At 37.5% G+C, this 57,671-nt stretch carries 57 protein-coding genes (2 of these 57 running past the window's edge); 16 read left to right on the forward strand and 41 right to left on the reverse strand.

Translation table 11 applies throughout. The annotated features are described in order from the left end of the window. The 4 genes from ACNHOZ_RS18500 to ACNHOZ_RS18515 form a co-directional block, all read right to left on the reverse strand. On the reverse strand, positions 1-185 hold the 5' portion of the coding sequence (locus ACNHOZ_RS18500) for an amino acid ABC transporter substrate-binding protein (protein WP_033578803.1). The gene continues 637 nt to the left of window position 1, outside the view; 185 of the gene's 822 nt are visible here — the first part of the coding sequence; it begins with the start codon at positions 183-185; the stop codon falls past the left edge of the window. A gap of 69 nt (positions 186-254) precedes the next feature. Continuing rightward, positions 255-521, reverse strand: a complete 267-nt coding sequence (locus ACNHOZ_RS18505; protein WP_028413591.1) for a glutaredoxin family protein — start codon at positions 519-521, stop codon at positions 255-257. 26 nt (positions 522-547) lie between these two features. Further along, entirely contained in the window at positions 548-1,072 is a 525-nt protein-coding gene (locus tag ACNHOZ_RS18510) for a GNAT family N-acetyltransferase (protein ID WP_048021240.1), read from the reverse strand. A gap of 10 nt (positions 1,073-1,082) precedes the next feature. After that, entirely contained in the window at positions 1,083-1,613 is a 531-nt protein-coding gene (locus ACNHOZ_RS18515; RefSeq protein ID WP_028413593.1) for a hypothetical protein, read from the reverse strand. 327 nt (positions 1,614-1,940) lie between these two features. On the opposite strand from ACNHOZ_RS18515, the gene ACNHOZ_RS18520 reads away from it, so the two are divergent. Together ACNHOZ_RS18520 and ACNHOZ_RS18525 are read left to right on the forward strand one after the other, a co-directional pair. Continuing rightward, positions 1,941-2,966 carry an LLM class flavin-dependent oxidoreductase gene (locus ACNHOZ_RS18520; protein ID WP_048021244.1) on the forward strand — a complete coding sequence of 342 codons (1,026 nt, stop codon included), beginning with the start codon at positions 1,941-1,943 and terminating at the stop codon, positions 2,964-2,966. Positions 2,967-3,271: 305 nt separating this feature from the next. Next, on the forward strand, positions 3,272-4,093 hold the full coding sequence (locus tag ACNHOZ_RS18525) for a Cof-type HAD-IIB family hydrolase (RefSeq protein WP_063247285.1): 822 nt from the start codon (positions 3,272-3,274) through the stop codon (positions 4,091-4,093). Between the two features lie 48 nt (positions 4,094-4,141). On the opposite strand, the gene ACNHOZ_RS18530 is transcribed toward ACNHOZ_RS18525, so the two are convergent. Beyond that, complete coding sequence (locus ACNHOZ_RS18530) at positions 4,142-5,485, reverse strand: 2-hydroxycarboxylate transporter family protein (RefSeq protein WP_028413595.1); 1,344 nt, start codon at positions 5,483-5,485, stop codon at positions 4,142-4,144. 143 nt (positions 5,486-5,628) lie between these two features. Further along, positions 5,629-7,338 carry an NAD-dependent malic enzyme gene (locus ACNHOZ_RS18535; protein WP_447697270.1) on the reverse strand — a complete coding sequence of 570 codons (1,710 nt, stop codon included), beginning with the start codon at positions 7,336-7,338 and terminating at the stop codon, positions 5,629-5,631. A gap of 498 nt (positions 7,339-7,836) precedes the next feature. Between ACNHOZ_RS18535 and ACNHOZ_RS18540 the strand changes: the two genes are divergently transcribed. Further along, positions 7,837-8,241, forward strand: a complete 405-nt coding sequence (locus tag ACNHOZ_RS18540) for a hypothetical protein (RefSeq protein WP_028413597.1) — start codon at positions 7,837-7,839, stop codon at positions 8,239-8,241. A gap of 27 nt (positions 8,242-8,268) precedes the next feature. Here ACNHOZ_RS18540 and ACNHOZ_RS18545 read toward each other — a convergent pair whose 3' ends face one another. The 8 genes from ACNHOZ_RS18545 to ACNHOZ_RS18580 form a co-directional block, all read right to left on the reverse strand. Then, a complete protein-coding gene (locus ACNHOZ_RS18545) occupies positions 8,269-9,759 on the reverse strand; it encodes a peptide MFS transporter (RefSeq protein ID WP_048021250.1) in 1,491 nt (496 codons plus the stop codon). Between the two features lie 527 nt (positions 9,760-10,286). After that, entirely contained in the window at positions 10,287-11,651 is a 1,365-nt protein-coding gene (locus ACNHOZ_RS18550) for an allantoinase (protein WP_447697271.1), read from the reverse strand. Between the two features lie 376 nt (positions 11,652-12,027). Continuing rightward, a complete protein-coding gene (locus tag ACNHOZ_RS18555; protein ID WP_048021254.1) occupies positions 12,028-13,455 on the reverse strand; it encodes a sensor histidine kinase in 1,428 nt (475 codons plus the stop codon). Then, on the reverse strand, positions 13,445-14,119 hold the full coding sequence (locus tag ACNHOZ_RS18560) for a response regulator transcription factor (protein ID WP_028413601.1): 675 nt from the start codon (positions 14,117-14,119) through the stop codon (positions 13,445-13,447). The genes ACNHOZ_RS18555 and ACNHOZ_RS18560 overlap by 11 nt, the downstream gene beginning before the upstream one ends. A 178-nt stretch (positions 14,120-14,297) precedes the next feature. After that, the gene (locus tag ACNHOZ_RS18565; protein ID WP_155017217.1) at positions 14,298-14,456 is read right to left on the reverse strand and encodes a hypothetical protein; all 159 of its coding nucleotides are present in this window, start codon (positions 14,454-14,456) and stop codon (positions 14,298-14,300) included. A 30-nt stretch (positions 14,457-14,486) separates the two neighbouring features. Beyond that, positions 14,487-15,362 (reverse strand): peptidylprolyl isomerase, encoded by an 876-nt coding sequence (locus tag ACNHOZ_RS18570; protein ID WP_048021256.1) that lies wholly within the window; start codon positions 15,360-15,362, stop codon positions 14,487-14,489. A 25-nt stretch (positions 15,363-15,387) separates the two neighbouring features. After that, positions 15,388-16,389, reverse strand: a complete 1,002-nt coding sequence (locus ACNHOZ_RS18575) for an acyltransferase family protein (protein ID WP_048021257.1) — start codon at positions 16,387-16,389, stop codon at positions 15,388-15,390. A gap of 298 nt (positions 16,390-16,687) precedes the next feature. Beyond that, the gene (locus ACNHOZ_RS18580) at positions 16,688-18,100 is read right to left on the reverse strand and encodes an amino acid permease (protein ID WP_447697272.1); all 1,413 of its coding nucleotides are present in this window, start codon (positions 18,098-18,100) and stop codon (positions 16,688-16,690) included. Positions 18,101-18,464: 364 nt separating this feature from the next. Between ACNHOZ_RS18580 and ACNHOZ_RS18585 the strand changes: the two genes are divergently transcribed. After that, entirely contained in the window at positions 18,465-19,118 is a 654-nt protein-coding gene (locus ACNHOZ_RS18585; RefSeq protein ID WP_048021259.1) for a GntR family transcriptional regulator, read from the forward strand. A 179-nt stretch (positions 19,119-19,297) separates the two neighbouring features. Here the strand turns inward: ACNHOZ_RS18585 and nhaC are convergent, their stop codons facing one another. Further along, a complete protein-coding gene (gene nhaC, locus ACNHOZ_RS18590) occupies positions 19,298-20,704 on the reverse strand; it encodes a Na+/H+ antiporter NhaC (RefSeq protein ID WP_447697273.1) in 1,407 nt (468 codons plus the stop codon). Between the two features lie 323 nt (positions 20,705-21,027). On the opposite strand from nhaC, the gene msrA reads away from it, so the two are divergent. Next, positions 21,028-21,933 (forward strand): peptide-methionine (S)-S-oxide reductase MsrA, encoded by a 906-nt coding sequence (gene msrA, locus ACNHOZ_RS18595; RefSeq protein WP_033578792.1) that lies wholly within the window; start codon positions 21,028-21,030, stop codon positions 21,931-21,933. 3 nt (positions 21,934-21,936) lie between these two features. Here the strand turns inward: msrA and ACNHOZ_RS18600 are convergent, their stop codons facing one another. After that, the gene (locus ACNHOZ_RS18600) at positions 21,937-22,632 is read right to left on the reverse strand and encodes a YqjF family protein (protein ID WP_221833449.1); all 696 of its coding nucleotides are present in this window, start codon (positions 22,630-22,632) and stop codon (positions 21,937-21,939) included. Between the two features lie 19 nt (positions 22,633-22,651). Next, positions 22,652-23,605 (reverse strand): NAD(P)/FAD-dependent oxidoreductase, encoded by a 954-nt coding sequence (locus ACNHOZ_RS18605; RefSeq protein ID WP_048021262.1) that lies wholly within the window; start codon positions 23,603-23,605, stop codon positions 22,652-22,654. 199 nt (positions 23,606-23,804) lie between these two features. Here ACNHOZ_RS18605 and ACNHOZ_RS18610 point away from each other — a divergent pair, with 199 nt between their 5' ends. Next, positions 23,805-24,137, forward strand: coding sequence for a hypothetical protein (locus ACNHOZ_RS18610; RefSeq protein WP_033578790.1), 333 nt, complete (start codon positions 23,805-23,807; stop codon positions 24,135-24,137). Between the two features lie 35 nt (positions 24,138-24,172). On the opposite strand, the gene motB is transcribed toward ACNHOZ_RS18610, so the two are convergent. The 3 genes from motB to ACNHOZ_RS18625 form a co-directional block, all read right to left on the reverse strand. After that, positions 24,173-25,006 (reverse strand): flagellar motor protein MotB, encoded by an 834-nt coding sequence (motB, locus tag ACNHOZ_RS18615; RefSeq protein ID WP_025752068.1) that lies wholly within the window; start codon positions 25,004-25,006, stop codon positions 24,173-24,175. After that, positions 24,999-25,793 carry a flagellar motor stator protein MotA gene (gene motA / locus ACNHOZ_RS18620; RefSeq protein ID WP_033578789.1) on the reverse strand — a complete coding sequence of 265 codons (795 nt, stop codon included), beginning with the start codon at positions 25,791-25,793 and terminating at the stop codon, positions 24,999-25,001. The genes motB and motA overlap by 8 nt, the downstream gene beginning before the upstream one ends. A gap of 129 nt (positions 25,794-25,922) precedes the next feature. Then, on the reverse strand, positions 25,923-26,066 hold the full coding sequence (locus ACNHOZ_RS18625) for a hypothetical protein (RefSeq protein WP_014460421.1): 144 nt from the start codon (positions 26,064-26,066) through the stop codon (positions 25,923-25,925). Between the two features lie 140 nt (positions 26,067-26,206). Here ACNHOZ_RS18625 and ACNHOZ_RS18630 point away from each other — a divergent pair, with 140 nt between their 5' ends. Further along, positions 26,207-26,485 (forward strand): hypothetical protein, encoded by a 279-nt coding sequence (locus ACNHOZ_RS18630; protein WP_014460422.1) that lies wholly within the window; start codon positions 26,207-26,209, stop codon positions 26,483-26,485. Positions 26,486-26,498: 13 nt separating this feature from the next. On the opposite strand, the gene ACNHOZ_RS18635 is transcribed toward ACNHOZ_RS18630, so the two are convergent. The 7 genes from ACNHOZ_RS18635 to ACNHOZ_RS18665 form a co-directional block, all read right to left on the reverse strand. Further along, the gene (locus tag ACNHOZ_RS18635; protein WP_028413611.1) at positions 26,499-27,158 is read right to left on the reverse strand and encodes a serine/threonine protein kinase; all 660 of its coding nucleotides are present in this window, start codon (positions 27,156-27,158) and stop codon (positions 26,499-26,501) included. Between the two features lie 119 nt (positions 27,159-27,277). Further along, complete coding sequence (locus tag ACNHOZ_RS18640) at positions 27,278-28,564, reverse strand: cytochrome P450 (protein ID WP_080968672.1); 1,287 nt, start codon at positions 28,562-28,564, stop codon at positions 27,278-27,280. Positions 28,565-28,671: 107 nt separating this feature from the next. Further along, positions 28,672-30,165, reverse strand: coding sequence for an aldehyde dehydrogenase family protein (locus ACNHOZ_RS18645; RefSeq protein WP_013082880.1), 1,494 nt, complete (start codon positions 30,163-30,165; stop codon positions 28,672-28,674). A gap of 128 nt (positions 30,166-30,293) precedes the next feature. Beyond that, positions 30,294-33,275 carry a type I pullulanase gene (gene pulA / locus ACNHOZ_RS18650; RefSeq protein ID WP_048021264.1) on the reverse strand — a complete coding sequence of 994 codons (2,982 nt, stop codon included), beginning with the start codon at positions 33,273-33,275 and terminating at the stop codon, positions 30,294-30,296. A gap of 79 nt (positions 33,276-33,354) precedes the next feature. Continuing rightward, on the reverse strand, positions 33,355-34,749 hold the full coding sequence (locus ACNHOZ_RS18655; protein ID WP_048021266.1) for an L-cystine transporter: 1,395 nt from the start codon (positions 34,747-34,749) through the stop codon (positions 33,355-33,357). 252 nt (positions 34,750-35,001) lie between these two features. Then, entirely contained in the window at positions 35,002-35,370 is a 369-nt protein-coding gene (locus ACNHOZ_RS18660; RefSeq protein ID WP_013056739.1) for a hypothetical protein, read from the reverse strand. A 104-nt stretch (positions 35,371-35,474) separates the two neighbouring features. Then, positions 35,475-36,758, reverse strand: coding sequence for an ATP-binding protein (locus tag ACNHOZ_RS18665; RefSeq protein ID WP_048021268.1), 1,284 nt, complete (start codon positions 36,756-36,758; stop codon positions 35,475-35,477). A gap of 325 nt (positions 36,759-37,083) precedes the next feature. On the opposite strand from ACNHOZ_RS18665, the gene ACNHOZ_RS18670 reads away from it, so the two are divergent. Both ACNHOZ_RS18670 and ACNHOZ_RS18675 read left to right on the forward strand, forming a co-directional pair. Further along, the gene (locus tag ACNHOZ_RS18670) at positions 37,084-38,460 is read left to right on the forward strand and encodes a M28 family peptidase (RefSeq protein ID WP_048021271.1); all 1,377 of its coding nucleotides are present in this window, start codon (positions 37,084-37,086) and stop codon (positions 38,458-38,460) included. Positions 38,461-38,624: 164 nt separating this feature from the next. Beyond that, a complete protein-coding gene (locus tag ACNHOZ_RS18675; protein ID WP_048021273.1) occupies positions 38,625-40,103 on the forward strand; it encodes a potassium/proton antiporter in 1,479 nt (492 codons plus the stop codon). Positions 40,104-40,142: 39 nt separating this feature from the next. On the opposite strand, the gene ACNHOZ_RS18680 is transcribed toward ACNHOZ_RS18675, so the two are convergent. Both ACNHOZ_RS18680 and ACNHOZ_RS18685 read right to left on the reverse strand, forming a co-directional pair. Next, complete coding sequence (locus tag ACNHOZ_RS18680) at positions 40,143-40,910, reverse strand: polysaccharide deacetylase family protein (RefSeq protein WP_048021275.1); 768 nt, start codon at positions 40,908-40,910, stop codon at positions 40,143-40,145. Beyond that, positions 40,911-41,054, reverse strand: a complete 144-nt coding sequence (locus ACNHOZ_RS18685; RefSeq protein WP_013056734.1) for a hypothetical protein — start codon at positions 41,052-41,054, stop codon at positions 40,911-40,913. Positions 41,055-41,193: 139 nt separating this feature from the next. On the opposite strand from ACNHOZ_RS18685, the gene ACNHOZ_RS18690 reads away from it, so the two are divergent. Together ACNHOZ_RS18690 and ACNHOZ_RS18695 are read left to right on the forward strand one after the other, a co-directional pair. Next, the gene (locus tag ACNHOZ_RS18690) at positions 41,194-41,703 is read left to right on the forward strand and encodes a hypothetical protein (RefSeq protein ID WP_033578782.1); all 510 of its coding nucleotides are present in this window, start codon (positions 41,194-41,196) and stop codon (positions 41,701-41,703) included. A 21-nt stretch (positions 41,704-41,724) separates the two neighbouring features. Beyond that, on the forward strand, positions 41,725-42,300 hold the full coding sequence (locus ACNHOZ_RS18695; protein WP_048021277.1) for a hypothetical protein: 576 nt from the start codon (positions 41,725-41,727) through the stop codon (positions 42,298-42,300). Positions 42,301-42,346: 46 nt separating this feature from the next. On the opposite strand, the gene ACNHOZ_RS18700 is transcribed toward ACNHOZ_RS18695, so the two are convergent. The 3 genes from ACNHOZ_RS18700 to ACNHOZ_RS18710 form a co-directional block, all read right to left on the reverse strand. Next, positions 42,347-43,492: a toxic anion resistance protein gene (locus ACNHOZ_RS18700; protein WP_447697274.1), complete on the reverse strand. Its 1,146-nt coding sequence runs from the start codon at positions 43,490-43,492 to the stop codon at positions 42,347-42,349. A 24-nt stretch (positions 43,493-43,516) separates the two neighbouring features. Next, positions 43,517-44,161 carry a 5-bromo-4-chloroindolyl phosphate hydrolysis family protein gene (locus ACNHOZ_RS18705; RefSeq protein WP_028413622.1) on the reverse strand — a complete coding sequence of 215 codons (645 nt, stop codon included), beginning with the start codon at positions 44,159-44,161 and terminating at the stop codon, positions 43,517-43,519. Between the two features lie 165 nt (positions 44,162-44,326). After that, a complete protein-coding gene (locus tag ACNHOZ_RS18710) occupies positions 44,327-46,264 on the reverse strand; it encodes an LTA synthase family protein (RefSeq protein ID WP_013056729.1) in 1,938 nt (645 codons plus the stop codon). Positions 46,265-46,933: 669 nt separating this feature from the next. On the opposite strand from ACNHOZ_RS18710, the gene ACNHOZ_RS18715 reads away from it, so the two are divergent. Next, positions 46,934-47,386 (forward strand): hypothetical protein, encoded by a 453-nt coding sequence (locus ACNHOZ_RS18715; protein WP_013056728.1) that lies wholly within the window; start codon positions 46,934-46,936, stop codon positions 47,384-47,386. Here the strand turns inward: ACNHOZ_RS18715 and ACNHOZ_RS18720 are convergent. Beyond that, positions 47,383-47,901, reverse strand: coding sequence for a glycosyl-4,4'-diaponeurosporenoate acyltransferase CrtO family protein (locus ACNHOZ_RS18720; protein ID WP_228307693.1), 519 nt, complete (start codon positions 47,899-47,901; stop codon positions 47,383-47,385). The two genes, ACNHOZ_RS18715 and ACNHOZ_RS18720, sit on opposite strands and share 4 nt — an antisense overlap. Beyond that, positions 47,844-48,947: a glycosyltransferase gene (locus tag ACNHOZ_RS18725; protein ID WP_048021281.1), complete on the reverse strand. Its 1,104-nt coding sequence runs from the start codon at positions 48,945-48,947 to the stop codon at positions 47,844-47,846. The genes ACNHOZ_RS18720 and ACNHOZ_RS18725 overlap by 58 nt, the downstream gene beginning before the upstream one ends. 136 nt (positions 48,948-49,083) lie before the next feature. Here ACNHOZ_RS18725 and ACNHOZ_RS18730 point away from each other — a divergent pair, with 136 nt between their 5' ends. Next, a complete protein-coding gene (locus ACNHOZ_RS18730) occupies positions 49,084-50,595 on the forward strand; it encodes a phytoene desaturase family protein (RefSeq protein WP_048021283.1) in 1,512 nt (503 codons plus the stop codon). Between the two features lie 31 nt (positions 50,596-50,626). On the opposite strand, the gene ACNHOZ_RS18735 is transcribed toward ACNHOZ_RS18730, so the two are convergent. Further along, positions 50,627-51,379, reverse strand: a complete 753-nt coding sequence (locus ACNHOZ_RS18735; RefSeq protein WP_255900582.1) for an SDR family NAD(P)-dependent oxidoreductase — start codon at positions 51,377-51,379, stop codon at positions 50,627-50,629. Positions 51,380-51,598: 219 nt separating this feature from the next. Here ACNHOZ_RS18735 and ACNHOZ_RS18740 point away from each other — a divergent pair, with 219 nt between their 5' ends. Next, positions 51,599-52,972, forward strand: a complete 1,374-nt coding sequence (locus tag ACNHOZ_RS18740; protein WP_028413627.1) for an MATE family efflux transporter — start codon at positions 51,599-51,601, stop codon at positions 52,970-52,972. An 86-nt stretch (positions 52,973-53,058) separates the two neighbouring features. Here ACNHOZ_RS18740 and ACNHOZ_RS18745 read toward each other — a convergent pair whose 3' ends face one another. After that, positions 53,059-53,337: an AbrB/MazE/SpoVT family DNA-binding domain-containing protein gene (locus tag ACNHOZ_RS18745; protein WP_025752053.1), complete on the reverse strand. Its 279-nt coding sequence runs from the start codon at positions 53,335-53,337 to the stop codon at positions 53,059-53,061. A 374-nt stretch (positions 53,338-53,711) separates the two neighbouring features. Then, positions 53,712-54,092, reverse strand: coding sequence for a helix-turn-helix transcriptional regulator (locus ACNHOZ_RS18750; protein WP_013056721.1), 381 nt, complete (start codon positions 54,090-54,092; stop codon positions 53,712-53,714). A gap of 229 nt (positions 54,093-54,321) precedes the next feature. Between ACNHOZ_RS18750 and ACNHOZ_RS18755 the strand changes: the two genes are divergently transcribed. Next, complete coding sequence (locus tag ACNHOZ_RS18755) at positions 54,322-54,756, forward strand: Hsp20/alpha crystallin family protein (protein WP_013082862.1); 435 nt, start codon at positions 54,322-54,324, stop codon at positions 54,754-54,756. A 42-nt stretch (positions 54,757-54,798) separates the two neighbouring features. Here ACNHOZ_RS18755 and ACNHOZ_RS18760 read toward each other — a convergent pair whose 3' ends face one another. Next, complete coding sequence (locus ACNHOZ_RS18760; RefSeq protein ID WP_168760668.1) at positions 54,799-55,560, reverse strand: anti-sigma factor; 762 nt, start codon at positions 55,558-55,560, stop codon at positions 54,799-54,801. Then, positions 55,557-56,123: an RNA polymerase sigma factor gene (locus ACNHOZ_RS18765; protein ID WP_028413629.1), complete on the reverse strand. Its 567-nt coding sequence runs from the start codon at positions 56,121-56,123 to the stop codon at positions 55,557-55,559. The genes ACNHOZ_RS18760 and ACNHOZ_RS18765 overlap by 4 nt, the downstream gene beginning before the upstream one ends. 148 nt (positions 56,124-56,271) lie before the next feature. Here ACNHOZ_RS18765 and ACNHOZ_RS18770 point away from each other — a divergent pair, with 148 nt between their 5' ends. Then, positions 56,272-56,670, forward strand: coding sequence for a thiol-disulfide oxidoreductase DCC family protein (locus tag ACNHOZ_RS18770; RefSeq protein WP_028413630.1), 399 nt, complete (start codon positions 56,272-56,274; stop codon positions 56,668-56,670). A gap of 159 nt (positions 56,671-56,829) precedes the next feature. Here ACNHOZ_RS18770 and proC read toward each other — a convergent pair whose 3' ends face one another. Further along, on the reverse strand, positions 56,830-57,633 hold the full coding sequence (gene proC, locus ACNHOZ_RS18775) for a pyrroline-5-carboxylate reductase (protein WP_028413631.1): 804 nt from the start codon (positions 57,631-57,633) through the stop codon (positions 56,830-56,832). Between the two features lie 3 nt (positions 57,634-57,636). Beyond that, a protein-coding gene (bshB2, locus tag ACNHOZ_RS18780; RefSeq protein ID WP_048021287.1) for a bacillithiol biosynthesis deacetylase BshB2 crosses the window boundary here: on the reverse strand, positions 57,637-57,671 show its end. Its footprint extends 628 nt past the window's final position; only the last 35 of its 663 coding nucleotides appear in the window; its start codon lies off the right edge, out of view; the stop codon is at positions 57,637-57,639.

Genomic DNA, 57,671 nt, shown 5'->3' on the forward strand with positions numbered 1-57,671 from the left:
TACCCCGTTAGATTTCCTTTATTGTCAAGAAAGCAAATGTTGGGAAATTGCGTACCCGTTCCCACAATAATTTTTTGCACTTTGTCTTTGCTTGCGTTAGCTGCTGTTTCTTTATTGGGTGTTCCGCAAGCGGCTAATAATAAAAGAAGTGATAAAAAGATAGCTGTCAGCTGTAGTTTTTTCATGTGTTTGGTCCCTCACTATGTCTCAAAATAATTTATTGTTTTAACGAGTTAATAAAATGGATGTTGCAGCTATTTAACGATTGGTGAATAGTCTTCAATCAACTTTTCTATTTGTTCATAATCTTTTTCAATAACTCCTTTAAACTGCCCCTTATCTCCAATTTCAACGACCGGTACATGACGAATACCGTATTTAATTTCAAGTAAATCTCGCAAATAATCTTTTCCTTCTACATCGATACTTTCATATTGATGGCCCTTTTCATGAAAATATGCTTTTAGTTCTTCGCAATGATGACAACCTTTTCGATTCCATAATAAAATTTTTACTGACATGGTTTCTCCTCTTTTCTTTTAAATGATTAATTAGCTTGTTGTAACTCCTTGTGTTTTTCTAACTCATATCTTTCGGGATGTAAGATCTTCCTTAAGAATACGCCTTTTCCTTCTTCTCCTTGATCGACTTCAAAAAAGCGTTCATACCCTTTTCTTTCATACATAGGAATCAGCCATGGGTGTCGATCAGAAGTAGCTAATGTAACAGCAGGAGCCCCCAGTTGATCTCGAATAACCGTTTCTTCAACCCACGTTAAGAGTTTAGAACCTACTCCTTTCTTTTTAAGCAAAGGATCTACCGCAAACCACCATAAGAAAGGCCAGTTCGTTATTTCTTTATACGTTCTTGCTGTAATCGTAGCTACGATTTTTCCATCACTTTCCAGCACGTAGCAGCGGCTGTTTTGAATGTTTTCTTTTACAAGTTGAATCGTTGCCGTCGCAGCAGGAAATTTAATTCCTAGCTTTCGAATCGGCTCATATGCTCGAAGCGTTAAATCCAACAGTTCTTCAGCATCTTCTACGGTAGCTAATCGAAATAATTCACTCATTTTCTTCACCTCATTTTATAAATGTTTGAAGGGATAGATTACCTTTGTAAATCAGCTCATCCACCGCTTCCTTTAAACGACTTTTGGCATTCGCATTGTTAATACCTGTAAAAGAGACGTATTCATGCAGTAGAAAAAGACTGCTGAGCCAGTAAGGTCTACCTAAAAAAGACGCTAAAAGTTTTAAATCATACTTAGCTTTTAGTAAAGAATTCACATTTTCACCAATAAGAATTGGCAGAAGTATTTTTTTATACAATAAATCTTCTGGCAATATTTTTGTTAGCCGTTCAAAAGATTCTACGTATGTTTCATTTACTCCCGATAACAGAACGACAATGCTTTTAGCTTGGTTCATTTTCGAAATAAATGCCTTTACTTCTTTCTGCGCTTCCTGCTTCAAAGCGTGTACATCATGATACGAGATAGCTTCGGCGTGCACTCCTTTTGAGGTTAAGCAAGCTTCTAGCTCATCTTTCACTGAGGCTATTTGTTGATAATTATGAGAGCTTCCGTTATATAAAATACATACATCGCTCACCTTTTCCCCCTCCTTTTTACAGCAAAAAGGCTCCTAGAGTTTCCTCAGGAGCCTTTGGTAGACCAATCAGCTTTAACTGTGTTTTTGATAAAACCGGAGAATGAAGTGAAGTGTCTTTGAAACATACTCACTCAATTCTTATTTATCCAAGTTGTTTTATCGGTTTTTCTATTTGATGATTCAACTATATAGCCTCAAAATGGCAAAGTCAACTTATTTTTCAAAAAATATTTTTCTTTAAAAAAACTCTTTTCATCTGGAAAATCCTTTGCTAAAATTAATCCCAATTATTCTTACCTTTTTTATCAACTTTAAGGAGTGTTTTCAGTGAAATTAAGTATTTTAGATCAAAGCCCGCGTTATGAAGGTGAGCGTGCTGAAGATGCATTTCAGCATACCATTCAATTAGCTCAGCTAGCAGAAGAACTTGGCTACCACCGTTTTTGGGTAGCGGAGCATCATGACTCTGAACATGTTGTAGGATCATCACCCGAAGTGTTAATTTCTCACCTGCTCGCCAAAACGCATCATATCCGTATCGGCTCAGGCGGTGTTATGCTTCAACACTACAGCCCTTATAAAGTAGCAGAAAATTTTAACGTTTTAGCCTCATTATCTCCAAATCGTATCGATCTTGGAATCGGCAGAGCACCAGGAGGACTACCTCATTCTACTCAAGCCTTGCAACAAAACTCTCAGCCCACTAAGTCCTTAACAGACAAACTGATAGAACTTAAACAATACCTAAACGATACGCTGCCGGAAGATCACCCTCTTTACGGTTTAAAAGCCTATCCAAGGCCCCAAAAAGCAGCAGATATGTTTTTACTGGGAGCAAGTGCTTCAAGCGCAGAGCTAGCGGCATCTCTAAATCTTCCTTATGTATTTGCTCAATTCATTAATGGTGATCAAAAAGTGCTAGAAGAAGCGATTTCCGTCTATAATCAGCACGTTTCATCCCATGCACGCTCGCTTGTCGTTGCCCTTTCCGTCATCGTAGCGGATACCGTAGAAGAAGCAAAAGCATTAGCATCCAGCACAAAAATATTTAAAGTATACTTACAAAATGGGAAATCCGCTACATTAGGCTCCAAAGAAAAAGCGGAAGAATTTGGTCAGCAGTCTAAAGAAAGCTATCGAATTGAAGAAAAAGAAGCAAACGTCATATACGGCACAAAAGAAACCGTTCGTCAAAAGCTCCAAGCTTTGAAACAGGCATTTTCTATTGATGAATTTATTATTCTTACTGCTCTTCAAGATTTTGAACAAAAAAAGCGGTCTTATACGCTCTTAAAAGAAGCTTTCAGTGAAGGAGATGCTCAGAAAACGGATCAAACTCTAGCAGCTTACTAATCAAGAGGCTGAAATAAAAGAATTTTAGTCGAAGTAAAATACGAAGTAATAATCAAAATGATTGATTATTACTTCGTATTTTTTCGTTGTCATGGTAAACGTAGCTTTCATGTGTTTAATTGCTTTTAGCTATTGATTGGGCTGTTTTAGCTATGTCTCAAGTTCTTTGTTTCATCTACTTACGAGGCGTTCAAACAAAGTATACGCATGCTTCTTGTTTTCAAAAAATCATTAAATTGAATCAAACGTTTTTTTATAGTACCATATGAAGATATGAGTCTAGTAGAAGAAGGGAATTTAAAATTATGCCTTACAAAATGATTGTTTTAGATTTGGATGATACACTATTATGCGATGATCACACTATTTCTCCGCGCACGAAAGAAGCATTAATGAAGGCGCAAGAATCAGGAGTAAAAGTTGTACTTGCTTCTGGCCGACCAACTTACGGAATGGTTCACATCGCCAAAGAACTAGAATTAGAAAAGTACGGAAGCTTTATTTTATCGTTTAATGGGGCGAAAATTATTAATTGCTTAACAAATGAAGAGCTATTTAGCAGCACATTATCTCCGAGAACCGTTGCACGTCTCGACGATATTAGCCGCGAAGAAGGCGTCTTAATTCATACGTACGTTGGAGATGAAATTATAACTGAAGTAGAAAATAAATTTACGGATATTGAAAGTGACATTACAGGTCTGCCGATCCGTGTTGTTTCATCTTTTACTGATGCCGTTACAGAACCTGTTGTAAAAGTACTCATGCTGGCAGAGCCGGAAAAGCTAGTTCATGTGGAAAAGAAACTTCAAAAGCAGCTTCAAGGAGAGCTAAGCGTAATGCGCTCTAAACCATACTTCCTTGAATTTACAGAAGAAGGTGTCACAAAAGGGACAAGCTTACATTTATTAATTCAACAGCTTGGCATTACACGCGATGAAGTGATTGCTATTGGCGACAGTTATAATGATCTTGCCATGATTGAATTTGCTGGACTTGGCGTAGCAATGGGAAATGCTCCTGAAGATATTAAAGAAAAAGCCAACCACGTAACAGATACAAACATGAACGACGGTGTGGCAAAAGTTGTGGAAGAATTCATCTTAAAACCTGTTAGTGTTTCATAAGACAAAAAAAGCAGCTCGTACGAACCGAGCTGCTTTTTTGTTTTGATTTTATACTCCTAAAAGTTTCATAAGAAGCGTAGCTAAAATAACAGTGGAAGCGCCTCCAAGTCTTGTTGCTACTTGAGCAAATGGCATAAGTGACATACGGTTGGAAGCTGATAAAATCGCTACGTCTCCCGTACCTCCTAAACCGCTGTGACAGCCGGTTACAATTGCTGCATCCACCGGATGCATTTTCATCATTTTACCTACAAAATAACCGGTTGCTACCATAGCCATAACAACTGCTGCACATACGACTACATAACCTGGTGTCACAATTTTCACTACATCTTCAAGAGGAATATACAAAATTCCTAGGCCTACCATTAACGGCCATGTCAAGCTCGTAGAAATGAATTTGTACATATGGTAAGCACCTTGCTCCATCTTAGCAGGCATTACTTGTAAACATTTGACTAGCGTTGCCGCTACGATCATTAAAACTGGACCTGGAATTCCTAAAAACTTATGTGCTAAGCCTCCGAAAATAAAGAAACTACATGCAATTAAAAGACCTGCGCCCATTAACGAAAAATCTACTGGTTTCTTGATATTTGTATCTTCTGAGATGCCATCTCCGCCTTTTGTCTTCACAAGAACTCCATTACCTGTTAATTCTGGCTTTTTCTCTCCTAGACGTTTCATTAAGCCAGCACATACGATAGCAACGATGTTTCCAATAACAGCAGCTGGAATCATTTGCGACACAAAAGATTCTGCTGAACTACCTAAAATTTGAGAATAAGCAAGTGAAAGCGGTAAAATACCTTCACCAATTCCTCCTCCAATGATTGGTACAACAATATAGAAAAATGTATGTTTTGCTCCGTAACCAAATAACATCCCAACGGCTACGCCTGCAGCTACAGCGGCTAGCGTACCTAACACAAGCGGTACGAACATACGTGTAAAGCCTTGAATTAAAACTTTACGGTTCATGCCCAGAATACTTCCGGCTACTAAACAAGAAATATAAAGGTATAAAAAGTTTGATGTTTTCATCAAAGTTGTTACCGCTTCCATAGACGCGGGATTTAAAACATTATAAAAAACTAATACGGAAGGTACAAGCAGTGATAAAATAGCTGGTCCGCCAATATCTTTTAAAATCGGAATTTTTAATCCTAAATCACCAAGCAGCATTCCCATTACCATAATAATCGCAAATCCGCCAATCATATCTGGAGGAAGTTCGTTGTAAACGGCCGCGCCATATACAATTAATGCAAGTAAAACGTATAGCGGTAGAGGAATAACTCCTACTTTAATATTGTTGATTCGGTTCCAAAAACCCTTATTTTCAGGCTGTGAATCTTGAGTAAACGTTTCCAATTTACGTGCTGTATTCATCTCATAACCCCCTGTAGTTCTAATATAGAGAATCATACACAAGTTTAAAAAAACTATATACGTTATGTAACTTAAGAATTATTTTTGTAACTAAAAAAAGCACAGCTTCTTTTTTCAGAAGCTGTGCTTTTTCTATCTAAAAATTAAGCATTTACTGTTTCTAAAGCTTTAATTTCTTTGTATGTTGGTTCCCACATTGCTGCTTTTACTGCCGCTTTTACATCTGTTGGAACTTCTTTTGCAACGCCATCTTTAATTGCTGCGTTAGCAACCGCTAAAGCAACGTTATATGATACTTCACGTAATTCTTCTACGCGTGGTAGTAATGAAGCTCCTGGTTTGCTGCTGTCTACCATTTGAGCTACAGCGTGTGCACATGCTGCGAACATGCTGTCTGTAATAACTTCTGCTTTTACCACGATTGATCCAAGACCAAGACCAGGGAAAACAAAAGCATTATTAGATTGACCAATTTCATATTCCACACCGTCGTAGTTAACTGGTTCAAACGGACTTCCAGTCGCTACAAGTGCTTTTCCTTCTGTCCAATTTAATAGGTTTTCAGGAGTAGCTTCCGCAAGCGGAGTTGGATTTGACATTGGTAAAATAGCTGGGCGTTCTACATGCTTCGCCATTTCTTTTACGATTTCTTCTGAGAATGCGCCTGCTACACCAGACGTACCAATTAAGATTGTTGGCTTAACTTGTCTGACAACTTCTAAAAGAGAAATTTTGTCTTCTTCACGGTTCCAGTCCTTCACTTCTTCTTCTTTTCGTGCATAAGGCGTTTGGAAACCTAATAAGTCGTCCATGTCATCTGTTAAAAGGCCTCGGAAATCGACTGCCCAGAAGTTTTTGTATGCTTCATCTTCTGTGATCCCGTCTAATACCATTGCATCACGTACTTGATCTGCAATACCGATACCTGCTGTACCTGGTCCAAAGATTAAAACACGGTGGTCACGAAGTGGCATTTTAGACACTTGAACTGCTGAGAAAATAGCGGCAAGCGTTACGGCACCTGTGCCTTGAATATCATCATTAAACGTTAGAATTTCTTTTCCGTACTTGTTAATAATATTACGAGCATTTACATTACCGAAATCTTCCCAGTGTAACAGTGCATTAGGGAATATTTCAAGAGATTTTGAAATAAATTGATCTACGAAATGATCATAGCGCTCACCGCGGATACGTTCATGGCGGTTTCCGATATATAAAGGATCATTTAATAATTTTTCATTGTTTGTTCCTACATCAAGAACAACTGGAAGTACTCTGCTTGGATCGATTCCTGCTGCAGCTGTGTACACGGCTAATTTACCAATAGCAATATTAATACCACCAACGCCCCAGTCACCAATTCCTAAAATACTTTCTGAATCTGTAATAACCATTAAATCAATGTCTTCACTATTTGCATCGATATTTTTAAGAGCTTCTTCAATGCCTTCTACATTATCGATTGACAAGTATACGCCACCCGGACGGCGATATTCGTGGCTGTATTCTTGGATTGCTTGTCCAACTGTTGGTGTATAAACAACCGGAAGCATTTCTTTTAAGTGATCTTGCAATAAACGATAAAATAATACAGCATTACGGTTCTGTAAATCGTTTAAATACACATTCTTACCAAGGTTATCTGCCTGAGCTAAAAATTGCTCATATGCACGTTTTGCCTGCTCATCTAAACTTAAAGTCATTGGAGGAAGTAAACCTTCTAATCCTAACGTTTTACGCTCTTCTTTTGTAAAAGCTACTCCTTTGTTTAACATTGGAGCTCCTAAAATTTCTTTCCCGCGTAAAGTCGTTTCAATTGTTTCATTATCTGTAAAAAATACGTTGCGCATACGACTATCTTCCTTTCTGTAGACTTGTATGACAAGCATACAAGTTGATTAGATTTAAGTAATTGATACCTTATATGGATATTACTCATATTATTCAAATGTCCGTTAACTTTTTATGAATAGCTTGCTAATTCATTTGACAATAGTATATTTTATGCCTATCTATTTCTGCTGTCAACTATTTTAGTAGAGCAATTTTTTAGTTATAAAGAGGTAGAAATTTCTGAATTTAATATCTTTTATCAATTTTCTTTTTATATAGGTACTAAGAACCCTCTTTATTCTATTCATCTCTTTTGGAAAGTCAAAACAATCCTTTAATATGGAAAAAATGTTTAATTATAAAAAATTTATTTTGAAATAATTTTAGTTTGCCTATAAAAGAATATTTTTTATTTTTTTGTCTATGCTGATTAGTGAATTACTATGAATATTCTTTCCTTTCTATCTATACATATAAACTACATAGTTCTTTTTTATAATAATGGAGGTTATTATATGTTAAAACCAGATACAGCTATTATTTTTGGATTTCTTATTGAAGAAGCGGCCAGTCGATTAGACGATCAAGAGATTAAAGAAATTGCGGCTAAAGAGCTAGAGAATGGAGAATTGGTGTTTGAAGAAGCCAGTTATTTTTATAAACGCTTTTTTATCCCTGCTTCCTCTGAATTAAGACAAGCTCTTCGCCGAGAGGTCTTATCGCTTCATTTAACATTAAATCAAATTAAAAATGCTTATGGCAACGGATCTATGTCTAAGATTGCTCATATGCATCAAATTATTGCAGAAACTGAAAAATCAACAAACGAACTTAACAGACTTTTAAATCTTGCGTTCTATGAGGGTGAGGACGATCAGACCTACGCCTCCTTCATGAATATTTTTTCAAATAAATCATAAAAAAACCGTCCTTAAGGACGGTTTTTCTTATTGAACACCTTTCATTAAACGCTGAATTTTTGGAGAAATCATTAGCACAATTACACCTAAAATGACCGACACTCCGCCCAATGCAGCAAAATAAACAACTTGCGAAATGTTTTCATAGTATTGAACAAGCTGAGCATTGATTGCCTGCGCCGCTGCGCTTGTTAAGAACCATAAGCTCATTGTCTGAGCCGAAAACGCTGCAGGTGCTAGTTTTGTTGTAGTTGATAATCCTACTGGTGATAAACAAAGCTCTCCAACTACAACTAAGAAGAAGCTTAACACTAGCCATAGCGGGCTCGCTAACGTTTCATTTCCATGAATACTAGCCGGGATAACCATGACAAGGAAAGAAAGCCCTGCAAATAAAAGTCCTAATGAAAATTTCTTTGGTGTAGAAGGCTGTCTGTTTCCTAATTTCACCCAAATTGCTGCAAAAACTGGAGCAAATATAATAATGAATAACGGATTTAACGATTGGAACCAGCCAACTGGAATTTTAAAGCCGCCATACGTTAGCTGTGTATGATCTTTTGCATACGTTGCTAAAATTGTTGACCCCTGCTCTTGAATTGCCCAGAACATTACTCCAGAAACAAAAAGAGGGATATAAGCTAATACGCGTGAACGCTCATCAGCTGTTGTCTTGGGACTTTTATACATAACCACAAAGTAAATAATAGGAATAACAATCGCTAAAATACTTACAAATAAAATAACGCCTTCAACTGTTAAAATACCTGCTAAAGAAGTCAGTACAATAAAGATAGCAAGTACAACTACAGCAAGTGCAATAGTACCAAAAACTTTTTTGCGTTCTTCTGGTTTTAAAGGGTTTGGAACTTGTCTGCCTGCACGACCTAAGGTTTTACCTCGTGTAGCCATAAATACAATTAGACCTAAAAGCATTCCTACTGCTGCGATTCCAAAACCTAAGTGATAATTATATTTTTCACCTACTGTTGAAACAACTAGCGGCGCGATAAATGCCCCTGCATTTACACCCATGTAGAAGATACTAAATCCAGCATCTCGACGGTTATCAGTCGGGCTATACATATCGCCCACAACGCTTGAAACGTTTGGTTTTAATAAACCTGTTCCAATGATAATCAAGAACATTGAAATAAACAGCGCTGTTACACCTGCTGGCAATGCAAGCACTAGATGTCCGAGCATAATAAATATACCGCCGTAAAACACCGTATTAGACGTACCTAAAATGCGGTCTGCAATCCAACCGCCAATAATTCCAGACATATAAACAAGAGAACCATAAATAGAAAAGATCGCTAAAGCGGTTCCTTGTTCCATTCCTAATCCACCGTTTGCAATTGTATCGTACATGTACAATACAAGTAGCGCACGCATTCCATAGTATGAAAAACGCTCCCAGAATTCTGTAAAGAACAAGGTAAATAAACCTTTAGGATGTCCGAAGAATCCTTTTTGAGGAACTGTTTCATACACTTTTTCTCTCTCTACCGACATATTCCTTAACCTCTCTTTCAACCGTAAACCACCATAGACAAAACTGTCAAAAAATTATGATGATATAAAAAAATAGAAACAAGAAAATTTTATTCTTATAAAATGATTCTGTCAATATCAGAATTTTACAATGAGTGCATAATATACGATTTTTCATTATAAAATTGCACCTATAAAAAGCTTTAAATCAAGATTTCCTTTCTTAAAATATCTTTTTGAAAATTTTTTTATACAAAACCCTTGATTATAAAGCATCTGATTATCTACTTTTCATACAACCAGATAATATTTTTCTTTTTGGGAAATTTTTCTTTATATTTAAAAAGAAGCTTTATTCTTTTTAAATTATGCTTCCCTCAATCAAAAATATACTTTTTTAAAATAATAAAACCTTCTTTAAAAATGTCTCTTTTGTTATAGTAGATACTCTTTTTTCACCTATGTAATACTTTTAATATAAGTCATCCTCATTTTTTTATGTAAAAAAAGAGATAAAAGGTTTATTTTTCATCTCTTTTTTACTGTGCCTACAATTTTACGTATTCACCATTTACCATTTGTCCTTTGTGAAGAGGAAACACACCTTCTTCTTTAGTGTATACAATCGTTCCTCTATTAATGGTAGTTAAAATAACGCTATTAAATACCGTTCCTTCATATATACTGTGCTTATGTTTGAAAACCATTCCTTCTTTTGTCACTTTTTCAGTTTGATCCAGATCAACGATAACCAAATCCGCATCGGCTCCTAGCAAAATGCTTCCTTTTTTGGGATATAAGCCGAATCGTTTAGCTGGATTGGTTGATACAAGCTTTGAAATGTGAGAAAGAGAAATCCCTCTAGTGATCGCTCCTTCACTAATCATTGCTTGCAAAGAGTACTGACCGCCTGATATTCCACCCCAAACTTTAAATACATCATTCTGATGAGCTGTTTTTAACTCAATCGGGCAAGGAGAATGATCCGAAGAAATCATATCTACTTCTTCTGATTGAATACATGCCCATAATTTTTCTTTTTGACTCCTGCTGCGAAGAGGAGGTGCACACTTAGCCGTTACGCCAATTTCTTTAAAGTCTTCCTCTGTAAAAAGTAAATAATGCGGACAAGTTTCCAGCGTAACGTTCATTCCATTCTTCTTTGCTTCCGTAATAAGCTGCACTGCTTCATAGCTGCTAATGTGTACAAAGTGAAGCGGACATCCCGTTTCTTCACCGTACTCAAGCGCTTGCTTTACTGCGTTTACTTCTGCTACAACCGGTCTCGTTTCTAAATAATCTTTAATAGCCGTTTGCTTTTGCTTCTGTTTAGCCTGTTCAAGCTTTTGTATTAAGTCATTTCTTTCAGCATGCAGGGCAAGCACTTTATTTAGTTTTGCAATCTCTTTCATTCCTTCGTATAATGTGAGGTCATCTGAGAAATCAAATTCAGAACCTGCTTCTGACATAAATGCTTTAAAACCTATTACACCCGAATGAGCCATTTTGGCTAATTCTTCTTTATTACCAGGAACCAACCCTCCCCATAGACCGTAATCTACTACTGACTTTTGATCAGCCAGCTTTTTCTTTTCCCACAGCGCTGCTTCTGTTACGGTAGGAGGAACGCCGTTTAAAGGCATATCAAAATATGTAGTGCAGCCTCCTGCGGCCATAGATGCTGAACCGTAGTCAAACCCTTCCCAATGGTCTCGGCTCGGTTCATCAAAATGCACATGAATATCAATCATTCCAGGCAGAACATATTTGCCTTTAGCATCTACGTATTTTTTTGCTGGTATGCTAACACCTTGCGCTATTTCTGCAATCTTTCCTTTTTTAACACCTATGTCCGCTTTTACTATTTCGTCTTCTAATACGACCGAACCATCCCGAATAATTAAATCGTACATATTATCAAACTCCCCTTTACTTACTTCATCTTTTTGTTAAACGAAGTAGTCTGCTATTGTTCTATCATGCACTGTTTCCTTTAAAAAGTCTTTATCATTGTAAAGAACCCTGACACACAGACTGATTATTACGTCAGTTAATATAACTGAATTATCCGATTTTTTCATTCGCCATTTTGTCTAAACTTTTCTTTTTCATTTGGTCACTTTCACTAACTGAAAAGAGATGGAGACATAACTAAATCAACGGACGAACAAATTGGATAAATGAAACCTACCTCCACTCTAACCATAAAAAAATCCGAACGAGTTTGATTCTCCATCAAGAATCAAACTTGTTCGGATCTTCCTTCAACTAATTTTGTCACAGTCTCTTTTAACTCTTTTTTACTTTTTGTGACATTGGCAACCTTACTGTAAATGTACTTCCTTTTTCTTGTTCACTTTCTACATCAATTTTGCCTTTATGTGTTTCTACGATCCATTTAGCGATTGCTAGGCCTAGCCCGTGACCTCCCATTTGACGGGAACGCGATTTGTCAGCACGATAAAAGCGGTCAAAGATTCGATCCTTTTCATCTGGATGGATCCCAACGCCCGTATCACGTACTTTTAATATACATTCACTCCCGTGCTGAACTACTTGAATGTTTACACTGCCATGAGGAGTCGTATATTTAATCGCATTATCTAACAAAATGTAAATCAGCTGAGTTAGACGCTCTTGATCTCCAGTTACCACTAATTTTTCCGGTGTATCCAGCTGCAAATCAATATGTTTAGAAACCGCTAGGGTTTCAACGGATTCCATTACCTTTTGCACCGCGTCCGTAATATCAAAGGGCATCATTGCTTTTTCTACTTTATTAGAGTCTGAGCGTGCAAGCGTAAGCAAATCACTGACGAGACTCGTCATGCGCTTCACTTCAGCTTTCATATTATTGATTAATTTTTTAGAAAAAGGATCTTCTGTTACTTCCTCCTGCATTTCTAAAGCGTTGATAGAAGAAAGCATAACGCTAAGCGGCGTTCTTAACTCATGGGATGCATCCGCCACAAACTCTTTTTGCTTTTGGAAAGCTGTTTCAATTGGGACCATGGCACGTTTTGACATTAAGCGGCTGATATAAATGGCTACTCCTACAAACAGGACGGTAAGGCTCAGCATAATAATAAGGAGCCACTTTAACAGCTGATAAAGAAATGAAACGTCTTTTCCAATATAAAGCATCCCTAAAAATTGACCTTTATAAAAAATAGGTTCACCCGCCATCATCAAATCAATATCTATTCTGCCTTCCCCGTTTTGCCCTTTTACTCCTTCAATGTGTTCAAAACTAGGACGGGGAGCTTTTATTCGTTCTTTCCTCACTTCATTTTCAATAGGGATCCACCCATCAATTAAATCTAACAAGTTAGAGCGAAGCCGCTCACTCGCTTCGTTTCCCATAATAAGATCCCCTTCAGGACTGATGACATAATAAAAAAACTGATCTTCACCGGCTACGACAATGTTTTTGTACTCTTCTTTTGACTGCTGATTCGAGCTGTTTACCGCTTGTTTAATTAAGATGCTTTGGACAATTCGAGACTCTTGCTTTAGCATGCTATTTAAGTTTTGCTGCTGACTGTTGGATACAACCACATACACCAATGCATAAACAATAAATACGAATAATAGCAGAAACAGCATCAGCAATGCGCTATATCGGAATGTTAAACGATTTTGCGTCTGGCTGAATAAATCTTGCTTTACTTTTTGTTTTACTTTCTGTTTAGCTCTTGTAAGGAGTTTAGCTTTCAATTTTGTAGCCTACTCCGCGAATGCTTTGAATAAGATCCTGTTTGTTGAATTTCTCTAGTTTTTTCCGCAAAAGTTTAACCGTCGCATCAATCGTTTTAATGGAAACATCTGATTCATATCCCCATACCCGGTCTAAAATAATATCTCGAGAAAGAACTTGTCCTTTGTTTTTTACTAAAAAATCTAGCAGTTGAAATTCACGAGGACTTAATTGAATAAACTCCTCGTCAAACTGCACGGTTTGACTTGCTCTTTTTAATATCATGCTGGCAATCTCTACTTCTTCTTCTAAAATTGGTGCATAATTACGACGAGCCAAAGCGCGAAGCCTTGCAAGCAGCTCGTCAATTTCAAATGGCTTAATAACGTAATCATCCGCTCCCGCATCTAAGCCTTGTATACGATCTTGAACCGCATCTTTTGCTGTTAACATAAGAATGGCCCCGGCGTATCCTTCTTTTCTTAGACGTTTACATACATCGATTCCGTCTCCATTGGGCATCATCCAGTCAAGAATTAACACATCATAATGTGCTTCAGATGCATAGTCATATGCATCATTCCCTTCCGTCACCCATTCGACGTTATAGCCTCCTTTTTTCTTCAGCATATAACTAACTAATTCACCTAGCTGCAAATCATCTTCTGCTAGCAGTACGTTCATTCTGCGTAACTCCTTCCTTCGTTTGATACATTTCCCTGCATCCTTTTGTTTACTTTATTATACAAAAAGAATCAGCAGAAACAAGCTGCCTCTACTGATCTCTTTTCATTTTAATTTTCCCTACCTGTATTAAGAACGAGAGCAAACTGCTGTTCAGCCGTTCGCGTCTTTTGTACTTTTATGAATGACTAACGATTTGATTTGAATATGAAGGATTTGATCCATTAACAGTTTCTGTGACCTTTACAACACGCCGGCATATTTCAGCTCGTACACCTCTGTGCTTCAATTGTTCGACGATTTTTTCTAATTTGCTATAAGACGCTGTTTGTTTCATATCCATCCCCTCATTTCGTTAAGGTATTATTTATGAATCAAGTTTGTTTGTAATATCATACTTTTTCTTTAGCTTTTGTAACCATGTTGGATACTCTGTTTGGTATTTTTGATCAAGCAGCGTTTGCTTGATTTTTGCTTTGCTGTTTTCATATGTTGCTTTTTGCGCTTCTTTTTTGCCTGTTACTTTAATAATATGGTAACCGTATTCTGTTTTAACAGGATCACTTACTTCATTTACCTTCATTGAAAATGCTTTGTTGGCAAAAGCTTCGACCATATCGCCTTTTTTGAAGTATCCAAGGTTTCCGCCATCTGATTTAGAAGCTGTATCCGTTGAATATTCTTTTGCTAGCTTTGCAAAATCTTCTCCTTTATCAAGCTTTTCCTTTACTTCTTTTGCTGTTTTTTCGTCTGCTACTAAGATATGACTAGCTTTTACCTGTGCTTCTGTAGCTAGTGAATCTTTATTTTGATTAAAGTACGATTTCATTTCACTATCTTTAATATTAATAGTCGACTCGACCATTTTTTTTGCTTCAATATTCGTCTTTAAATCTTTTTTCAGCTCTGACAATTTTACACCGCTAGATGCTAATGCTTGATTTAGTGCATCTTCTCCACCGTACTGACTTTTAAGGTTTTCTAATTCAGCATTAATTTCTTTATCGGTTACTTTAATATTTTGTTTAGCTGCTTCTTTTGAAATGACTTTTTGTTCGATTAGTGAATCAAGGACGCTTGATCCTCCTTGAGCAAGAAGAGCATCATACAGCTGATCTTTTGTGATTTTTTCATCACCAACGGTAGCAACTACCTTTGATTTATTCATTGCTACGGCACCAATAGCTACTGCAGCAATAATGACAACGGCTGCGATAATCATAATTATTTTGTTTTTAGACATCATTAAACTCCTTTTCCATTTCTCATTACTTACCTAAACTTAAACTTTTGCGCGTTGGTAACGGTTTAAGCTCAATTAAAGGCCTTGCAATCGTAGATACGTATTTACTCGACAACAGCCACGCCACTCCACAAGCTCCAATCAAAAGAATGCTGTATCCTTGTACACTTTCTATCCATTCTCCAAAAGAAGATAAGCGAATATATTTAATCAGAAATCCATGTAGCAAATACACATAAAAGGTTTGAGCACCTCGAGATGTAAAAGACATCGTCTGTATAGGGATCAAAGCTAAAAAGGAAACCGTCATCGCTAAGCTGATGCTATAAAATAGTGTACGAATGATCATTCCCTCTACTTGATTTACACCTAAGGAGGCATAAGATTTTGAACCAAATAGCCACTCTTTCTCAAAATCCGGTGCTACGTACTGGATCCACAGAGCAATAATGAGCAATGTGCCTCCAGCTATTTTCTTACAAGAAACAGACGTCAACTTTTTAAAATGTTCTTTTTTCATATAAAACCCTGCTAAGAAGAAGGGGAAGAATACAAATGTTCTAGAAAGACTTAACGTTGTTTCTAGCGGTTCACATAAGCCAATCATAATTCCTAAAACTGCCGCGACGGCTAAAGGATATTTGATCTTTGTAAAAATGAACAGCATCGCATTCCAACAAAATAAACTTAGTAAAAACCACAGTGACCAAGCTGGCTGAAATACTGAAACTTCAAATGACGATTCATCATACAGTTTATAATCATATACCGCATAGATAAGTTGAAAGATAATATAAGGAAGTAATACTTTCTTCGCCATCTTCCACATATATCCTTTCTTTCGGTATCCCTTTGCAAAATATCCGCTTATTAAAATAAACGCTGGCATATGAAAAGTATAAATAAATATGTAGAGTGTTCGTAACCACTGTTCATCATTAATGAAGGGAGTTAACAAATGGCCAAACACTACCAGTACAATTAAGATAAATTTCACGTTATCAAAATACGCATCCCGCTTAGCCATTTGACTTCCTCCTTTCTTTTACGTTCTATGGATTTGTACGACGTGCTGCTGCGAATATCTTTTCTTTACATCCCTTACTATACATAGTGAAAATGAAAAAACAGTGAAAACTTTTCTTTTTTCTATTTTTAAATAAGGCGCCGCTAAATAAGTTTGACAAATGGCGCCTCTTTCTCTACTATATAGATACGCACCCTATCCAATTCAATTTCGCTTGTTGCGGGACACTTAACCAGTACGGATGGATAGGGTGTTTTTGTATTGCAAAAAAAAGCAGAAGACCTAGGTCTTCTGCTTTTTATTTTGCTATAGGCTGACTGTCATCTTTTCCGTTTTCTTTTTTACTTTTTAAATAATAAAACAGATAACAAAAAAGGACAAACGGGATACCGCAGTATAATGCGATACGCTGACTCTTATCAAAAGCAAGTCCTACACAAGCAGCAAAGCATAAAACGAATGCTAAGATAGGAACGAGAGGATATAAAGGAACTTTGTAAACAAGCTTTGATACATCATTTCCTTCTTTAATATAGCGTCTTCTGAACATAAAATGAGAAGCTGCAATAGCCATCCATACAGCTACCACCGCAAATCCAGAAATAGAAACTAATACTAAGTAAACAGTAGTTGGTGCAACCACGCTTGACAGCAAGGACAGACAAGCCACTCCCATGCTGATAAGCAACGAATTAAATGGAACTCCTTTAGACGTTACTTTCCCTAACCAGCTGCTAACCATTTTTTGATCGGATAATGACCAGAGCATTCTCGAGCATGCATATAAGCCTGCATTAGCGTTTGATAGTAAAGCTGTTAAAATAACCAAGTTCATAATATCTGCTGCATAAGGAATACCTATTTGATCAAACACCGTCACAAAAGGACTTTCTAACACTCCTGCTTGTTTCCATGAGATCAACCCAGATAGTACAAACATGGCGCCAATAAAGAAGAAGAATGTACGCCAAATGATATTTTTAATGGCTCGAGGTATGTTCTTTTCTGGATCTTCTGTTTCTCCCGCCGTAATACCAATTAATTCTGTTCCTGAAAAAGCAAAACTCACGGAAACCATCGTAATTAATACAGGCATAAGTCCATTTGGAAATAAACCGCCCTCTCCTGTAAAATGAGAAAGCATCGGCGCTTTTTCATGACCGCTAAGGGGAATGAATCCAAACATCGCTGCTGCGCCTAAAATAATAAATACAATAATCGTTAATACTTTAATACTTGAAAACCAAAATTCTGTTTCGCCGAAAAAACGTACAGATGTTGCATTTAAACCAAATAATAAAAGAGCAAACAGCGCGCTCCATATCCAAACCGAAACGTCAGGAAACCATCTTTGCATAAGCAGCCCAGACGCTGTAAACTCCGAACCGACAGATACTACCCAAGTCAGCCAGTAGAGCCAGCCCACCGCAAAACCAGTTCCCGGCCCTATAAACTTTGTAGCGTATACTTGAAATGATCCTGACACAGGCATTGCTACGCTTAGTTCCCCTAGACATATCATGACTAAATACATAATTAATCCACCGATTAAATAAGCAAGGAGCGTTCCCCCAGGACCTGCTGCATTAATTGTATAGCCAGAATTAAGAAACAACCCCGTACCGATAACACCGCCAAGGGAAATCATAAATAAATGACGGCTTTTCATTTTTCTTTGTAACTGATTCATAGATGTTGTATTCTCACCCATTATGTACCTCCTTTTTTATAGTAAACCCATCCAAAAACTTGGTTTTTTTACATATTCTCTATAGTCTCTTCTCTTCAGGAATAGGCTCTATTTCTTCGATATGTACGAATTTTGTATATTGTATACAATATACACTTCTTAAATCTTTTTACGATTATATCATTTTTCAGATTTTTTACAACAATGAATAGTAAAAAATATTTCAATAATTCTATTTTTTTATATTCTAACTAAGATTAAATGAAGTGATATGATATGATTATTTTTACACCTGTACGTTCTTTCTTGCTATTTTTATACTCTTTCATCACCATGACATGAAGAGAAAGAACGGCTGATGCGATATTTATTTTAGGGGGAAACAATGAACAAGGGGCCTATGATTTATCATTCATTAAAAGATCATGTATATAACTACATAGCAAGTCAAATTCAAGAAGGTACACTGCTGCCTAACGACAAAATAAATGAAGCCAGTATTTGTTCTCAGCTGAATGTCAGCCGAACGCCTGTAAGAGAAGCGCTTATTAAATTAGCTTCAGACAACCTATTAGAATACAGACCGCGCAGAGGGTTTACTGTAAAGGAAATTGATACACAAAAAAAACTAGAAGTATTTGAAATCGTCGGTGCTTTAGATGGTCTGGCAGCTGCCTTGTCCATTGATCACTTAACTGAAGAAGATTTTACGAAGATGGATGAGCTTATTAAAAAAATCGATGTTTCGATTGAATCAGAAAATTATCAGGATTATCAAAAATATCAAACGTATTTTCATCGAGTATATTTGAACCGATGCGATAATGTGACCTTAAAAGAACAGCTTATGTCTTTACAAGACGGATTCATCAGACAAACGTACTTTAGCGATGACACCAAAGAGCTATACGCCATTTTACGCGTAATGAATGAACATCACCGCCATATTCTAAAACTTCTGCAGCAGAAAAAAAAGGCCGATGTTCAGCTTTACCTTCAAAATGTTCACTGGAAAATCGAATACCCAGAAATGATTTGATCAAAAAAAACTCGAGACATAACTAAATCAATTCGATCAACAGCTAGAAGAAACGAAATACATGAAACCTACGTTTATCATACCAATGAAAAAATCCGAACGAAGTGGATTCTTCATTAAGAATCTCAATTCATCGTTCGGATTTTTCTTCAACTAAAACTCTTTTGTCCCAGCCTCTTTTATTTTGCTATAGCAGAACGCTGTTTTTCTTCTTTTACGTACCAAATGAATTTCCCTGTATATCCGTAAACAATCGCCAAAATAATAGAGACAAAACTGAGCCACATAAACGGCAGATAAGCGAATGTAGAGATCCCAAGCGTTGTAGCTAGAAATACACCGTTATCCGTCCACGGAACCATTCCAGAAGTTAAGGTTCCCCCTACTTCTGAGTTACGGGCAAGCACTAGACGCTGTATTCTTAACTTATCGTAACTTTTCTCCATAATTTTCGGTGTTAAAATTAATGAAACATACATCGCACAACCAAATATATTTCCTAATAATCCAACGAAAATAGTAGAAGCCGTAACGTTTCCTGAATTGACAAGAATTTTTTCAAATTTAGATAGCAGGACTTCTAAGACGCCGAGCTCATCTAATAACCCGCCAAATCCTAGTCCAAAAATAATGACAATAATAGAACCGACCATGCTTAAAATTCCGCCACGATTTAATAGCTCACTTAAAAATGTGTTGTCGGTATTAATTTTAAATCCTTCATAAGCCGTATTAAATGCGCTCGCCACATCCATATGTTGAAAGACAACTGCCCATATAATTCCTAATAATGAACCAACCGCAATTGCTGGAAGAGAAGGTTTCTTTAATGCTAAAAGGACAATGACAGCCAAAGCCGGAATCAGCATCCACCCGCTGATGTGAAATGTATCCAACAGCGAAGATTTTAATTCTTCTACCCGTCCAGCATCAAAATCTTTTCCCCCATACATAAACCCTGTTACCGTAAATAATACTGCCGTAATGAGATAAGCAGGAATATCCAATACTAACATTGCTTTTACGTGATCGATAACGTTCACTCGGGCCATTGACGCAGATAAAATGGTACTATCAGAAAGAGGAGAAAGCTTGTCTCCAAAATAAGCTCCTGAAATCACGGCTCCAGCTACTAAAGGAAGCGGCATACCTAAGCCTTGTCCGATTCCCATCATCGCGATTCCGGCTGTACCAACCGTTCCCCAAGATGTTCCTGTTGAAATCGAGGTAATAGAGCAAATGATAAGTGTAGCAAGTAAAAAGAATGTTGGATTAATAAACTCTAATCCAAAATAAATGAGAGAAGGAACAACTCCTCCGGCAATCCATGTTCCAATTAACGTACCGACGGCTAATAAAATTAAAATAGCTTCTAAGCCGTTTGATATTCCTTTTGTAATGGCCCCTTGCAGCTGATTATACGTATATCCAAGTCGTACTCCTAGCGCCATAACAATAAACCATGAAATAAATAAAGCGAGCTGAATAGGTAAATCAAAAACAGTTGCAAACGAAATAACAACAGCTAAAAATAAAGCAAGCACAATCATTATTTCCCACATAGATGGTAAACGGGTTGTGTTCAAACTAGCTCCTCCTAAACTGGTATGTAGATTCTGGAATGTGGTATCGTTTAAGAGCAAAACGTCCTTATTTTTTAATTGTTCCTCTTACTGCTCCAACGTATGTATTTCTATGAGTACTTAAACAATAAACTGCATCTTTTTAAGAACATAAAATAAGGATACTCGCGTAAACAATAAGCCATCTTTCTTTTATCCAGTGGTCATAATACCATAAGAGTGTGCTTTCTTACAAGACTCGTTATAAAGCGCTTTCTGTTTGTTTATACATTTTAATATATAAATATATTTTCATTTATTTTATTCAACGAAAAGAGGAAAGTAACATGAAAGAATATGCAACGTTTGCAGGAGGATGCTTTTGGTGCATGGTCGCTCCTTTTGATCAGCTTACAGGAATCATTAGTATCCGCTCGGGCTACGCTAGAGATGAACAAATCGCTTCTGAAGCTAAACAGGAAAGCGAGTACGTAGAGGCCGTGCAAATTGTATGGGATCCTTCTCAAATTACGTTTGAAGAGCTGCTTAACCTGTATTGGCAGCAAATTGACCCTACGGATTCCGCCGGACAGTTTTCAGACCGCGGACCATCGTATCGAGCCATTATTTTTTATCATAACGAAAAGCAAAAAGAAGTGGCTCTCGATTCTAAAAGAAAGCTCGCCCAAAGCGGACGTTTTAAGAACCCTATCGTCACACCTATTTTACCTTTTTCTTCTTTTTACGAAGCAGAAGAACAGCAGCAGGATTATTATCGAAAAAATGCATTTCACTATAAATTATACAAAGAAGGCTCGGGGCGAACTGATTTTCTGACGCAGCATTGGCCCAAGGACCGCTCTTACCTTAAAAAGTTCCTAACGCCTATGCAATATTTTGTTACGCAGGAAAACGGAACCGAACCCCCTTTTACAAATTTATATTGGAATAACAAAAAAAAAGGAATTTACGTTGACCTTCTAACTGGAGAAGCACTGTTCAAAACGTCAGATCAGCTTCCTTCTCATACAGGCTGGCCCATTTTTAAGCGTCCTATCTTATACGGAAACATAAAAAAAGTGCCGGCTCAGCATTCAACAGCGCTAAAAAGCAAAGAAGGAGATAACTATCTTGGTTTACTTTTAACAGAAGAAAACAGCGAATACTATCAAGTAAATTCTGCGGCTCTTCGCTTTATTCCAAAAGAGAAGCTTAAAGAAGAAGGCTATGAAGATTTTTTAATTTTGTTTTGATGCCTATACTTTCTTAAACGGGTAAAAATAAGCAGTTACTTTCTTTGCGTAGTGTACAGTTAAATTATGATAGTCCGCCGGACGCAAAAAAGGCTGAGTGATAGAATCATCTCTTATTTCACACTCTCCTTTTTGCAGCTCCCAAGGATCATGATAAAGGTCTCCTCTGTAGACATTTCCTTGATGAGTGGTAAATAAGCAATAGCGCTCTGTAAGCCAATGAGCTAATTCTCCTTTTTTACTGCGATAGGACGGAGAAGTACCTCTATATGTAAGCTTTACTCGCTCTTTTTTTGAGTCTCTGTGCGTTCGAACTGACTGAAAAGAAATATAGTTCTGAGTTTTGTTGAATGTCATAGCAGCGTGGTAATAAGGCAAGTGAAAAAACTGACGAGCAATCCATACTCCTAGTGGATTGCTTGCGTCTAAACTAAAAAAATAAACGCCTTTTTCCCCTTTATATGTAACATAGGTACGCACATTTAGCTCATATAGCCGTGAAAAGATGGGCACGGCAGGCGTTCCTTTGAATCGAATGTCTGTCATCGTAAAAGGCACAAGCGCAATCCACGCTTGACCATTATAGGTGTCAGGCTCTAACTGACTCGGCAATAAAGAAGCCAAAAATGCCGGATCTACAGGCCAATGAATAAACAGTAAATCTTTCCACGTTTGTTTCATTATCCAATTATTTTTCACTTCTTGGTCCCTCCTTTTTCTAGATGTTCTTTTCCATTAATTCAGCGGCTGCCGATTTGCCTGACAAATATGCGCTCTCTAACCGTGAGTGATTCGTCTCGTCTTCCCTTCTTAAAAAAGCATCTCCTGCCACCAGTAGCGACGGCATAATTTTAGCAAAGGGCTGATGAAGAACTTGTTCAACCTCTGCATAGCGCCATTTCTTTATCTGGATGCTTTTAATATGATTTGCACCTATCCATTCTTTTATTTCATTTTTTATCATCGGCAGCAACTCACGTTCATGTTCATCAACATGTTTTTCTGACCAGTCTTTATTCATATATATGCTAAGAACGGGCGTCTTTGATATTCCTTTTTGCTCATGATTAATGATTCTTTGGATTGTGCCAGATGGATTCGTGAGTTGACCATGATCACCAAACAGCGTCTCTGTGTAAAGCTCCACGATAGCAACCAAGCAAGGACTGAATTTCAGTGTTTTAAGAATAGATTGGTCCACCTGTAACCTGCTGTTATTAAGCATCTCAATAACCTGAGGAGACGGAGGTGTAAGAATGATATCAGTCGCTTCAAAAATCTCATTTTCTTCTGTATATAACTGATACCTTCCGTTTTGAAAATCAATAGCTTGAACTTTTCGATTTACATATACGCGTAGATTTTCAGCTAAATATTTAGCTAGCGCATTCATGCCATTCGGACTTTGATACCGAGGGTGATGGTCACCAAACCACTTCTTAACCTTTCTATCACCTATCCATTTATTTACGTCTTGTTGAAATTCATCGGATCTCACTGTAAAAAATTGAGCTCCGTGATCTGCTTTTCCATCCCCTACTCGTCGGGTAGCCATTCGTCCCCCTACACTTTTTCCCTTATCAAGAAGAAAGACCTCTATTCCCTCTTTTCGCAATTCAGCCGCTGCTGTAAGGCCCGTCATTCCAGCACCTACTATGCCTACTCGTCTCATTTTTTCCTCCTTATTTAACGCATTTATTTACAGTATAAAAAAAGCGGAATGATTGAGCTAATTTAAACTGTCTTTTTCATTTACCTTTGCTCCTGCTTGTCTCAAAAAAATAGTCTACGATTCCTTTCATCTGAGTATACTTGTCGTATACAAATATATCTTTACCTGCTAGCACGTCTATAAATAGGAGGACTGTCACATGATGCTCTATGATATTAAGCATAAAGTATATTACGAAGTATTTAATACAGCTCGCCCTAAAATGAAGGACGCTCACCAAGGACGAAGCTGGGGATATGTTTATAAAAATCTCAATGGACAACCTACCAAGTTTTGGATTGACTTTACGCACGGACGTTTTATGTACTTTCAAGTTGAAGGCAAGTGGTATCGCGTGCAATATTTGCAGTCCAATGATAAGAAAAAAACAGCAGATGTCTTTAAAGGCGCTCTCATTGATTTGATTTTAGATGGAATGGACCTCAAGTTAGTACGAGGAAACTTTGAAAAGAGAAGACTCTTAGCTTTATAACACATAGAAAAACAGCCGTAAAAGCAGGACTGCTTTTACGGCTGTTTAATTGTACGAGGAGTAATCAATATTTCAACCCTTCTATTTTTCGCTTGCCCCTCTGCTGTATTGTTAGATGTCACTGGTTTGAACTCTCCAAATCCTTTTGCACTGAACATGCTTGGATTAAGCTTATCGTTTTTTAAGATAACTTTCATAAAGTTAACTGCTCTCATCACGCTTAACTCCCAGTTGGATTCAAAACCAGCGTTGCGAATAGGTACGTTATCGGTGTGGCCGCTAATAATAATATTACGAGGAGGATCAATCACCAAAAGCTCTGAAATATCATTTGCGATTTTTGTATCTTCACTCCGCACTTGTGCTCTTCCCGAATCAAACAATACATTGTCTCGAATGGAAATTAAGAGACCTTCCTCGGTTAGCGAAGTCTGTAATTGATTTGTTAAGTTTTTCTTTTGAATATACGCATTAATTTTAGATTGAATTTGCTGAAGCTCTTCTTGATCAGCTTCTCGAATGGTTTGCTCCTTTTGTTCGCTCGTTAACGATTGTGAAGAAGCAGGAGACTGATTAGGAGCTGTCTCTACTTCATTTGTTTTTTCCGTACTTTTAGCTGCAGGAGTATTTGAAGGCTGAACCGCTTCTTCAGATTCCTGCAGAGATTGAAATTCCATCACGCCCGTTCCTCCAACGAACGCTTCATTAAATGCGCGGGAAAGGTTCTTAAATTTTTGCGCATCCACTGAGCTCATTGCAAACAATACAATGAATAAAGCAAGTAAAAGTGTAAGCAAATCTGAGTAAGGAAGTAGCCAGCTTTCGTCAACATGGTCCTCTTCATGCTTTCGTTTTCTGCGTCTACTCATTTGTGCCCACTTCGCTTTCTTGAAGAAGCTTTTTACGTTCCGCTGTTGGCAAATAGGAAGCCAGCTTTTGCTCAATTACTTTCGGTGTTTCTCCTTCTAGAAGTGAAAGCACTCCTTCGATCATCATATACTTTACCTTTACTTCATGTTTCGATTTACGCTTTAGTTTATTTGCAAACGGATGCCATAGTACATACCCAGTAAAAATACCAAGAAGCGTAGCAACAAACGCCGCGCTGATCGCATGTCCTAGCGTATCTGTATCTTCCATGTTCCCAAGCGCAGCAATTAACCCTATAACAGCTCCAAGTACACCGAGAGTTGGAGCATATGTACCTGCTAAAGCGAAAATACTTGCACCCGTTTGATGTCTTTCTTCCATCGCATCAATTTCTTCAGACAACACGTCTCGTATATAATCCGCACTTTGACCATCAATAGCTAAATTCAAACCATTTTTTAAGAAAGGGTCATCTACATCAATAATTTGGGCTTCAAGTGATAGTAACCCTTCTTTTCGAACAACTTGTCCCCATTCAGAAAACATGGATACTAAATCAACGGGCTGCAGCATTTTTTGTTCTTTAAACAGGACACCAAACAGTTTTGGGACTCTTTTGATTTCATTTGAAGGAAATGCAATCACTACTGCTCCGACGGTTCCGACAATAATAATTAAAATAGCAGCCGGATTTCCTAACACAGATGGATTAACCCCTTTGAAAAACATGCCTACAATAAGAGAGGCTATTCCTAAAATCAGTCCAATAAAAGATGTTTTATCCATATGTAATTCTCCTATCCTTAACTTCCTGTTCTTTCTTTTTGTGTATTTTATCCTCATCTTTTATTTCGACTATTTCATAGAATTTTTAAGCTTTTTATGAATCATATTTACAATTACATCTTTTCTCTATTATAAAAACACTTTTTTCAACTTTTCATACAGAATATCTGAAGGTCCAGCTATAATCGCTACAATTTGATTTTCCACATAAATAGCAGCCGTCATCTTATTATCAATATCAGCTAAAATTGCAAACCCGACGTTAATATTCAACTTTACTCACCTCTGTAACGTTGTTGTTTATTCAACATATAAAAAGAGCAGTCTTACCATTTATTTTTCCGTGTTTTATTGACATTTGTAAATTTTATATTAAGATTATGTAAATGAGTTGACAAAATGGAGGTGATATTATGCTACTAGAAAAATACTGTAAAGACACTGATTTAATGATTATCCAGTTTACAATCGAACTAACAAAAGATATTCACGCTAAAATCTCCGCACGTACTTTATTTTATGAAGAACAGGTGATACGTTATGCTGAAAAAAGAATACGTTCTTTCTTACACCCTCTTTCCCTTAAACATACGCTAAAATTTGTCTATCAATCTGAAATACTACAAACCATTCTATTCAAATTAAAACCAACTTTTGAGCAGCAGCATGTATTGCGCTGTATTTCATCTTAAAAAGGAGTTTCCTTTAGCGGAAACTCCTTTTTGATTTGATTCTACGATATAGACGATATGCTTTTCTGATCACGTTTAACAACGGGTATGGCAAGCGGATATGGTACTTATCAATAAACGGATAAAAGGTGTAATAAGCTTTTACAAGGTCTGTCCATTTTTTATCAATACCTTCCTTATAAAAGTCAGAAATATCCACCACATACCCTCTTCCATCTTTCATCATGACATTTTTACCATGCACATCATACGGGTTTAACCCCTGGCTTCTTGCATAGTCCAAAGCTTTGTTCACATCTTTTATGACTTGTTCGGGAATCTTTATTCCCCGCTGTACAGCATCATACAAAGTAACACCTGTAAGTCTTTTTAAAATCAAGTACGTCTTTCCCTCATGAAAAAGTTGAGAATAAGCTGGGTGAACGCCCAGCTTTCTATACACTTGCGCTTCTTTTTTTACACCATAAACGTCTCTTCCGTATACTTTTACGACAAATTCAGGATAATTCTCGTGCGTAAACACACCGGCATAGTTTCCTTTACCAATAAGTACCCACTCTTTTGTTTTGTTCGTAACTTCAACTGGATCATAGTCACTTTCACTTTGAATCTTAACTTGCGTTAGTAATGATGTTTCAACTAGCGACACTAACTGTTTAATTGTTTTATCCATAGTCCCCTCTAAAAATCCTTCAGTAATCTCTATCAAATATTATCCTATGATAAATCTCAATGCAGGATGTGTCAATAAATTGACAGCCTGATATAAAGAGGGAAAGGATTCCCGTTCATTCAAGACTGCGTGTGAACTTTGTGAACATTCACATCCAGTTCTTCTTTCATATTCAGCATAACGCCCGCCATCGGAGCAATAGGCTCGGGCTTAGTCAGTTGAAATAAAAAGCGCTTTGTCATTTCTGACAGAAAAATAGTTACTATTTCAGTGATATAGTCCATGCCTCTTTCCGCTTGATGCTCAATCCCAAGCGGCATATACATATAGCTTGGGACATCAATGGATCCTCCTTTTTCAAAACGGTCAGGTAAAAATTCACTTGGCTCTAAAAAATAATCTTCATGGCGATGCATCATATAAGGGCTAATTAACATAATCTCCCCTTTTTTAATGCTGTAACCATCTATTTGTATATCTTCACGTGCTTGACGCCCAAATAGCCAAAGAGGCGGATACAGCCTCATGCTTTCAGCAATTATTTTGCGCATATAGGTCAAATTTTTGGTTGAAAGCGATTCACCGCTAGCATAGGCTTGAATTTCTTTATGCAGCTGAAGGTGCTCCCTAATATTTTGAGACAGTAAATGAATAGACCAGCTGCATACGTGCGTAATCATTTCATACATCGAAAGGAATATAGAATTTAGCTGTTCGTATATTTCTCTTTCATGGATGTCTTCCCCGTGAGAATTTAATACACACTGCAGTAAGTCATTTCCTTCGGTTTTGTTTTGAACACGCATTTGAACGCGTTCAAAAAGGAGTTGTTCTAGCTGCTCATCTGAGTCAGGCTGGTGCAAGGGTAGACGAATATAAATTTTGCCTAACTTTTCTTTTTTTCTCATAAGTGCTTGAACATAGTGAATTTTGTCTTTATCCTCAATCGAAATGCCAAATACAAGTTGAAGGAGTACAGCTACGACTATCTGTCTTATGTCTTTTACTATCGTTCGAAGCTGCCCTTCTTCCCACGTTTCCGTATGCTTTTCAATTATTTTTGCGATTGCTTCCTTATTATAAGTTAGATGTTGTTTTAGTTGTGAGGGTTGAATGGGGCTCATGTATAATGCTTCATCTGTCCATAACATTTCTTCGCCTAGCAGCGTTTTAAACATGTGCGTTAGTTTAATTTTTTGAAACGCCTTGCTGTTTGTAATGACTACATCTTTAATAAGTTGAGGGTCTCTCGTTACATAAAAGCGTTTGTGCGCAACTCTAAATGTTGCAATTTCTCCATACTGAGTCAAGTTTTCCAAAAAACCCAGGGGGTTCTCTCTAAACTTTTGCAGGTGACCGGTAAGCTTATACGACGAGGGGCCCTGTATAACCGGCAATGTTATCACTCCTTTTCTAAAAATGCGGGACTTAAACAAATAAAAGAGTAGTCCACTAAAGACTACTCTTTTTCACACAAAGATATGCTATTGATTTTCACAAAAATTCTTACTAATTATTCCATATTGATCCATACGCTTTTCACTTCGGTGTAGTTATCAAGCGCATAGCTTCCCATTTCACGACCAATTCCCGACTGTTTATAGCCTCCAAACGGGCTTGCTGCATCAAATACGTTGTAACAGTTCACCCAAACTGTACCTGCTTTAATACCATGAGCAATATAGTGTGCTTTCTTTAAATCCTGTGTCCAGACGCCCGCTGCTAGACCATATGCTGTATCATTTGCTTTGGCAATCAAATCATCAAGATCGTCAAACGGCATAGCAGCTACAACCGGACCGAAGATTTCTTCACGAGCAATCGTCATTGAATGATCGACATCTGCAAAGATAGTCGGTTCTACGAAATAGCCTTGATCAAATGGAATGTTTCCTCCTGCGAGTACTTCCGCTCCTTCTTCTATTCCTTTATCAATATAGGTTTTCACTCGTTTTTGCTGCTGCGCAGATACAAGCGGCCCCATTGTTGTCTCATCTGCTAATCCATTTCCTTGTTTAATAGATTTCGTTTGAGAAACTAAATCAGCTACGACATTATCATATAAGCTTTTTTGAACATACAGACGACTTCCAGCACAACATACTTGTCCTTGATTAAACATAATACCTGAAAGTGCACCAGGAACCGCTTTTGTTAAGTCTGCATCCGGCAGGATAATGTTTGGTGATTTACCTCCAAGCTCTAACGTCACACGCTTTAAGGAGTCACTAGCTTGCTTCATAATTGCTTTTCCGACAGCAGTAGATCCTGTAAAAGCAATTTTATCGACAAGATCATGATGAACGAGCGGTTCACCTGCTGTTTTCCCGTAGCCTGGCACAATGTTTAGCACGCCTTTTGGGAATCCTGCTTCATCGGCTAGTCGAGCTAAGTAAAGTGCAGAAAGAGGCGTTTGCTCGGCTGGCTTGAGCACAATTGTACATCCAGTTGCCAAAGCGGCTCCGAGCTTCCAAGCGGCCATTAAAAGCGGGAAGTTCCACGGAATAATTTGGCCAACAACTCCTACTGGTTCATATCTCGTATAGTTAAAATACGCTCCTTGCACAGGAATAGTTTGTCCAACCATTTTAGTTGACCACCCTGCAAAGTAGCGGAAATGTTCGATGGCTAATGGAATGTCTGCATTTGATGTTTCACGAATTGGTTTTCCGTTATCAAGCGTTTCAAGCTGCGCAAGTTCCAATTGATGTGTTTCCATTAAATCAGCTAATTTATAAATAAGTCGACTTCTTTCAGCTGCTGACATCTTTGTCCAAGGTCCATGATCAAAGGCTTCTCTAGCCGCTCTGACGGCGCGATCAATATCCTCTGGATTTGCTTCAGCTACATCTGCCAACTTTTCACCCGTTGCTGGATTTACTGTTTCAAACGTTTTTCCTGAAACAGAGTCTACCCATTCGCCATTAATGTATAGCTGTTTAACTCCTTTTAAAAACTCCACTACTTTCGGACTCATTTCAACTTTTTTCGCTCCAAGATTTTGCATCAAATACATACCTCCCCACGAATTTTGAAAACGCTGACAATGAATATTTTACCATGTTATCTAGTAAAATCAACAATTTTGCATAAAATATTCTGAATTTTTCTACATGCATTCTAGCTATCTAAAACTTATCTTACTAGTACAAATGTCGAAAGAGGCGAAACGTTTACTGTATTTCCTTTCACCGTACGGAGCGTTTTTGTTCCGGCCCGCTCGCCGTCAACAAGTAATCTCCACGTTCTGTTAGAAGGCAAATGAACCGTTTGAGCTTGTTTATTTGCATTATGAATCACCATTATTTCGTTTGCTTTATCTTTATTAGCTTTAGCATTTAACGTATAACCTACTACGTTTGCTGGTGCATCAACAAAGCGTAAATTTTGATGAATAGCCTGTGCACTCGTCATTCTAAATGACGAATATTGCTTTCGAAGCGCAATAAGTCCCTTCATGTAATTTACTTCTTGGCTGAAAGCTGCTCGGCGCTTCCAATCTAGCTGATTGACAGAATCGGGTGACTGATAGCTGTTATGGTCTCCGCCTTTTGTTCTCATAAACTCTTGACCTGCATGTATAAAGTTCATTCCTTGAGATGTTAAAATAATAGAAGAAGCAAGCTTGTGCATTTGCTTTTTCGTTTGCTCGGTGTCAGCAGGGTTCGTCAGCTGAAGCTTATCCCATAACGTATGGTTATCGTGCGCTTCTACATACGTAACAACTTGATCTGGATCTTCATACGTGGCAGTTGAACGATCATAATCAATTCCAGCTGCTATACTTTGCTGTATGAGCTTTTCTTGTCCTTGCTTTCCATTCACAAATCCGTTGTCATGATCAAAAAATACGCTGCCTTTAAGACCATCCCGCATACCGTCATTAAAGTGAGCGATGCGCTTCATATCCTGAGCGTTTTTCTGGTTAGCTTTGAGCTTAGCGTCAAGCTCGGTTCCTAGATCCCAGCCCTCTCCTAAGACGATAATGGAAGGATCAAGTTCATCTAATTTCTTTCTCACTTCATTCATTGTCTTTGTATCGTGAATCCCCATTAAATCAAACCGAAACCCGTCAATGTGGTACTCTTTTGCCCAATACGCAACAGAATCTACGATAAACTTCCGAACCATTTTCCGTTCAGACGCCGTGTCGTTTCCAACACCTGTTCCGTTGGATAGAGTTCCATCTTCTTTATAACGGAAGTAGTAGCCTGGAACTAGTTTATCAAAGCTATGCTCACTCACTGCATACACGTGATTATAAACAACGTCCATTACCATGCGAAGCTGCTTGTCATGAAGCGTTTGAATCATTTGTTTAAGCTCAATAATTCTAGTCTTAGGATTATATGGGTTTGTTGAATAGGAGCCTTCTGGGACGTTATAATTTTTCGGATCATATCCCCAGTTAAACTGCGGCTCGTTTAATTTCGTTTCATCCACCGTACGATAATCGTAAATAGGCAGGAACTGGACGTGCGTTACACCTAAATCTTTAATATGACTGAGTCCTGTTTTTACTCCATTTGGTCCTTTCGTATTCCACTCCGCTACGCCTAAATATTTTCCTTTGTTTTTGATACCGCTCTCTTTTTGAGACGATAAATCTCGTACGTGCAGTTCATAGATAATGGCATCTTCTGGATTTTTAAATTTCGGCTTATTTGTACTCCACTTTTTCGGATTTGTTTTAGCCAAATCTACGACGACTCCGCGATCTCCATTGACCGTTGTTGCTCGTACATATGGATCAACCGCTTCATTCCAGACGTTCCCAATTTTTACTTTGTACGTATAAATTAGTTCATCTTGATTTCCTTTTAACTCCGCTTTCCACGTTCCTTTTTCACTTTTAGTCATAGAAATTTCTTTTAAAGCTTTCGAGTTCCATGACGAATAAGTCACTAGCTTGGCTTCGCTTGCAGTTGGAGCCCATACGCGAAAATTTGTTTGTTTCTTAGAATATGTGTTTCCTAAATCGCTTCCGCTATATGCATACTTTTCGTCAAATTCTTTCGTACGCACGACATTTCCATTGACTACATCAGCTGATCCGTATCCTTTTTGCTTAACTTTATACGTTTTTGTAACGTCCAAAGGCTGTTTTGTTATGATTTTAACTTTAGTAGTAGCAGCGTCTTCTCCCTCTTTATAAGGTATCACTTTCTCAATTTGAGCTCCGTCAATTTCAATGTCTCCTACACTCTTAGAAGAGTCAAACGGCACGTTTGTTTCTAAGGTGATTTGATTAAATGTATCCATAGTCGCTTTCGTGATTTTCCGAGTGATATCTACTCCTGCTCTATCATAATAAATTCGATTTTGTCCTTGAACAATCCATACTTCTACATTCCCATCTTTACCAACCTTGGTAATAAAGCGGTTTCCTCCGTCTTTATTTTCCCAATCGCTGTCACTAGTAGAATGGCGTACAATAAAACCAATTTTGTCAAATAAATTTCCACTTCCACTGTTAATGGCGTAAGTCGCTCTCTTCCCAAAATTCGTGTCTTCCGTAAATTCGATTTGCTTGCCTTCTTTTTCATCACCGGGCCATGTCCAAATGTTCCACCCGCTGTAATCTCCGTCGTACCGATGATAATTCAAGGTAACGTTTACTTTATCAAACTTCGGTAAATCTCGGTATTCACCGTCAGGAGGAGACGTATATGTATGTTCATCTCCACTTTTCACCCATACTTCTCCTTCACCGTTCTCCACCGAAACGAAGCGGTCTCCTCCATCTTTTTCCCACGACTCTGTTCGAACAATAAAACCTACTTTGTCATAAGTACCGGGTAATTCAACTTCCGCTACTTTTCCAAATTGATCTTGCCCTGTAAATGCGTAAGGCTTCCCTTCTCCTCCTTCAGGAAAAACCCATAATCCCCATTCCTTTGTATCATTTGGAGCAGGCTGATAGTGAATCGTGATTTTTGTTGCGTCTGCTGCAGATGCAAACGATTGCATAAATGGGCTAAAAAAAGAGCTTACTAGTAAGAGTAAAGCCGTCAGTACCATTGCATATTTAGTCCAACTACGTTTCAATGAAAACCCTCCCATAAAATAAAGTACGTACACATTTTTCACTATAACCTTTTTTGAAAGCGTTATCATAAGTATTTTTTCCTATTTTATGTGGATAAAGAAAAAAAATCCATAGTTAACAATGTTAACTACGGATGACGTATCTCTTTTACACTTCTGCTGTTTCAGGTGAGATGGTTTGATCGTTGTATACGTTTGTATCTAGCTCTTTTGTTAATTTACTAGTGACGACTCCGGCTGTCATGCTTCCACTTACATTAAGCGCCGTACGCCCCATATCAATCAATGGCTCTACTGAAATTAATAAGCCTGCTAGCGCTACGGGCAAATTCATAGAAGATAATACAAGTAAAGCCGCAAATGTCGCTCCTCCGCCAACCCCTGCTACGCCAAACGAACTAATTGCTACAATGGCAATCAACGTGAAAATAAATGAAGGCGTTAAAGGATCAATACCTACCGTTGGTGCAATCATAACGGCTATCATAGCTGGATATATTCCAGCGCATCCGTTTTGACCGATTGTAAGACCAAATGAACCTGCAAAATTCGCAATTCCTTCTGGAACCCCTAACTGTCTTGTTTGTGTGTTAACATTCAAAGGCAATGCTCCAGCACTCGTACGAGAAGTAAAGGCAAACGCCAATACAGGAAATACTTTCTTAACATATGTGATCGGATTTACACCGATGATTGTTAGAATAACTAAGTGAACGATAAACATAGCTGCCAATGCGACATATGATGCTACAACAAATTTTCCAAGTTTAACAATTGCATCAATATCACTCGTTGCTACTGTTTTGGTCATAATTGCAAGTACCCCATAAGGAGTTAAACGAAGAATTAGCGTCACTACACGCATGACAATTGCATAAAGCGTATCAATAATTTTTGAAAATAACGCCGCTTCCTCAGCTTTTTTACGCTTCACGCCTAAATACGCAATTCCAACAAATGCGGCAAAGATGACAACGCCAATCGTGGAAGTTGATCGTGCGCCTGTTAAATCAAGAAACGGATTAGCAGGTAATAATTCTACTACTTGCTGCGGAATTGTTTTTGCTTCTAAACTAGATAAATTGTTTTCCAAGTCCTCTCCGCGCTGAAGTTCCGCTTCCCCTTTTGTGATTTGGACAGATTCTAAATTAAAGCTCGTTGTTGTAAAAATACCAATTGCAGCTGCTATCGCTGTTGTGACAAGCAAAATCCCAATAATTAAACTACTAATCTTTCCAATATTGCTCGTCAATTTCAAACGAGTGAATGCCGATACAATCGATACAAATACAAGCGGCATAACAATCATTTGAAGAAACTTCACATATCCGCTTCCTACAATGCTAAACCAATCGGCGGCCGCTATCGTTACTTCATGAGTCGGACCATACACCCACTGAAGAGCAAAGCCAAAAATAATCCCTAGGCCAAGCGCCGTGAACACACGCTTTGAAAATGATACATGTTTTTTCTGCATCATAAACAGCCCCGCAAGCAGTGCCAGCATAATAAGGATGTTTAGAATGACTAATAAGTTATTCATAGATGTTCCCCCTGTAATTTTTCCATAATTTATGTCTCTATTACTTATAATACAACAATACCAATAAGTCAACTAGGTTTTATGTTTTTTCCTAAAGACAGTTTTTTTGAATAATTTTGACAAAACAAAAAAGCTAAGGATTTTCCTTAGCTTTCTATTTTACGCTTGTATGTACTTCAGTGGTCTTTTCCTCCGTTACCAGAGATGGCCTTTCTTTCATCAGACCGGATGTACTACAATTCATATATAGGATTACATTTCATATAATTCATTTAGCCATTTTACAAACAAATGTCTGGGTAATTCTAGTTCGTGAAGCTCGACATATTGAATATCAGATAGCGTCGTTCCTCTAGCCATATAAAAGTACCACTGCCAGCCAATATCTTTAGCAATGGCATAGGATTTAGCTAGATCTTGCCTATTATCTGTCTGCTGCATATCATTCATCCACTGCGTTTCATCCGCTTCATACTCATAATAATGGAGAGTATATTTATCACACCAATACGCAAGGTCTTGATGGGAAAACGGGTTTTCTCCGTCACATACTTGAAGCAATAGCATTCTTAAATTTTCCGGTGTATACGGTAATATAATTTTTTGATCTGCACGTCTCATTTTGCTACCTTCCTGACATGTTCGTTTCTTTTATTACATCATGTACAGCTGCGTTTAGCAATAAGAAATGGATGACGTTTTCATTACTTTTCGTTTACAACATTTCATTTGCTTGCAAAAACCGCCGTATCTTCGATATACAGAGGCAGTCGGATTTTAACAATCGTCCCTTTTTTCTGTTCACTCTCAATCTGCAGGGTACCGTGATGATCATGAATAATTTTAGAGCTGATTGTTAATCCAAGCCCCATTCCTTTTTCTTTCAAAGTAAAAAACGGTTCTCCTATATGTTCTAGACGGTCTTTAGAAATTCCTACCCCTTCATCTCTAACTTCTATAAAAATATGCTCATCCTGCGCTGTTTTGATTGTGATATAAATATTTCCAGGCTTATCCATGGCTTCAATTGCGTTTTTAAAAACATTAAGTAATACTTGGATAAGGTGATTTTTATTTCCATATACACTAGCGTTATTTGTTTGTTCATCGTATAAGAAGTCAATATTTTTCAATAAAGCTTCATGGGAAGTTAGACTCATTACATACTTAACCGCTTCTGTAAGAGAAAACACGCGAAAATGTTCACTTTCAGGTTTTGACAACAGGAGCATTTCACTAACAATACCATTAATTCGTTCCAGCTCATCAAGCATGATATTAGCATACCCTACCGCGGATCGGTCTGTTTCTTTCATGAGCTGAACAAACCCTTTAATACTCGTAAGCGGATTTCTAATTTCATGGGCAATTCCAGCAGCTAACTCGCCTACTACAGAAAGCTTTTCCTTTTTTATCAGAAGCGCTTCTGCAAGCTTTTGCTGAGTGATATCTCGTCCAATCGTAATAAGAGCTTTTCTTGAGCCATCATCAAAAAACACAGGTACTTTAATGACGTCAAATGTTTTGACCTCGCCGTTTGGTATTTCAAATGCTTCTTCCATGCGTACCTTTTCCTTTTTTCTCCAAGCTTCTTCATCCGATGAAATACAGTGTAAGAAAGCCGCTTGAAAGAAAGGCACAAGCTCCCCAAGCTCTGCATCGGTTTTACCCCTGTAATCAATACCCTTTAAATGATAAAGTTCTCTTCCAAAATCGTTCACCGCCACCCATTTGCCAGCTCCATCTTTAAAACAAATAAAATCTGGCATTGAGTTTATTAATGTAGCAAGCTGATACTGTTCATCAGACACCTGGGTATAAACCGAACGCTTATGAAGTAAATAAAACGTGCCAGCCGTTATGCCCACTAGTAAACTATCTTTTATCAAACTGCTAAGAGCATATGCTCCTTTAAAAAATGCCATTGTTTGAAAGACGGTGTACACCCCTAAAAGCAGAAGACCCGTTACCGCCGCTGCTTTTCGTACACCCTCCCTATTTTTTATCAATATTTCCCACCAGCCTTTGTTTTTTATGTGAATACTCTCTATGTTTCATCAATTAAGTTCTGAATATTCTTCTTACTTTTAAACTAGTTTACCTTATTTTTTTATTCTTATCTAATACCTTTTCTTATTACTTTTGACACAGTTTCTTTTATCCTCTTTATTTGTTTCCGCATTTTCATTTTATTTGAATTATTTTCTCTATTAAAATAGGAATTTAGATACGGAATATCCTGGAACATTTAGGTAATAATACTCTTTTTTGTATTTTCTTAATATTGTAAATTCGAATAGTACCAACTACATCGATAAATTTAGGGGGATTTTAATGAAAAAAACCGTGATTTCTTTGGCTGTAGCCACAAGTTTGACTTTATCTTTTACAAGTGTACAAGCTTCTACTTCTGCAAATGCTTCTCACCATCAAAGTTCTGAACAAAAAGTATTAAAAAAAATTAATGCTGAGAAAATTTATCAAGACATTGCGTATCTCTCAAAAAAACCTCGTGTGGCAGGAACTGAAGCTGAACGCGAAGCTGCTACATTTGTTCAAAAGCGTTTGTCTAAACTAGGCTATGAGAGCGAAGTGGAACCTTTTACCTTTACCGGTTACACACCAGCAGCTAGTTTTTCACTAATCGTAAACGGTACCGGCTACTCTCCAACAACTTTTACTTATAGCACCAATGGAAATGTCACAGCTGAAATTGTCGATGGAGGGCTGGGTACAAAAGATAATTTAGCAAACAAAGATGTGACAGGTAAAATTGTATTAGTTCAGCGAGGCAGTATTACTTTTGGTGAAAAAGTATTAAATGCTGCTGAAAAAGGGGCTGCAGCCGTCATTATTTTTAATAATACAGACGGTGAGCTAAACGGAACGCTTGGAGGCGCTAATGATAACTACATTCCGTCTCTTGCTGTTACCAAAGAAGAAGGTGAAAAGATTCTTACTTCTATTCGAAAAGGCGAAAAGCCTTCAGGTACAGTAAAAATTGAAGGAGCTGTCGTAAGTGAGCGAACATCTTATAATGTAACCGCTGCTAAACCTTCTACTTTTAAGAAAAAAGGAACAAATGATATTATTGTAGTAGGTGCTCATCATGATTCTGTGGCCGGAGCACCTGGGGCAAATGACGATGCTTCTGGAACAGCAATGGTGCTTGAATTAGCTCGCGTATTTAAAACTCTTCCTACCGATACAGAACTGCGATTTGTTACATTCGGAGCTGAAGAAGTAGGCTTACTAGGATCCGAGCATTATGTTAGTGAGCTATCTGAAAATGAGAAAAATCGTATTGTTGGAATGTTTAATTTAGACATGGTAGGAAGTCGAGATGCGGGAGATTTGGTGATGAATACAGCTGATGGAACACCAAATCTTGTCACAGAATTAGCTCAAGCCTCAAGTACAAGATTAAATGGATCACCTACGCCATTCCAAGCTGGCGGCCGCAGTGATCACGTTCCTTTTGCAGAGGCAGGAATACCGGCTGCTCTATTTATTCACAGTCCGTCTGAACCTTGGTATCATACGCCTGAAGATACCCTTGATAAAATAAGCAAAGAAAAACTTCAAGATGTGGCTGAGATTGTTGGAACAGCTATTTACGATCGTTCCCGTCCAGACCAACAAGGTTCTTCCGTTAAAAAGAAAGCAACATTTAAAGCTCCTCATCTTTATCACGAGCAAGATGTTAAATAAGAATCTATCCCTGTTATTCATACATGACCAAAAAAGAGATGTTTATGCATCTCTTTTTTTGATAAGCAGATTTCTCAAGGTTTTAAATCCATTATGCTACAATTATTGTAGAGGAACCTCACTTATTGCTTACATAAAAATTTTAAACAAAAGAGGTGTATTTTTTGGATTTTACGGTAGACCATTCAATTCTCTTATTATCCATTCTCCTTCTCATAGGGGTACTTACTGCAAAGTTCTCTACTCGCCTTGGGGTCCCTTCGCTTGTACTCTTTATTATTGTAGGAATGGTTGTTAGCCACTACATCTACTTTGACAATGCTCTTTTAACACAAGGATTCGGAATATTAGCGCTTATCATTATTCTTTTTGATGGAGGCGTGCAGACCAAATGGAAAGATGTTAAACGCGTTGTTCGCCCTTCCGTTTCATTAGCTACTTTCGGAGTCCTCATTACGACAGTTTTAACGGGTGTACTTGCCAAATATATTTTGGGCGTTACTTGGCTTGAAGGCTTTTTATTTGGGGCAATCGTTGGCTCTACAGATGCTGCAGCCGTGTTCTCTGTACTAGGGACACAGAACATCCGCCAAAAACTAAACTCCACGCTAGAAGCAGAATCTGGTTCCAACGATCCGATGGCCATTTTCTTAACCGTTTCTATTATTGAATTAATTCAGCATCCAGACTCTCCTATCCTCTCATTAATCTTTAATTTCTTTTGGCAAATGGGAATCGGGCTGGTACTTGGTTTAGTACTTGGAAAAGCATCCGTTTGGATTATTAATCGAATTAATTTAGATTCTTCTGGGCTTTACCCTGTGCTCACATTGTCATTGGCCGCCTTAACCTATGGAATTTCCACATTTGTAGAGGCAAGCGGTCTACTTGCTGTATACGTAATGGCAGTGGTAGTAGGAAATGCAGATCTAACTTATCGTCACACAATTGTCCGCTTTAACGAAGGTTTTGCATGGATGATGCAAATTTTAATGTTTATTTTACTCGGCCTTCTTGTCTTTCCTAATCAACTGCTAGATATCATTTGGCAGGGTATACTGTTATCTCTTTTACTTATGTTTGTCGCTCGTCCACTCGGCGTATTTCTTTCGATGATGTTTGCTAAATACTCATCCAAAGAAAAACTGTTTATTTCTTGGGCCGGTTTAAAAGGAGCTGTTCCAATTGTATTGGCTACTTATCCTATGATGGCAGGTTTGGAGAACAGCACGCTCATTTTTAACGTCGTTTTCTTTGTGGTCTTAACTTCCGCTCTTCTTCAAGGAGCAACAATCGCTCCTTTAGCCAAATTTCTAAACCTTTCTCAAGGTGAAAAAGAGACGGTTCCTCACAGTCTCGAGCTTGTTTCGATGGGCAAAACCAAAAATGAAATGATTGAGTTGAAGCTCGTGGAACATGCAGATATATCAGGTAAATCGCTTGAAGAACTTCACCTCCCTGAAGACATTTTAGTGACTGCTGTTATTCGAGATGATAAATTACTTACACCTAGAGGAAATACACAAATTTTTGCAGGTGATACATTATATATTCTTATTTCGAAGAAAAAACGAGATAAAGTAAAAGCATTTTTCCAAAAAAATACGTCTGATGGGGACGAAAGAGAAGGAAAAACCAGTTAAAAGATTAGCTAAAGCTTTTACTAGAAAAACAGCACCCGCTTATTGAACGGAGTGCTGTTTTTGCTGTTGCATCAAATAAAGAGATTTATAATTGGGATGATGTTTTAAAAGTTCTGAGACCGTTACAAATTTATACCCCTCTTCCTTTAACTTCGGTAAAATTTGTTTTAATGCTTCAATGGTTTGGGTTCGATCTCCTCCCATATCATGAAACAATACAATATCTCCTGATCTGGCATGGTTAAGCACTTGACTTACAATTTTACCGACGCCTGGATTTCTCCAATCAAATGTATCTTGATGCCAAGACCAAAGAATAATCGTATACTGCTGATTTTTAGCAGCTTTTACTACCCGATCGTCATAATAACCAGTAGGTGGACGAAACAGGTAAGGTTTTATTCCTGTAATAGCTTGTATACGTTCATCCGCTTTTTCAATTTCTTGTTCAATTCTCTCTACTTCCTGGCCCCTTACTTTCAAATGGCTATATGTATGATTAGCAAGTTCATGACCTTCACGAACTTCTCTTTGAGCAAGCTTGGGAAATGACGTTATTCGATCGCCGACTACAAAAAAAGTTGCTTTGGCACCGTATTTTTGCAATAAATTTAAAATAGTCGGCGTATATTTAGGATCTGGTCCATCATCAAATGTAAGCGCAATTAACTTCTCATCTTTCATGGGAACTTCCCACACGATATCTCCTTTTCTTTCATAATAAAATCTGCTCTTCTTTGCAGCATCCACCTGAATACCGTAGAAATTAATGGAAACAATAATAATAATTGACAAGCACCATTTCACTCAATGACCTCCTTTTTTGTCTAGGTGTGATTCATGCGTATTGTCAATAAACGCTTTAATACCAACTGCAAATAATCGTTCATCACCCAAACACACGCGCTGTTGACGGCGATTAGCTGCAGAAGTTGATTTACGGTTTTTCATAGTCTTCTCTCCATTACTAATTGATTGTGTTTTTAGCTTTACCAAAAAGTCAAAAATAAACCTACGGGTTCTCACATGGCGAAAACATTTTTATATAGTAATTACACGCTGTCTAGCGTTTTGAATAGGAGATATATACATGCGAAAATTTTATTTAGCGCTTCTGTTAATGATAAGCGGAACCATGGTTATACTGCCTTCTGTTAAAGCAATCAGTGAAAGCAACGAGAAACATCAGCAGCTCACCGTAAGCGAACAAGGATATTCTCTTTCATTGCCCGGTGAATATACGCTTCAAAAAGAAGAAGATGGAAAAGATATTCTTTTTTCAACCAAGACTCCCTATACGTGGATGCGAATTGAAGTCCTTTCCGGGAAAGAAAGTACAAGCACACCATATCTAGATCGTTCAAAAGAATTGTTTGATGACCAGTTTGGAAAATCGTTAAAAATTTCTTCTACATCCCCATTTATTCAACCCGTTGTGTTTGCATCTATGTCTGGGAGTAAAAAAGAAACGGCAAAACTATATGTATTAAGAGAAACAAAGGGGCACCCTGCTTTAAAAATCACGATGGTTACGGCTAAAAATTCCGATGATGAAAAAAAGTTAATTTCAATTGTTAACTCAGTAAAAACGCATGAATGAAAATAGATAAGGAAGCCAGCTATGAAAAAAAAGATATTTCTTGTTTGTTTTATATGTTTGATGAGTGGCTGTTCAACTGCTTTTCGCGAAGAGCTTATCAACACACAAAAAGAAATTCCAAGAGAACGCTTGCCACAGCTAAACTTCACCTATCCTTACAAAGGAAGCAGCAGAACAGATGTAGGTTATCTTAAAAGAAGCAGTAATCAAAACTATACGCTTTACGTACTAGAAGGATACGAGTTTACAGAAGAAGAGCCCCGAAAAGATGTCATTTACAATAAAAAAAATGATGCTTTGTGGATGCGGATTGAAGTGTTTCCCTCAAATAAAAGTGTAGAGGAGCTGAAGAAAGAAACAAAAGAAATTTTAAGAGCTGGCTTTTCGGAAGTGGCTTCCCTTGACACGCACCTCATTCAATCTAGCTTAGAGATAGAAGCTGCGTACAAAGCGTCCGATGATAAAAGTAATGCATACGGCTTTCTTGTTCGAAAGCAAAATCAACACCCTACTTTCCGATTAACGATCTTTGCTCCTAAATCCGAAAGGGATTTAACTCCGTTTTTGGAAATGGCGAAAACACTTCAAAATGCATAAAACAGAAAAAAAGTCGGTTTACAAAGTGTGTAAACCGACTTTTTCTTTATTTCATATCTAACAGTTTAGTTTTTAAATCGTTTTCCATTTGATACAGCTCTGATTCTGCCTCGGTACGCTTCGTACGCCCTTCTTCTTGTATCTTTAATACTTCTTCTAACGTAGTAATCAAGTCGGACTGCGTTTTTTTCAATGTTTCGATATCGACAATCCCCGCCTCGTTTTCACGAGCTACTTCAATTGTATTCTGCTTGAGCAGCTCTGAATTTTTAGTAAGCAAGTCGTTTGTTGTCTTAGATACTTGTTTTTGGGCTTCCATTGCTTTCTTTTGGCGCAATAAAGTGGTTGCGATGACTACTTGATTTTTCCAAAGTGGAATAGCTGTTAAAATAGAGCTTTGAATTTTTTCCACAAGGGTCTGATTGACTTCTTGAATTAATCGAATCTGCGGTGCACTTTGAATGGCAATTTGACGGCTCAGCTTTAAATCGTGCACTCGTTTTTCTAGCCTATTGATAAATTGATTTAAATCATTGACCTCCTGAGCCATTAAGTAGTCATTTTTTTGAGAGGCTGTTTGCTGCAGCTGGGGCAGCGTTTCATTCTGCAGCCCCACTAACTTGTATTCTGCCGCTGCAATGTAAACGTTAAGCGCCTCATAAAACTGTTTATTTTTATCATATAAGCTATCTAACATTGTAATGTCTCGATACAGCATTTGTTTTGAGCGCTCTAACTTATCTGCAATTTTATCAATTTCCACATTAATGCTTTGATATTTTGTTAATAAATTTTGAATAGGCCTAGAGACTCCTGAAAAAAATCGACCGATGACTCCTTTTTTCTTTGAAGAAAAGTCATCGGGATTTACTTGGCGAATCTTACTCATCAAATCTCCTATAACGTCTCCTACTGGTCCTGTATCTTTCGTTTGAACATGCTGTAGTACAGATTGAGAAAACTGAGATAGTTCTGACTGAGCTGCTACCCCGTACTGTAAGATAGCCTGCTGATTTTTATAATCAATTTGATTTGCGATTTTCTGTGCTTTTTCCTGATATTCCGGTGTCAAATCATCGTATGTGCTTCTTTTTGCAGCGCGAGCATCCGATTGTAACTGCGGGGTAGGCGAAGCAAAAGGATCATCAAGCAGCGCATCTAACGATTTATTTTGATCATATTCTTTCATCATAAAATCCCATCCTTTGCATTTACATTACTTTGTGCGATTAGTAGCTGTCGGTATATATGGCTGCTCTTCTTCAAATGCTTGCTTTAGCACTTTAAGCTCTACATCTAATGTCAGCTTATCTTGTGAAAGAGCATTTGTTAATAAATGCTCATACTTCCCTGATAACCCGCGCAGCATGTCTTCCGCTTCATGAAGACTTTCTTTTACTTCTATGCTTTTCGTTGGTTTTGATAATAAAAACATATACCTTTCAATGACGGTAACCGTTGATTGTAAGTAGTTCGTAAAAAAGGGCTGAACATCTTTATATCGTGCGGGCTCTTTTTCTACCATTTCAATGATGCTTTTGCCTACTTTGTATAGTTTAGAAAGTTCTGTCCACATATGAACAGACCGAATTTTAAAACGATAGCTTCCAATGGTTCTTAATTGCTTTCTTGCCTCTTTTACTTGATGACGCACATATGCAATTTCTTCTCTATATGGATTTTGATAATGACGTCGAGCACTGCTCATAATAAAAAACAGGCTCATCACGACCATTACTCCTATACTAATGCCAACGGATTGAATCATCGTGGTACTGAATCCAAAATAGCTGACCGGAACGGCTACTGCTCCTGTTACCCAAATGGCAAGAATCTTTTTTATGATTCGAACGACTTTCATCGCTTTCACTCCTATCTTAAATGTGACCGAACTTTTAAACGTATACATATTATACCATTGTCTTCCCATCTCTTAAAACGATTACTGTTATAATTTATATACGGATAAATCCCTTAAAAGTTTCACAAAACAAAAAAACAGGCAGCTTTTATAGCTGCCTGTTTTTTATTGATCTTCGCGCTTGTTGTAATCATACTTCGAACGTTCAATTGGTTTGAACCCTTCTGGTGTATGAAAGCGGAGTAAGTCTCCGTAAACAAGTTTATCTGATAGTTCTAGCTTTTTCTTAACTAGTTCATCATACTTATCATACTGTTTCGCTTCCTTATCTGAAAGCTGCTTGCCCGTTGCGTTGTCATACACTTTCTGATCAACTTTTGTTACCTTCGGTGTAACAAAGTCACCGTTACGGAAAGGTACAACTTGCTGATGTTCTTTTGATAATAAGTCTGTACCAAAGTCAATATAGTCTTTTGTATCAAGACCTAATAAATGCATCACTGTTGGACGAACATCTACATCTCCACCATACGTATGATTTACGCCGCCTTTAAGGCCTGGTGAAGTAATAAATAATGGTACGCGCTGCAGTTGAGCTTGTTCAAAATCATTGATGTTTTTACCCATTACTTTGCCCATTGCACGCTTATGGTTTTCAGAAATACCATAGTGGTCACCGTACATCACAACCATCGTATTGTCTGCTAAGCCAGAGGCCTGTAAGTCCTCAAAGAATTGCTTAATTGATTCATCTAAATAACGAGCCGTTTGGAAGTATTGGTCAACTGACTTATCTCCCGTATTATGAGGTCCAATCGTTTGGTCTTCCTTATCTAATGGATAAGGGAAGTGGTTTGATAACGTAATGAACTTCGCGCTAAATGGCTGCTTTAAGCCTTTTAGGTACGGCATTGATTCTTTAAAGAAAGGTTTATCTTTTAAACCATAGTTCAGCGTATCTTCGTCTGACATATTGTAATAAGCTGAATCAAAGAATTTTTCTACACCCATTGATTTATACATCTCATCACGGTTCCAGAACGATTTTCCATTTCCGTGGAACACAGATGTTGTATAGCCTTGCTGATCTAGAATACCAGATAGCGACTGATAGGTGTTATTTGCTTTTGTTGTAAATACAGAACCTTGAGGTAAGCCGAATAATGAGTTCTCCATCATGAATTCAGCATCTGACGTTTTACCTTGCCCTGTTTGATGGAAGAAGTTATCGAAATACATTGTGTTCTGATCTTTTAATAGTGAATTTAAGAATGGCGTTACTTCTTCACCATTTAACTTATAACCAATCATAAATGACTGAAGCGATTCTAATGAAATATAGATAACGTTTTTGCCTTTTGCTTGACCGAAATATTCTTTGTTCGGTTCAGCATACGTTGCTTTTGCATAGTTCTCTACCTCAGCCACATCACTGCTATCTGCTAGCGCGCGCTGTGCTGAAGATTTCGAGCTCTGGATGATGTCATAGATCGTATAGTTATACGTTCCTAAATATTTTACTAAATAGTTGCGGTCAAATGTTCTTGTTAATAGTTGAGGACGATCCATTTCCGCTAGTGCGATGTTGGCACTTAAGAATAAAATCCCTGATAAAAATACACCTGTCACAGTACGTCGACTAATTGTTGCTGGTAAGTCAACTTTTTTCCATAATACTAAAACTAAAAGAATAAAGAAATCTGTGAAGTATAAAATATCAGTTGGGCTAATTAAAGCCATAGCACTGCCGCCTAATTGACCAAAGTTGTTTGACTGAGTCAATACAGGAACAGTAATAAAATCATTAAAGAAGCGATAGTATACTACATTTGCGTACAGGATGAATGAAAGTAAAAAATTCATTCCAAGCAGTGCTCGTACTTTTCCGCGCCCTTTAAATAGTAATGCAATGGCAAAAAAGAAAATTGCCGAACCAATTGGGTTTATGAAAAGTAAGAACTTTTGCATAAAATTATCTAGCCCTAAGTTAAATTCGATACGATAAACGGTATACGTTTTAATCCAAAACAACAAAACTGCAATTAGAAATAACGGCAGCTGTTTCGAAAAAATATTTTTACCGTTTGTCATGAGCTGTTTCATATTCCCACCTCTGTCTCTATTGAAATTTAAGCTCACTTTTATTTTTATAGTAAATGTAAAAAGAAATCTCCCTTACAAAAAATGTAAGAGAGCTAATCTGTTCTTTCACATTTTAACTCTTTAAAAAAAATTGTCAACACCGCTACGTATAATTTTCACCAAACGTGAGAAAATAACTACTTTCTTATTCCCAGCTCTATCGGCTTTCAAACACAAATATACCCTGCGCTTTTTTCTTCTCACTATTTAATACGGACAGCTTCTCTTTAGGTTTCACTATTTTATATTTATTTTTTATTTTGTCCACTATACATATAAATTTAACACTTGCCTTAGTTTTCCTTCTGCTTTACAAGAGAATGCATAAAAGCACTTGTGAATATTTGTTATATCAATGCCTCTTATTTTCTTTTCTTTCTACAGTAAACCACATATTCTGAGTTATTTCTTTCTTTAAATATGAAAAAAATGTGTCAGTTTGCATCGAAAATTTTTATTTTTTTACCTTTTTGTTTATAATATAAATTATAAATATTATTTGAAATTTCAGATCTCTTTAATATTTGATCTAGAAAGTGCATTTTTTATATAAAATTGGAATGAGTACGGGCTACGTATACTTGTATACCTAGAAGTTTAAACGTCTTACATTTTTATAAAGGAGAAAAAATGAAAGAATGTATTGTTTTCATTACAAATATTATTAATGTATTGCACGATGGATTAATTTATATTTTTTATTTACTAGGATTTTCTCTTTCAGATAAAGAACTTCACTTCTGGATTATTGGCATTATTGGACTGCTCACGTTTTTAAGCGTTTATATGATCTTTAAATTATTGTCAAAATGGAAATTTAGTATTACAGCTATTTCTTTTATCTATACTCTTACCGTTATGCTTGTCTTAGTTTTTGCTATTGAAATTCAGCAAGGAATTACCACTCGAGGCAACATGGAATTTGATGATGCCATAGCAGGCTTATGGGGATTTTTAGTGTTTTTTAGTATTTATATCGCCTTTGCTTCTTTTTTTCTTTTATCCAAGAAATTATTGTCTTCAAATAAGGAGAAAAAGATAAAAACCGAGGCCCCTACTCGGAGCCAAAGGCATGTTAATTAATTTCGTTTGAGTTTTAAAACGACTTGATGAATCCGTATTCGATTATATCGTTGAACCAAAATAAACGGTACGTTTGCAATAATCGCATAAATAACCATCCAAACACCTATAGAAGGAGAGTTCCATATAAAAAAAAGAATAGAAGGAAGTATGCTGATCCAGTGAGTTAACTCTGCTCGATTTGTTTCCATTAAAAAAAGCTGTGCATATTCCTTCGTTCTACTCTCCCATTTCTTTTTATAAAACCCTCGTTTAAATAGCTTTCCTGCATCAGGAAGCCACGTTTTCCATCGGTGCACCCCGAATTTTTTATATATTCCAACTGTTTCCCAGCTGTGAACCTTAAACAGCGCAAGGTCTTTTTTTAAATAAAAGGCAGAAATTTTTGTGCACCTGTAGGCGATGAACATGTGAATCACAAACCATGCCATGATATTAATTAAGAGCTGAGCACCTGTCATTTTATCACTTTCTTCTTTTTTTCTTCTTCTATAGATATGCTGCGTTCTTTCCATTTAACTTGCTTTCTCACCGCTGTTTGGATGAAAGACCATACGAATAGGCCCAGAAAAAACAGGACGTGAATAGGAAATAAGCACAAAGAAAAAAAAGTAAACGAACCTATTTTTCTTAAGCTATTAAATAAGAGACTGACATAGCAAACATAACTGCTAATTGCCAAGCCTGCATGTTGATTCCATAGAGTAGGTAAAAAAAGAACATAATTAATCATGCTAGTAAGCCATAAACTTACTAGAAATAAATAAATGGCTTCCGTTTTCCCCGCACCTGAAGCAAAGCTCTTACTCCACCCTCTTATCAGGCTTTTCATACCATCTGGATACATGCGCATGGAAAGAGCTCCTTGTCCACTCATACACGTAATAAATTCACCTTGTTTGCTCATTTTCTCAACCAGTGCCATATTTTCAACCACTTCTTTTTTTATCCCTTCGTGGCCTCCGCTTTGAAAGTAGGAGGCTGCGCTGCAAAGCAAGCACTGCCCGAAACCGACGGAAGGACTTTTCCAATTTTTAAAGGGGTGAAAAGCGCCAATCGATGCAAACGTAACATAGTGAAATAAAGCAGAAAACATTTCATAAGGCCTCTTAACAAGATGATAAGGATGAACCGACAGCACCCCCCCTTGCTGTTGATAGTAGAAAAATACTTTTTCAATTCCGTCTTTCTCTACTGTAAGATCAGCATCTAAAAACAAAAGCAACGAGCCTTTTGCTTCTCTTGCTCCATTCCAGCATGCCCATGACTTTCCTAACCATCCAGCTGGAAGTGTCCCCGGGTGCACTACTTTCACGCCAAATGCTTTGGCTACCCGCTCAGTATGATCTGTTGAGTTGTCATCTACAACAATCACTTCAAAGTCAGCGTTCTGTAACTGGAGTGACTGCAATAAAAAGGTAAGGTTTTTTTCTTCATTTCTAGCTGGAATAATAATGGACAAACATGACATATCGTTTCTTACTATTTTTACACGTTTAAATGTAGGGATAGTGATGACAAGCGTACCTGTCAAGACAAGAGCAACCAGTAAAAAAGACATCTCTTTCTCCTTTCCTTCACGTATGAAAATTAGCGAACTGGATAAAATAAAAAGTTGTAGACCTATTTTTATTTTGCGTGAAGTCATTTTATACACATTGTTGACAACTCGCTTTTGTTTTATAAGGAGGAAAAAGATGAAAAAGAAAGTAATTGTTGTAGGCGCAGGTTTAGGTGGTCTGTCAGCTGCTATTCGTCTGTCAGCTGATGGATATGATGTAACAGTCGTTGAAAAAAGCGAGCGAATTGGCGGTAAGTTAAATATTCGCAGCGGCAAAGGGTTTTCTTTCGATACGGGACCTTCTATTTTAACAATGCCGTGGGTGCTAGAGCAGCTGTTTGACAGTGCAGGCCGCAATATCCACGACTACTTGACAATAGAACGAATTGAGCCTCAGTGGAGAACTTTTTTCCAAGATGGTACACAAATTGATTTGACCAGTGACCTTCCTCGCATGCTTCAGCAGCTTCAAGAACTTGCTCCAGAAGACATTGAAGGTTTTTTTGACTATTTATCTTATGCAAATAAAATGTACGAATCGAACTTAAAAAGTTTTTATAAAAAAAGTTTATCTGGACTGCACGATTTACGAACGATGCACACGGTAAAAGAACTGCTTCAAATGGATCCAATGAGATCTATGGATGCTACTACACGCAAATATTTTTCAAACAAACATTTGCGTCAATTGTTTAATTTTTTAATTATGTACATCGGCTCTTCTCCTTATCATGCACCGGCTGTATTAACACAGCTTGCTCACGTTCAGCTAGGATTAGGTATTTATTACGTAAAAGGCGGAATGTACAAAATTGCTGAAGCGATGGATAAGCTCCTTCAAGAACTTGGCGTCACTGTGCATCTAAATACGCCGGTAAAAGAAATCACAACAAGCGGAGCAAAGGCAACTGGAATTACACTAAAAAACGGTGAAAGCCTATCAGCAGATGTTGTGGTATCTAATCTAGAAGCCATTCCAACTTACCGCTATTTATTAAAAAATCATGCGCAAGCAGCTAAGCAAACTCAGCAGCTTGCAAAATTTGAACCTACTGTTTCTGGCCTTGTTCTTTTATTAGGGGTTAACAAACAGTACAAACAGCTTCAACATCATAATTTCTTCTTCTCAAAGGATCAGAAAGAAGAGTTTGATACAATCTTTAACAAAGGGAAAATAGCGATGGATCCGACAATTTACATTGGCGTATCGTCTAAATCAGATCCTACGCAAGCTCCTGAAGGAAAAGAAAACCTGTTCGTTCTTACTCATGTACCTCCTTTAAAAGAAGGCGACGACTGGGCTGCATTAAAAGACCGCTACCGTGATGTCGTACTAAAAAAGCTTGAGGCAATGGGATTAGAAGACTTACGTTCCAGCATTGAGTTTGAATATACGTTTACTCCTAACGATATCCAAGAGCTTTACGGCGCTAACGGCGGGTCCATTTATGGCGTAGCAACTGACCGTAAGAAAAATGGAGGGTTTAAAATTCCGGCAAGAAGTCAGCTTCTTTCTAACCTTTATTTTGTAGGAGGCTCTACACACCCTGGAGGCGGCGTGCCAATGGTGACATTATCAGGTCAGCTTACAGCGGACGCAATTAATGAAGATTTTCAGATTCCTCGTATGCAAAAAGATATTGGATAATGAAAAAGTGCAGGAAATTCCTGCACTTTTTTTAAAAGTTCATTTTTGACTGTCCACCATCTACGTTTAACGTCGCACCTACTATCCATGAAGCTTGAGAAGATGCTAAAAAAACAACGGCGTTTGCCACTTCTTCTGGCTCTCCAAAGCGGCCCGCTGGTATTTCATTTTCAACAAACTGCTTGATCTTTTCCGGATTTTCCTCCATTCTCTTTTTCCAATTACCCGTCTCGTGCAAAATGCTTCCCGGAGCAACACCGTTTACACGAATTCCTTTAGAAATCATTTCATCTGCAAATGACTTTGTAAAGCTGATAAGCGCTGCTTTTGCATTATTGTACGTAACTTTCCCTCCACTTTCTCTCCCAAAAATAGACGTAACATTAACGATTGCCGCATCTTTTATCATACGAGCTGCTGCTAGCTTGCTCAAGTGGACAGCTGAAAAGTAGTTTAGCTCCATTGCTTCCTGAAAAAGAGATAAATCTGTTTCCATTGCCGTGCTTCCATTACTTCCTCCAGCGTTATTAATTAAAATATCAATACTCCCAAAGTCGTTAATGAATTTCTTAATTAACGCAACTCTATCCGCTTCGTTTGTTAGATCTGCTGTATATGTACGTACGTTTTCTAATTCTGACTGTGCATGCTGTAATGCTTCCTCTCCTCTTGCAGCAATTCCAACGTTTGCTCCTTCTTGAATAAACAAAGCAGCTATAGCTTTCCCAATCCCTTTTGATCCACCGGTAATGAGTACATTTTTACTTTGCAACTGTAAATCCACACGTATCCCTCCACGTTAAATGATAACTACTATACTTTCTATCATATCCCACCGCGTCTCAAAATTAAAATCATATACTACTTTACCTTTTACTTCCTTTCAAAGTGTGTTCTTTATGGATACATTCTTTGAATTTATTGTCAGAACTCTTAGCAAAAACAAGCCTTTGCGTGATATAATGCTTTTTGGTGTAAATGTTTTCAAATTGGGGGTTTTTTAATGCAACAAACGTTTTCAACGTCTCAAAAAGTTAAGCAGTTCGTTTTTATTTTATTTCCGATATTGGTCACCCAGTTTGGAATGTTTTCAATGACTTTCTTTGATACGATGATGTCAGGAAGAGTTAGTGCAGATGACTTGGCAGGGGTAGCAATTGGTTCGAGCTTATGGGTGCCTGTTTTTACAGGGCTAAGCGGAATTTTAATGTCTATTACGCCAATTGTTGCACAGCTGGTGGGAGCTAATCAAAAGAAAAAAGTTCCGTTCTCTGTCATTCAAGGGCTTTATGTCTCCATTTTAATGGCCGCTGTTATCATTTTAATCGGCTTTTTTGTTGTTAGTCCTATCTTAAAAGGAATGAATTTAGAAGCAAACGTGATGCGCATTGCCAAACAGTATTTAATCGCTTTATCTTTTGGTATTATTCCGCTTTTTATTTATACGGTTTTACGAAACTTTATTGATGCTTTAGGGCAAACTCGTACGTCTATGCTGGTCACCATTTTAGGGCTTCCGATTAATGTGGCTTTAAACTATGTATTAATCTTCGGTAAGCTGGGCTTCCCTCACTTGGGTGGCGTAGGCTCTGGTTATGCAACGGCCATCACATATTGGTGTATACTTGTCATATCGATTTTAATTATTCATAAAAAAGAGCCTTTTTCTAGCTTCGGTTTATTTAAAAAATTTCACCGTATCTCATTTTCTGCCTGGAAAGAAATATTAAAAATTGGTTTACCTATCGGTTTTTCCGTATTTTTCGAAACAAGTATTTTTTCAGCTGTCACGCTGTTTATGAGCTCATATAATACCATTACAATCGCTTCTCACCAAGCAGCTATTAATTTTGCCTCATTTCTCTATATGATTCCACTGAGTATTTCGATGGCTTTAACAATCGTTGTAGGATTTGAAGCGGGTGCTAAACGGAATCAGGATGCACGAAGCTATAGCAGAATTGGTATAACAATTGCTGTTGGCATGGCTTTTGTTTGCGCAGGTCTTTTATTTACTCTTCGAGAATCCGTAGCATCTTTATATACAAAAGATGCAGAGGTGCTCGCATTAACTTCTCACTTTTTGATTTATGCAATTTTCTTTCAGCTTTCTGATGCTCTTCAAGCTCCTATTCAAGGTGCGCTGCGAGGATATAAGGATGTAAATGTAACCTTTTTAATGTCCTTGGTATCTTATTGGGTAATTGGTCTACCTTTAGGCATTGTGTTAGCAAAATACACCGATTTGCAGGCGTTTGGCTATTGGGTTGGACTAATTGCTGGGCTCGCTGCAGGAGCAACAGGACTTGCGTATCGTTTGATAAAAATACAAAAAAAGCAGCTGCTAGAGGAGGATAAATCTTCTCGAACGGCTTAAACCAAAAAAGAACGTTCTCAAAAGAACGTTCTTTTTTGGTTTAAAGATGGATGGATATTCTTCCTTATACTAAGACCTAAAACTTCTTATTTATTTAAGGTACGCTCTAACTCTTGTAAAAGCTGTTCCGCACCTTTTTTACTTAACACAACGTTTCCATTACCAAAGGTTAAGTTTTCACGCGTAATTTCCCCAGTTACTAAGCAAGCACCATACGGGCTATACTTTTGTAAAATAATAATATCTTCATCAACATATATTTCTACTGGATCACCTGTGTTGATATTTAAAATACGGCGCAATTCAATAGGAATTACTACGCGACCCAATTCATCTACTTTTCTTACAATTCCTGTAGACTTCATAAAATCCATTCCTTTCATAGTAAACAAATAATATCTTCTCGATACAAATCTAGTCAAATTCGTCAGAGTTGCTAAAACCAAAATGCTTGAATGATGGTCTGATAACGGTTTATAAGTTCTTAAAATATGGCAAATAACGTATTAAATAGATTTATATACACTTTGTATCATATCAATTCGTACACTATTTATGAATAGTGCATAATCTTTAAAATCGAATTCATCCATATATGTTAAAAGTGTGTATTTTATCCATAATATAACTATATATCCATCTTTTACACTACTTTGTACCCATTTTATAACTTTTATTCCGACATAAGACGACAAAATCAGCTATAGAAAAAACGTGTCTTTTCTAACTAAAGACACGTTCATTTGGACCCGAAGTTGTCACGAATAGCTTTTTGAATCATAGCTTCACACCGCTCCAGCTCTACTTTTAATTGTTTTTTATATAATTTAGCTTTCTCTTCTCCCTCATTTGTAAATGTATAATAAACCACTTCTTGAAGCTTCATTCCTTCTTTTTTACGCTTCACCTGTTTGAGGACACCGTCTTCAATCAAGTCATGAAGAGCTTTGTATACCTCAGAATGATTAGGTTTGAATCCAAAAGGTCGAAATTCATCTCTCAACACATCTAATAACCGAAGGCCATACAGACGCTCTTGCTCCGTCATTGTAATCATATATAATTTTAAGAAAGCACGTTGTTTTAATAGAAAACCACTGGATGTACGCTTTTCTCTCATCTCAACTTCCCCCTTCACATACTTGCTTTCATTTAGAATAATAGAAAGCTCTATACGTAATTATACTTTTTTTATTCTACATAATCCTTCTTTTTCATTCAAAATCTCTTTTTTTCCTCACATTTTTTCACTTATTTACGCATTTTTCTCATTCTTTGTAAGCAGGCATTGAATTTTCTTTTTTTCATATATATAGAAGGAATTTACGTGAATATAAGGAGGGGTTCCTTTGAGTAAAAAATATGAAGAGATTGATTGGGGTTCAATTCAGCATAAGGTAGAAGATATGCTTGGAAATCACTTTTGGAGCGATTTAAATCACATCTTGCCAAAGCGATTTCCAAACGTCGATTTATATGAAACCGATAAAGAAGGCATTATCGTCGTTGAAGTTCCTGGACTACATTCCACTAACGACATTCAAATTAAGTTGGACGCAAATATATTAACCGTTGAAGGGAACGTTCCTTATGCTTATGAAGCATCTAAACAAAAGCTAAAACTGAACGAACGCCATACAGGCGTATTTTCTCGCACGGTCAAACTTCCTTTTCACTACACGGACGAACCAGTTCGCGCTAAGTACAAAAATGGTTTATTGGAAATTCGACTGAATAAGATAGAAAATGATCAAACCATTGCTATACAGTTTGAAGATGATTAACTGCACGTAACAAAAACCCTTCTGCTAGCAGAAGGGTTTTTGTTAGAGCGCTGAACTTAACACAACGTTTCCTTTTGGCGTCTTATTATTCGCGTTCGGTTCTAAAGTAATGGCCATAACATCCCACTTTTCACTCTGTTCTTTTTGGCTCATCGTATAGACCACTGTCCCATTTCCATTTTTATCTGTTACAAAAGCACCTGCCGGGTGAGGCTTATCACCTTTTATGAGCCATACCTGATAGACTTCATTCCCTTTTACATTTTTCAAGTTATTCGCTTGAATGACCACATTTAAATTTCCACCTTGTTTCGTCAGAGATGCTGTTGCTTCACCAGAAACATTCGGCTCTGCCTGCAGCTTCATCGTTTTCTCAGATGTAAGAGGTTCATTTTGAGGAGCAACCGAAACATTTGGTTCTTGTTTGCCTTTGTCTCCATCTTTCAACAGAAAGTAGCTGTTTCCTACAAGGGATAAAATAAGTGCCGCAGCTAATCCAATAATGACGGATTTTTTATTTGATTTCTTAGACGCAGCATATTGTTTTTCATTTTTTAAAGCTATTGATTCTCTCTTTGTCTCACCTTGATCTTCTTCGAATACATTTGCAAGTATTCGCTGTTTCATTTCTGGAGGAGGAGATTGCTCTGGTGTTAAATACGTTAGATCTCCAAGAACTTCCTCCAGTTCTTTTAGTTCATCCTGACAGCTTTGACAGTTTTTTAAGTGCATTTCAAACTCTTTTTTCTCATGGGAAGTCAACTGATCATTATAGTAATCAATTAGTTTATCGCACATACTCATGAATCAGCTCTCCCTTCTGCATCGGTACCTAAATATGTTTTTAATTTCCGCAACGCTAATCGCACCCTACCCTTTACTGTTCCTAATGGGATTTGCTGCTCTTCTGCTACTTTTTGCTGCGTTAATCCCTTAAAATAAACGGATTGAATAATCTTTTTTTGGTCTTCAGACAATTTTGATACAGCGTGCCGTACTCTCTGCTGTTCTTCTTTCCACTGAAGGTGCTCGTCAATCTGAGGATGATCATCTTCAATAAAATCAAAAATTTCTTCTGAGAAAATAGGATCGTTTTTTCTTTTTCTCACCATATCAATCGCGGTGTTTCTTGTAATCGTAAACAGCCATGATGAAAACTTCCCTTTTTCATCGCTGTAAACTCCCTTTCCTCTCCACAGCTTAATAAATACTTCTTGAACAGCTTCTTCAGCAATATCAGAGCTATTTGTTAACCGGTATACAAACGAATAAAGAATTCGCTCGTACTTGTCATACAGCAGTTCAAGGGCTTTTTTGTCTTGTTCTTTTATTCTATTGTATAAGACAACGTCGTTTTGCTCTTTCATACCCTTCTCCTTTAACTCTTATGAGTCCTTATTATATAATCGAATTACCTTTGCATTTGGATCACTTTCACATCTTTTAAACGTACCTTTATTTTTCAAAAATGACAAGTAATTATACTTTTTTATGGAATAGGAGCGAAATTGTCCAATGAAACATTTGATTCTTTTTGACGGCATATGTAATTTATGTAACAGCAGTGTTCAATTTATTATTAAACATGATGAACAAGCTTTGTTTTCTTTCGCCTCTCTTCAATCAGATTTCGGAAAGCAGCAGCTCGCCTCTCACGGCTTACTTCCTGAGCAATTAGACAGCATTGTATATATCCATGGAAAACAAAGATATATAAAATCAACGGCTGCTTTAAAAATCGCCAAGCGCTTAGATGGACCCGTTAAATTTTTATATGCACTTATTATCATTCCTGCGCCTATTCGAGATATCGTATACAACTGGATCGCTCGCAACCGATATAAGTGGTTTGGCAAACAGCAGCACTGCATGCTCCCAACTTCTGATACAAAAAAGCGATTTGTCGATGACTAAAAAAGCTCGGCACATAGAGAAAAAACGATTCCAAAGAGGCATATTTTTATGTTAAGAAAGTCTATTCATAAAAAAATCCGAACTGATTCAACATTCTAATGAAAGAATGCTGAACTATAGTTCGGATTTTTTATCTAACATATGATTGTGTGAGCTTTTTTAGCTTCCACCCATTGCTTTTTTATTCGTTGCTTCAATTGCCTGCTTCATTGTTAAGAAAAAGTCTTGTTCTTTCATCACTTTTAATCCTTCGGCAGTAGCGCCGCCTGGAGTTGTTACTTGCTCTCTTAAAGACGCAGGATCTTTGGTTTCATGTAGCATTTGTACAGAGCCATACATCATTTGAATAACTAAATCTTTGGCTGTTTTTTCGTCCACACCGTAAGCAGTCGTTGCATCAATTAACGATTCTGCAAAATAATATAAAAACGCAGGTGCACTGCCAGTTACAGCCGTTAGCTCATGTACTTCTTTTTCTGAACACTCATGCGCTTCACCAATTCCTTTTAAAATCATTTGAAGCACTTCTTTATGCTCTTTTGTTGCAGAAGTTCCAAGTGTATACAGGGACATCGATTGCCCAATCATAGCAGCTGTATTTGGCATAATCCAAGCGACAGGCGTTTCCTGAGGAAGGTGGTTTTCTAAATAACTCGGACCAATTCCTGCAGCTAACGTTACAACAAATTGCTGATTTAAATGAGTCGAAAGTTCCTTGAGAACGGAAGGATGCGCCTCGGGAGGCATCGCTAAAATAATAACGTCCGAATTGTCAACTTCCTGGCGCCAATTTTGCGTCGTTTGTACGCCGTACGTTTTTTCAACTCGCTGTAACCGACCGATATCTCCGTTGTTTGACATCACCACTGCCTCAATACTATCAGCGCTGCTCGTAACCAAGCCAGCCGCTACGGCTTCAGCCATTCGTCCTGCTCCAATAAATAAAATTCGCTGTTTTTTCATCTGTTACTCCCAGTTATATGTCCAGAATTCTTCTCTTG

Source organism: Priestia sp. D51, assembly GCF_053345675.1.

Excerpts from the sequence above, each read along its gene's own strand:
- ACNHOZ_RS18505 (WP_028413591.1), bottom strand. The coding sequence starts at position 521 with ATGTCAGTAAAAATTTTATTATGGAATCGAAAAGGTTGTCATCATTGC.
- ACNHOZ_RS18510 (WP_048021240.1), bottom strand. The coding sequence starts at position 1,072 with ATGAGTGAATTATTTCGATTAGCTACCGTAGAAGATGCTGAAGAACTG.
- ACNHOZ_RS18525 (WP_063247285.1), top strand. The coding sequence starts at position 3,272 with ATGCCTTACAAAATGATTGTTTTAGATTTGGATGATACACTATTATGC.
- ACNHOZ_RS18530 (WP_028413595.1), bottom strand. The coding sequence starts at position 5,485 with ATGAATACAGCACGTAAATTGGAAACGTTTACTCAAGATTCACAGCCT.
- ACNHOZ_RS18535 (WP_447697270.1), bottom strand. The coding sequence starts at position 7,338 with ATGCGCAACGTATTTTTTACAGATAATGAAACAATTGAAACGACTTTA.
- ACNHOZ_RS18540 (WP_028413597.1), top strand. The coding sequence starts at position 7,837 with ATGTTAAAACCAGATACAGCTATTATTTTTGGATTTCTTATTGAAGAA.
- ACNHOZ_RS18545 (WP_048021250.1), bottom strand. The coding sequence starts at position 9,759 with ATGTCGGTAGAGAGAGAAAAAGTGTATGAAACAGTTCCTCAAAAAGGA.
- ACNHOZ_RS18550 (WP_447697271.1), bottom strand. The coding sequence starts at position 11,651 with ATGTACGATTTAATTATTCGGGATGGTTCGGTCGTATTAGAAGACGAA.
- ACNHOZ_RS18560 (WP_028413601.1), bottom strand. The coding sequence starts at position 14,119 with ATGAACGTACTGCTAGCAGAAGATGATTTGCAGCTAGGTGAATTAGTT.
- ACNHOZ_RS18565 (WP_155017217.1), bottom strand. The coding sequence starts at position 14,456 with ATGAAACAAACAGCGTCTTATAGCAAATTAGAAAAAATCGTCGAACAA.
- ACNHOZ_RS18570 (WP_048021256.1), bottom strand. The coding sequence starts at position 15,362 with ATGTCTAAAAACAAAATAATTATGATTATCGCAGCCGTTGTCATTATT.
- ACNHOZ_RS18575 (WP_048021257.1), bottom strand. The coding sequence starts at position 16,389 with ATGGCTAAGCGGGATGCGTATTTTGATAACGTGAAATTTATCTTAATT.
- ACNHOZ_RS18580 (WP_447697272.1), bottom strand. The coding sequence starts at position 18,100 with ATGGGTGAGAATACAACATCTATGAATCAGTTACAAAGAAAAATGAAA.
- ACNHOZ_RS18585 (WP_048021259.1), top strand. The coding sequence starts at position 18,465 with ATGAACAAGGGGCCTATGATTTATCATTCATTAAAAGATCATGTATAT.
- msrA (WP_033578792.1), top strand. The coding sequence starts at position 21,028 with ATGAAAGAATATGCAACGTTTGCAGGAGGATGCTTTTGGTGCATGGTC.
- ACNHOZ_RS18605 (WP_048021262.1), bottom strand. The coding sequence starts at position 23,605 with ATGAGACGAGTAGGCATAGTAGGTGCTGGAATGACGGGCCTTACAGCA.
- ACNHOZ_RS18610 (WP_033578790.1), top strand. The coding sequence starts at position 23,805 with ATGATGCTCTATGATATTAAGCATAAAGTATATTACGAAGTATTTAAT.
- motB (WP_025752068.1), bottom strand. The coding sequence starts at position 25,006 with ATGAGTAGACGCAGAAAACGAAAGCATGAAGAGGACCATGTTGACGAA.
- motA (WP_033578789.1), bottom strand. The coding sequence starts at position 25,793 with ATGGATAAAACATCTTTTATTGGACTGATTTTAGGAATAGCCTCTCTT.
- ACNHOZ_RS18630 (WP_014460422.1), top strand. The coding sequence starts at position 26,207 with ATGCTACTAGAAAAATACTGTAAAGACACTGATTTAATGATTATCCAG.
- ACNHOZ_RS18635 (WP_028413611.1), bottom strand. The coding sequence starts at position 27,158 with ATGGATAAAACAATTAAACAGTTAGTGTCGCTAGTTGAAACATCATTA.
- ACNHOZ_RS18645 (WP_013082880.1), bottom strand. The coding sequence starts at position 30,165 with ATGCAAAATCTTGGAGCGAAAAAAGTTGAAATGAGTCCGAAAGTAGTG.
- pulA (WP_048021264.1), bottom strand. The coding sequence starts at position 33,275 with ATGATAACGCTTTCAAAAAAGGTTATAGTGAAAAATGTGTACGTACTT.
- ACNHOZ_RS18655 (WP_048021266.1), bottom strand. The coding sequence starts at position 34,749 with ATGAATAACTTATTAGTCATTCTAAACATCCTTATTATGCTGGCACTG.
- ACNHOZ_RS18660 (WP_013056739.1), bottom strand. The coding sequence starts at position 35,370 with ATGAGACGTGCAGATCAAAAAATTATATTACCGTATACACCGGAAAAT.
- ACNHOZ_RS18670 (WP_048021271.1), top strand. The coding sequence starts at position 37,084 with ATGAAAAAAACCGTGATTTCTTTGGCTGTAGCCACAAGTTTGACTTTA.
- ACNHOZ_RS18685 (WP_013056734.1), bottom strand. The coding sequence starts at position 41,054 with ATGAAAAACCGTAAATCAACTTCTGCAGCTAATCGCCGTCAACAGCGC.
- ACNHOZ_RS18690 (WP_033578782.1), top strand. The coding sequence starts at position 41,194 with ATGCGAAAATTTTATTTAGCGCTTCTGTTAATGATAAGCGGAACCATG.
- ACNHOZ_RS18695 (WP_048021277.1), top strand. The coding sequence starts at position 41,725 with ATGAAAAAAAAGATATTTCTTGTTTGTTTTATATGTTTGATGAGTGGC.
- ACNHOZ_RS18700 (WP_447697274.1), bottom strand. The coding sequence starts at position 43,492 with ATGATGAAAGAATATGATCAAAATAAATCGTTAGATGCGCTGCTTGAT.
- ACNHOZ_RS18705 (WP_028413622.1), bottom strand. The coding sequence starts at position 44,161 with ATGAAAGTCGTTCGAATCATAAAAAAGATTCTTGCCATTTGGGTAACA.
- ACNHOZ_RS18710 (WP_013056729.1), bottom strand. The coding sequence starts at position 46,264 with ATGAAACAGCTCATGACAAACGGTAAAAATATTTTTTCGAAACAGCTG.
- ACNHOZ_RS18715 (WP_013056728.1), top strand. The coding sequence starts at position 46,934 with ATGAAAGAATGTATTGTTTTCATTACAAATATTATTAATGTATTGCAC.
- ACNHOZ_RS18720 (WP_228307693.1), bottom strand. The coding sequence starts at position 47,901 with ATGGAAAGAACGCAGCATATCTATAGAAGAAGAAAAAAAGAAGAAAGT.
- ACNHOZ_RS18725 (WP_048021281.1), bottom strand. The coding sequence starts at position 48,947 with ATGTCTTTTTTACTGGTTGCTCTTGTCTTGACAGGTACGCTTGTCATC.
- ACNHOZ_RS18730 (WP_048021283.1), top strand. The coding sequence starts at position 49,084 with ATGAAAAAGAAAGTAATTGTTGTAGGCGCAGGTTTAGGTGGTCTGTCA.
- ACNHOZ_RS18740 (WP_028413627.1), top strand. The coding sequence starts at position 51,599 with ATGCAACAAACGTTTTCAACGTCTCAAAAAGTTAAGCAGTTCGTTTTT.
- ACNHOZ_RS18745 (WP_025752053.1), bottom strand. The coding sequence starts at position 53,337 with ATGAAGTCTACAGGAATTGTAAGAAAAGTAGATGAATTGGGTCGCGTA.
- ACNHOZ_RS18750 (WP_013056721.1), bottom strand. The coding sequence starts at position 54,092 with ATGAGAGAAAAGCGTACATCCAGTGGTTTTCTATTAAAACAACGTGCT.
- ACNHOZ_RS18760 (WP_168760668.1), bottom strand. The coding sequence starts at position 55,560 with ATGAGTATGTGCGATAAACTAATTGATTACTATAATGATCAGTTGACT.
- ACNHOZ_RS18765 (WP_028413629.1), bottom strand. The coding sequence starts at position 56,123 with ATGAAAGAGCAAAACGACGTTGTCTTATACAATAGAATAAAAGAACAA.
- ACNHOZ_RS18770 (WP_028413630.1), top strand. The coding sequence starts at position 56,272 with ATGAAACATTTGATTCTTTTTGACGGCATATGTAATTTATGTAACAGC.
- proC (WP_028413631.1), bottom strand. The coding sequence starts at position 57,633 with ATGAAAAAACAGCGAATTTTATTTATTGGAGCAGGACGAATGGCTGAA.